This is a genomic window from Janthinobacterium kumbetense (assembly GCF_023703445.1).
Taxonomy (GTDB): domain Bacteria; phylum Pseudomonadota; class Gammaproteobacteria; order Burkholderiales; family Burkholderiaceae_D; genus Janthinobacterium; species Janthinobacterium kumbetense.
The window spans coordinates 684,828-740,973 of record NZ_JAMQGR010000002.1; the positions used below are offsets into that span (position 1 = coordinate 684,828).

51 protein-coding genes (2 of these 51 only partly in view) are annotated in these 56,146 nt (G+C 64.8%); 23 read left to right on the plus strand and 28 right to left on the minus strand.

The window, feature by feature from the left end; translation table 11 throughout:
• A protein-coding gene (locus NCG91_RS10490; RefSeq protein WP_251349613.1) for a DUF3772 domain-containing protein crosses the window boundary here: on the plus strand, nt 1-545 show its 3' portion. It extends 1,885 nt beyond the left edge of the window; 545 of the gene's 2,430 nt are visible here — the last part of the coding sequence; its start codon lies beyond the left edge, outside the window; it ends in the stop codon at nt 543-545.
• Here the strand turns inward: NCG91_RS10490 and NCG91_RS10495 are convergent.
• The gene (locus tag NCG91_RS10495; RefSeq protein ID WP_251349614.1) at nt 542-1,030 is read right to left on the minus strand and encodes a DUF2938 domain-containing protein; all 489 of its coding nucleotides are present in this window, start codon (nt 1,028-1,030) and stop codon (nt 542-544) included. The two genes, NCG91_RS10490 and NCG91_RS10495, sit on opposite strands and share 4 nt — an antisense overlap.
• Nucleotides 1,031-1,089: 59 nt before the next feature.
• On the opposite strand from NCG91_RS10495, the gene NCG91_RS10500 reads away from it, so the two are divergent.
• The 4 genes from NCG91_RS10500 (at nt 1,090) to NCG91_RS10515 (ending at nt 5,109) form a co-directional block, all read left to right on the plus strand.
• A complete protein-coding gene (locus tag NCG91_RS10500) occupies nt 1,090-1,734 on the plus strand; it encodes an ArsR/SmtB family transcription factor (RefSeq protein ID WP_251349615.1) in 645 nt (214 codons plus the stop codon).
• On the plus strand, nt 1,734-2,246 hold the full coding sequence (locus tag NCG91_RS10505; RefSeq protein WP_251349616.1) for a ClbS/DfsB family four-helix bundle protein: 513 nt from the start codon (nt 1,734-1,736) through the stop codon (nt 2,244-2,246). Before NCG91_RS10500 ends, NCG91_RS10505 begins: the two co-directional genes overlap by 1 nt.
• Before the next feature lie 95 nt (nt 2,247-2,341).
• The gene (locus tag NCG91_RS10510; RefSeq protein ID WP_251349617.1) at nt 2,342-4,057 is read left to right on the plus strand and encodes an NAD+ synthase; all 1,716 of its coding nucleotides are present in this window, start codon (nt 2,342-2,344) and stop codon (nt 4,055-4,057) included.
• A complete protein-coding gene (locus NCG91_RS10515) occupies nt 4,054-5,109 on the plus strand; it encodes a bifunctional nicotinamide-nucleotide adenylyltransferase/Nudix hydroxylase (RefSeq protein WP_251349618.1) in 1,056 nt (351 codons plus the stop codon). Before NCG91_RS10510 ends, NCG91_RS10515 begins: the two co-directional genes overlap by 4 nt.
• 23 nt (nt 5,110-5,132) lie before the next feature.
• Here the strand turns inward: NCG91_RS10515 and NCG91_RS10520 are convergent, their stop codons facing one another.
• A complete protein-coding gene (locus NCG91_RS10520) occupies nt 5,133-5,942 on the minus strand; it encodes a hypothetical protein (RefSeq protein WP_251349619.1) in 810 nt (269 codons plus the stop codon).
• 139 nt (nt 5,943-6,081) lie between these two features.
• Nucleotides 6,082-6,984: a LysR family transcriptional regulator gene (locus tag NCG91_RS10525; protein WP_251349621.1), complete on the minus strand. Its 903-nt coding sequence runs from the start codon at nt 6,982-6,984 to the stop codon at nt 6,082-6,084.
• A 127-nt stretch (nt 6,985-7,111) separates the two neighbouring features.
• Here NCG91_RS10525 and NCG91_RS10530 point away from each other — a divergent pair, with 127 nt between their 5' ends.
• The gene (locus NCG91_RS10530; protein WP_251349623.1) at nt 7,112-8,533 is read left to right on the plus strand and encodes an MFS transporter; all 1,422 of its coding nucleotides are present in this window, start codon (nt 7,112-7,114) and stop codon (nt 8,531-8,533) included.
• Complete coding sequence (locus NCG91_RS10535) at nt 8,530-8,928, plus strand: DUF4440 domain-containing protein (RefSeq protein WP_251349625.1); 399 nt, start codon at nt 8,530-8,532, stop codon at nt 8,926-8,928. Before NCG91_RS10530 ends, NCG91_RS10535 begins: the two co-directional genes overlap by 4 nt.
• Nucleotide 8,929: 1 nt before the next feature.
• Here the strand turns inward: NCG91_RS10535 and NCG91_RS10540 are convergent, their stop codons facing one another.
• Genes NCG91_RS10540 through NCG91_RS10560 form a run of 5 tightly spaced genes read right to left on the minus strand, consistent with a single transcriptional unit; the run spans nt 8,930 to nt 15,671 of the window.
• Nucleotides 8,930-9,505, minus strand: a complete 576-nt coding sequence (locus tag NCG91_RS10540; RefSeq protein ID WP_251349627.1) for a DUF1349 domain-containing protein — start codon at nt 9,503-9,505, stop codon at nt 8,930-8,932.
• A gap of 25 nt (nt 9,506-9,530) precedes the next feature.
• The gene (locus NCG91_RS10545; protein WP_285817094.1) at nt 9,531-10,919 is read right to left on the minus strand and encodes an efflux transporter outer membrane subunit; all 1,389 of its coding nucleotides are present in this window, start codon (nt 10,917-10,919) and stop codon (nt 9,531-9,533) included.
• Nucleotides 10,916-14,014, minus strand: a complete 3,099-nt coding sequence (locus NCG91_RS10550) for a MexW/MexI family multidrug efflux RND transporter permease subunit (RefSeq protein ID WP_251349628.1) — start codon at nt 14,012-14,014, stop codon at nt 10,916-10,918. Before NCG91_RS10550 ends, NCG91_RS10545 begins: the two co-directional genes overlap by 4 nt.
• Nucleotides 14,015-14,029: 15 nt before the next feature.
• Nucleotides 14,030-15,130, minus strand: coding sequence for an efflux RND transporter periplasmic adaptor subunit (locus tag NCG91_RS10555; RefSeq protein WP_251349630.1), 1,101 nt, complete (start codon nt 15,128-15,130; stop codon nt 14,030-14,032).
• 58 nt (nt 15,131-15,188) lie between these two features.
• Nucleotides 15,189-15,671 carry a DUF2165 family protein gene (locus tag NCG91_RS10560; RefSeq protein ID WP_251349633.1) on the minus strand — a complete coding sequence of 161 codons (483 nt, stop codon included), beginning with the start codon at nt 15,669-15,671 and terminating at the stop codon, nt 15,189-15,191.
• 125 nt (nt 15,672-15,796) lie between these two features.
• On the opposite strand from NCG91_RS10560, the gene NCG91_RS10565 reads away from it, so the two are divergent.
• Nucleotides 15,797-16,465, plus strand: a complete 669-nt coding sequence (locus NCG91_RS10565; protein WP_251349638.1) for a helix-turn-helix transcriptional regulator — start codon at nt 15,797-15,799, stop codon at nt 16,463-16,465.
• Here NCG91_RS10565 and NCG91_RS10570 read toward each other — a convergent pair.
• Nucleotides 16,462-17,739: an MFS transporter gene (locus NCG91_RS10570; RefSeq protein WP_251349639.1), complete on the minus strand. Its 1,278-nt coding sequence runs from the start codon at nt 17,737-17,739 to the stop codon at nt 16,462-16,464. The genes NCG91_RS10565 and NCG91_RS10570 overlap by 4 nt on opposite strands.
• 112 nt (nt 17,740-17,851) lie before the next feature.
• Here NCG91_RS10570 and NCG91_RS10575 point away from each other — a divergent pair, with 112 nt between their 5' ends.
• Nucleotides 17,852-18,751 (plus strand): LysR substrate-binding domain-containing protein, encoded by a 900-nt coding sequence (locus NCG91_RS10575; protein WP_251349640.1) that lies wholly within the window; start codon nt 17,852-17,854, stop codon nt 18,749-18,751.
• Between the two features lie 87 nt (nt 18,752-18,838).
• Here NCG91_RS10575 and NCG91_RS10580 read toward each other — a convergent pair whose 3' ends face one another.
• Together NCG91_RS10580 and NCG91_RS10585 are read right to left on the minus strand one after the other, a co-directional pair.
• Nucleotides 18,839-19,138 (minus strand): hypothetical protein, encoded by a 300-nt coding sequence (locus tag NCG91_RS10580; protein ID WP_099665989.1) that lies wholly within the window; start codon nt 19,136-19,138, stop codon nt 18,839-18,841.
• Between the two features lie 166 nt (nt 19,139-19,304).
• Entirely contained in the window at nt 19,305-20,345 is a 1,041-nt protein-coding gene (locus NCG91_RS10585; RefSeq protein ID WP_251349641.1) for a class I SAM-dependent methyltransferase, read from the minus strand.
• A gap of 130 nt (nt 20,346-20,475) precedes the next feature.
• Here NCG91_RS10585 and NCG91_RS10590 point away from each other — a divergent pair, with 130 nt between their 5' ends.
• Both NCG91_RS10590 and NCG91_RS10595 read left to right on the plus strand, forming a co-directional pair.
• Nucleotides 20,476-21,372: a helix-turn-helix transcriptional regulator gene (locus tag NCG91_RS10590; protein WP_251349642.1), complete on the plus strand. Its 897-nt coding sequence runs from the start codon at nt 20,476-20,478 to the stop codon at nt 21,370-21,372.
• A 55-nt stretch (nt 21,373-21,427) separates the two neighbouring features.
• On the plus strand, nt 21,428-21,838 hold the full coding sequence (locus NCG91_RS10595; protein ID WP_251349645.1) for a VOC family protein: 411 nt from the start codon (nt 21,428-21,430) through the stop codon (nt 21,836-21,838).
• Nucleotides 21,839-21,986: 148 nt separating this feature from the next.
• On the opposite strand, the gene NCG91_RS10600 is transcribed toward NCG91_RS10595, so the two are convergent.
• Nucleotides 21,987-24,857: an insulinase family protein gene (locus NCG91_RS10600; RefSeq protein WP_251349646.1), complete on the minus strand. Its 2,871-nt coding sequence runs from the start codon at nt 24,855-24,857 to the stop codon at nt 21,987-21,989.
• Nucleotides 24,858-25,140: 283 nt separating this feature from the next.
• On the opposite strand from NCG91_RS10600, the gene NCG91_RS10605 reads away from it, so the two are divergent.
• The 5 genes from NCG91_RS10605 to NCG91_RS10625 all read left to right on the plus strand — a co-directional run bounded on the left by NCG91_RS10605 (nt 25,141) and on the right by NCG91_RS10625 (nt 30,303).
• On the plus strand, nt 25,141-26,553 hold the full coding sequence (locus NCG91_RS10605) for a HAMP domain-containing sensor histidine kinase (RefSeq protein WP_251349647.1): 1,413 nt from the start codon (nt 25,141-25,143) through the stop codon (nt 26,551-26,553).
• Nucleotides 26,550-27,092 (plus strand): hypothetical protein, encoded by a 543-nt coding sequence (locus NCG91_RS10610; protein WP_251349649.1) that lies wholly within the window; start codon nt 26,550-26,552, stop codon nt 27,090-27,092. The genes NCG91_RS10605 and NCG91_RS10610 overlap by 4 nt, the downstream gene beginning before the upstream one ends.
• A complete protein-coding gene (locus NCG91_RS10615) occupies nt 27,089-28,456 on the plus strand; it encodes a sigma 54-interacting transcriptional regulator (protein ID WP_251349650.1) in 1,368 nt (455 codons plus the stop codon). The genes NCG91_RS10610 and NCG91_RS10615 overlap by 4 nt, the downstream gene beginning before the upstream one ends.
• A 267-nt stretch (nt 28,457-28,723) precedes the next feature.
• Nucleotides 28,724-29,086: a BON domain-containing protein gene (locus NCG91_RS10620; protein ID WP_034752546.1), complete on the plus strand. Its 363-nt coding sequence runs from the start codon at nt 28,724-28,726 to the stop codon at nt 29,084-29,086.
• A 212-nt stretch (nt 29,087-29,298) separates the two neighbouring features.
• Nucleotides 29,299-30,303, plus strand: a complete 1,005-nt coding sequence (locus NCG91_RS10625; protein WP_251349651.1) for a bile acid:sodium symporter family protein — start codon at nt 29,299-29,301, stop codon at nt 30,301-30,303.
• Here the strand turns inward: NCG91_RS10625 and NCG91_RS10630 are convergent.
• Nucleotides 30,300-31,082, minus strand: a complete 783-nt coding sequence (locus tag NCG91_RS10630) for a sterol desaturase family protein (RefSeq protein ID WP_251349652.1) — start codon at nt 31,080-31,082, stop codon at nt 30,300-30,302. The two genes, NCG91_RS10625 and NCG91_RS10630, sit on opposite strands and share 4 nt — an antisense overlap.
• Nucleotides 31,083-31,248: 166 nt before the next feature.
• On the opposite strand from NCG91_RS10630, the gene modA reads away from it, so the two are divergent.
• Genes modA through NCG91_RS10650 form a run of 4 tightly spaced genes read left to right on the plus strand, consistent with a single transcriptional unit; the run spans nt 31,249 to nt 34,215 of the window.
• On the plus strand, nt 31,249-32,007 hold the full coding sequence (gene modA, locus NCG91_RS10635) for a molybdate ABC transporter substrate-binding protein (RefSeq protein ID WP_251349653.1): 759 nt from the start codon (nt 31,249-31,251) through the stop codon (nt 32,005-32,007).
• A gap of 15 nt (nt 32,008-32,022) precedes the next feature.
• Nucleotides 32,023-32,694: a molybdate ABC transporter permease subunit gene (gene modB, locus NCG91_RS10640; RefSeq protein ID WP_099665998.1), complete on the plus strand. Its 672-nt coding sequence runs from the start codon at nt 32,023-32,025 to the stop codon at nt 32,692-32,694.
• A gap of 17 nt (nt 32,695-32,711) precedes the next feature.
• Nucleotides 32,712-33,407, plus strand: a complete 696-nt coding sequence (locus NCG91_RS10645; protein WP_251349720.1) for a sulfate/molybdate ABC transporter ATP-binding protein — start codon at nt 32,712-32,714, stop codon at nt 33,405-33,407.
• Between the two features lie 40 nt (nt 33,408-33,447).
• Nucleotides 33,448-34,215: a TOBE domain-containing protein gene (locus NCG91_RS10650; protein WP_251349721.1), complete on the plus strand. Its 768-nt coding sequence runs from the start codon at nt 33,448-33,450 to the stop codon at nt 34,213-34,215.
• 1 nt (nt 34,216) lies between these two features.
• On the opposite strand, the gene NCG91_RS10655 is transcribed toward NCG91_RS10650, so the two are convergent.
• On the minus strand, nt 34,217-37,291 hold the full coding sequence (locus tag NCG91_RS10655) for a response regulator (RefSeq protein WP_251349654.1): 3,075 nt from the start codon (nt 37,289-37,291) through the stop codon (nt 34,217-34,219).
• Between the two features lie 249 nt (nt 37,292-37,540).
• Between NCG91_RS10655 and fnr the strand changes: the two genes are divergently transcribed.
• Nucleotides 37,541-38,299, plus strand: a complete 759-nt coding sequence (gene fnr, locus NCG91_RS10660) for a fumarate/nitrate reduction transcriptional regulator Fnr (RefSeq protein WP_034782711.1) — start codon at nt 37,541-37,543, stop codon at nt 38,297-38,299.
• 3 nt (nt 38,300-38,302) lie between these two features.
• Here fnr and NCG91_RS10665 read toward each other — a convergent pair whose 3' ends face one another.
• From NCG91_RS10665 to NCG91_RS10730, 14 genes are all read right to left on the minus strand, one after another.
• Nucleotides 38,303-38,827, minus strand: coding sequence for a FixH family protein (locus tag NCG91_RS10665; protein ID WP_251349655.1), 525 nt, complete (start codon nt 38,825-38,827; stop codon nt 38,303-38,305).
• Between the two features lie 102 nt (nt 38,828-38,929).
• Nucleotides 38,930-40,312, minus strand: coding sequence for a cytochrome c oxidase accessory protein CcoG (ccoG, locus tag NCG91_RS10670; protein WP_099666002.1), 1,383 nt, complete (start codon nt 40,310-40,312; stop codon nt 38,930-38,932).
• 2 nt (nt 40,313-40,314) lie between these two features.
• A complete protein-coding gene (gene ccoP / locus NCG91_RS10675; RefSeq protein ID WP_251349656.1) occupies nt 40,315-41,235 on the minus strand; it encodes a cytochrome-c oxidase, cbb3-type subunit III in 921 nt (306 codons plus the stop codon).
• The gene (locus NCG91_RS10680; RefSeq protein ID WP_251349657.1) at nt 41,228-41,431 is read right to left on the minus strand and encodes a cbb3-type cytochrome oxidase subunit 3; all 204 of its coding nucleotides are present in this window, start codon (nt 41,429-41,431) and stop codon (nt 41,228-41,230) included. The genes ccoP and NCG91_RS10680 overlap by 8 nt, the downstream gene beginning before the upstream one ends.
• Before the next feature lies 1 nt (nt 41,432).
• Complete coding sequence (gene ccoO / locus NCG91_RS10685) at nt 41,433-42,047, minus strand: cytochrome-c oxidase, cbb3-type subunit II (RefSeq protein WP_251349658.1); 615 nt, start codon at nt 42,045-42,047, stop codon at nt 41,433-41,435.
• A 15-nt stretch (nt 42,048-42,062) separates the two neighbouring features.
• Nucleotides 42,063-43,490 (minus strand): cytochrome-c oxidase, cbb3-type subunit I, encoded by a 1,428-nt coding sequence (ccoN, locus tag NCG91_RS10690; RefSeq protein ID WP_034782722.1) that lies wholly within the window; start codon nt 43,488-43,490, stop codon nt 42,063-42,065.
• A gap of 237 nt (nt 43,491-43,727) precedes the next feature.
• Complete coding sequence (gene ccoS / locus NCG91_RS10695; RefSeq protein ID WP_251349659.1) at nt 43,728-43,904, minus strand: cbb3-type cytochrome oxidase assembly protein CcoS; 177 nt, start codon at nt 43,902-43,904, stop codon at nt 43,728-43,730.
• A complete protein-coding gene (locus tag NCG91_RS10700; protein ID WP_251349660.1) occupies nt 43,904-46,342 on the minus strand; it encodes a heavy metal translocating P-type ATPase in 2,439 nt (812 codons plus the stop codon). The genes ccoS and NCG91_RS10700 overlap by 1 nt, the downstream gene beginning before the upstream one ends.
• A gap of 22 nt (nt 46,343-46,364) precedes the next feature.
• Nucleotides 46,365-47,135: a sulfite exporter TauE/SafE family protein gene (locus NCG91_RS10705; protein WP_251349661.1), complete on the minus strand. Its 771-nt coding sequence runs from the start codon at nt 47,133-47,135 to the stop codon at nt 46,365-46,367.
• Nucleotides 47,136-47,144: 9 nt separating this feature from the next.
• Nucleotides 47,145-48,593 (minus strand): oxygen-independent coproporphyrinogen III oxidase, encoded by a 1,449-nt coding sequence (gene hemN, locus NCG91_RS10710; RefSeq protein ID WP_099666007.1) that lies wholly within the window; start codon nt 48,591-48,593, stop codon nt 47,145-47,147.
• Nucleotides 48,594-48,617: 24 nt separating this feature from the next.
• Complete coding sequence (locus tag NCG91_RS10715; protein WP_251349662.1) at nt 48,618-50,285, minus strand: methyl-accepting chemotaxis protein; 1,668 nt, start codon at nt 50,283-50,285, stop codon at nt 48,618-48,620.
• Nucleotides 50,286-50,480: 195 nt separating this feature from the next.
• Nucleotides 50,481-52,589 (minus strand): EAL domain-containing protein, encoded by a 2,109-nt coding sequence (locus NCG91_RS10720; protein ID WP_251349663.1) that lies wholly within the window; start codon nt 52,587-52,589, stop codon nt 50,481-50,483.
• Between the two features lie 45 nt (nt 52,590-52,634).
• A complete protein-coding gene (yiaA, locus tag NCG91_RS10725; protein WP_251349664.1) occupies nt 52,635-53,066 on the minus strand; it encodes an inner membrane protein YiaA in 432 nt (143 codons plus the stop codon).
• A gap of 84 nt (nt 53,067-53,150) precedes the next feature.
• On the minus strand, nt 53,151-54,098 hold the full coding sequence (locus NCG91_RS10730; RefSeq protein WP_251349665.1) for a DUF808 domain-containing protein: 948 nt from the start codon (nt 54,096-54,098) through the stop codon (nt 53,151-53,153).
• Between the two features lie 191 nt (nt 54,099-54,289).
• On the opposite strand from NCG91_RS10730, the gene NCG91_RS10735 reads away from it, so the two are divergent.
• Both NCG91_RS10735 and NCG91_RS10740 read left to right on the plus strand, forming a co-directional pair.
• Nucleotides 54,290-54,931: a LysE family transporter gene (locus tag NCG91_RS10735; RefSeq protein ID WP_251349666.1), complete on the plus strand. Its 642-nt coding sequence runs from the start codon at nt 54,290-54,292 to the stop codon at nt 54,929-54,931.
• A 112-nt stretch (nt 54,932-55,043) separates the two neighbouring features.
• On the plus strand, nt 55,044-56,146 hold the 5' portion of the coding sequence (locus NCG91_RS10740) for a FecR family protein (RefSeq protein ID WP_251349667.1). The gene runs 682 nt beyond the window's last position; the window shows 1,103 of its 1,785 coding nt (coding positions 1-1,103); the start codon lies at nt 55,044-55,046; its stop codon lies off the right edge, out of view.

Here is a 56,146-nt window from a genome sequence, read left to right on the forward strand (position 1 = left end):
AACGTCCGGTGAAAGTGGGCGACTGGGTGTCACTCGGCGGTGTGGAGGGCGACATTCGCCGCATCAACGTGCGCGCCACGGAAATTCAACTGAGCGACCGCTCGACGGTGATCGTGCCGAACTCGGAATTCATCACCAAGACGGTGCGCAACGTCACCCTGGCCAATCCGCTGGGCCTGGTGCAAGTCAAGCTGCCGTTGCCGCTGGGCACGGATGCGCAAGCGGCGCGCGCGCTGATCCTGTCCACCTTTGTCGACAATCCCGACGTGCTCGACACGCCGGCGCCCAGCGTACAGCTCGACGGCATCGACAATGGCTTGTTGCTGTTCAACGCCACCGGCTATGCCTCGTCGCCGCGTCTGACCTCGGGCATCCGCAGCGCGCTGCTGTTCGAACTGCTCAAGCGCCTGGACGCGGCGCATATCGCGATCGCCAAGCCCAGCACGATGGTGCTGAGCACGGTGCCGGCCCAGCCCGAGGCACCGGCCATGTCGGCGGTGGCAGCCGCGCCGGCGCCCGCGCCCGTGCCGCCGCTGACGTCCTAGCGGACCGTCGACCACAGCAGCGCTGCCAGGTACAGGCCGATGCCGAACGCCGTGTGCGCCATCAGGCTGCGCAGGCGGGCGGCCGTCGGATGCGGCGTCTTGCTGGCGGCCAGGCCGGCGCCCATGCCCGGCTGCAAGATGCAAAACGGCGCGGCCACGCTGACGAGGCCCGCCAGCAGGGCCGGCGCGAAGGTCGGCGCTTGCACCCACTTCTCCCCTACCAGCGCCAGCAGCACGGCTGCAAACAGCACGCCGATCGCATAGTGAGCCGTCCAGCCCAGGATGGCTTCATCGCGCACGGGCGCCGCCTGGGCGATGTTGGCGTGGGTGAAGGTGCCGCGCGGCAGATGGCCCAGCCAGCGCCCCACCATCGCAAAGTTCAGCGAGGGAATGCACCAGAAGCGTTTTAACGCCACCGCCCACACATCCATCACCGCCGTCGCGCCCGCGCCGATCGCCAGCGCATCGAGCCAGAGTATTTGCATTGCCGCTCCTAACATTCAATTGATTGCTTGAATGTTATAAGGGTGCTAGCATCGTGTCAATGAAAAATGCCGATATCGAACTTCTCACCGGTTCCGCCGGGTTTGCCCATATTTTAGGCAGCGCGCCGCGCCTGCGCCTGCTCGAGCAGATCGTGCACGGCGAGTATGCGGTGGAGCAATTGGTGGAGTTGACGGGCCTGTCCGTGGCGAATACCTCCCAGCATTTGCAGCAGTTGCGGCGCGCCGGTTTCGTGCTGGCGCGGCGCGACGGCAAGCGCGTGCTGTACCGGCTGGGCAGCGGCCCCATCGTGCAACTGCTGGCCGCGCTGGACGTGTATGCGCAGCACCAGCGCAGCGAATTGCAGGCGCTGGGCCGGGGTGACCACGTGGAAGCGATCACGGGCGACGAGTTGCTGGAACGCATGCGCGAAGCCAGCATCACCGTGCTCGACGTGCGGCCGGCGCAGGAATTCGCGGCCGGCCACTTGCCCGGCGCGGTCAATATTCCCTTTGATGACTTGCAGCGCCGCCTGGGCGAATTACCGGCGAACGCAGAGATCGCTGCGTATTGCCGCGGCCCGTATTGCGTGCTGTCCGTGCAGGCGGTGGCGGCCCTGCGCCAGCACGGCTTGCATGCGCGCCGTCTCGGCAGCGGCTACGACGATTGGCAGGCGGCCGGCTTGCCGGTCGTGAAGGCGGCCTGATGGCGATCCCGGACAGCAAGCAGGCACTGATAGCCGCCATCGACAGCACGTATGCGAAGTTGATGCAGGAACTGGCGCGCGTGCCGCCCACGCTGGCGCGGGAACCCGTGCTGGAAGGGCAAGTGGCGGGCACGCGCATGAGCGTGTGCGACTTGCTCGCCTACCTGGTCGGCTGGAACGAGCTGGTCTTGCACTGGCACGCGCAGCTGCGCGACGGCAAACGCATCGAGGACATCGCCTTTCCCGCCGAAGGTTTCACGTGGAACGCTCTGGGAAAACTGGCGCAGCGCTTCTATGCCGACTATGCTGACTTGAATATGGACGACTTGCTGCAGCGCCTGGCACAGGCGAAAGATCAGCTGCTGGCGCTGATTGAAAGCCATGACGATGCGCAATTGTATGGCCAGCCCTGGTACACGCATTACACGATGGGACGCATGATCCAGTTCAATACGGCGTCGCCCTATGCGAATGCGCGCACGCGCTTGCGGGCCTGGCTCAAGACCTTGTAGCACCCTGATCGGCAGGCTTGCACGATTGCATCAGTACGCTCAGAAAATTTTTCAGGCAGGATAGTGGTTTCAAGCGTAACCAATGAAGGATCGCCATGCTGACCATCGCCCTCGCCCAGATGAATCCCACCGTGGGCGATTTCGACGCCAATTGTGCCGCCATCATCGCGCGCATGGGCCGCGCCAGCAGCGATGGCGCCGACCTGCTCGTGTGCCCCGAGTTATCGCTGTGCGCGTACTATCCGGGCGACCTGTTCGAGGACGCCGCCTTCCTGCGCGACATGCAGCAGGCGCTCGACACGGTGCTGGAAGCGTCCACGCGCTGGCCGGCGCTGGTCACCGTCATCGGCACGGCGCGGCCGAATCCCGGCGTCGGCAAGCCCCTGTACAACGCCTTGCTGGCGATCCGCGACGGGCGCATCGTGGCCGAATACTACAAGCAGCTGTTGCCGACGTATGGCATCTTCGACGAGGGGCGCCATTTCGAGCCGGGGCCGCCCGGCGCCTGCACCCTCGATATCGCCGGCTGTAAAGTCGGTTTCATGATTTGCGAGGATGGCTGGAACGACGATGGCCGCGCCTACGCCGTCAACCCGTTCGACGCCCTGCACGCGGCGCGGCCCGACCTGGTCGTCAGCATCAACGCCAGCCCGTCCGACATCGGCAAGCGCGCGCAGCGCCATGCCGTGTTCGGCGCCGCCTGCGCGCGCGTGAACTTGCCTTTGCTCTTCGTCAACCAGGTGGGTGGCCAGGATCAACTCGTGTTCGACGGCGCCTCGTTCGCCATGTCCCCCACCCTCGGCGTGCAATTCGAGGCGGCCCGCTTCGTCGAGGATGATGCATTGCTGCGCTTTGCCGACGGCGGTTTTACGCGCACGGACGGCGCGGCGTTTCCCGTGCCCGACCCGGACGGCATCCCCGCCGTGGAATTTGCGCGCCGTCAAATCGTGCTCGGTTTGCGCGACTATGCGCGCCGCTGCCGCTTTACGAAAGTCGTCGTCGGCTGCTCGGGCGGCATCGATTCGGCGCTGACCCTGGCCCTGGCCGTCGAAGCCCTGGGCGCGAACAACGTGGTGGGCATCACCATGCCGTCCGTGTTTTCCAGCGCCGGCTCCGTCACCGATTCCGTCGCCCTGTGCGCCAACCTGGGCATCGTCCTGCACACGCATGCCATCCGCGACATCGTGGCGCAATACGAAGCCGGCTATGCCCAAGCCTTCGACGGCAAGCTGCAGGGGCTGCCGCTGGAAAACCTGCAGGCGCGGGTGCGCGGCACCATCCTGATGGAATACTCGAACGCCTTTGGCGCCCTGCTGCTCACCACCGGCAACAAGAGCGAAATCTCGGTGGGCTACTGCACCTTGTATGGCGACACGAACGGGGGACTGGGATTGATCGGCGACCTGTATAAAACGGAGGTGTTCGCCCTGTCGCGCCACCTCAACGCCAGTGCCGGGCGCGAACTGATCCCCGTCGCCGTGCTCGACAAACCCCCGTCGGCGGAACTGGCGCCGGGCCAGCGCGACACCGACAGTTTACCGCCCTATCCCGTGCTCGATGAAATCTTGAAATGGCATATCGAGGGACGCCGCCTGCCGGCGCAAGAAAGCGCGCAAGCCTTGACCCTGGTCGACCAGCTGCGCGAGACGGACGAGGGGCGCGCACTGGTGACGCGCATCCTCGGCATGGTTGCCCGCAATGAATACAAACGGCGCCAGGCGGCGCCCATCATCCGCGTGCGTTCGCGCGCCTTTGGCAGCGGGCGTCAATTGCCGATCGCCGCCCACTACCCCACCGGAGACGACGCATGAGCTCATCCTATCCTGCCGACGCGGCCATCCTGATCGGCCGCTTCCAGCCTTTTCACAATGGCCATGCGGGCTTGCTGCAAAAGGCGCTGGCCACCGCCGCCAGCGTCGTGGTGGTGCTCGGTTCCGCCTTCCATGCGCGCAGCCCGAAGAACCCGTTTACGTGGCAGGAGCGGGCCGCCATGATCGCCGCCACCCTGCCCGAGGCGCAGCGCGCGCGCGTGCATTACGTGGCCGTGCGCGATTACTACGACGATGGCCTGTGGGCCGATGCCGTGCGGCGCGCTGTGGCGGGCGCCGTGCCCGCGGTGCAGCGCGTCACCCTGGTGGCTTGTTTCAAGGACGCCACCAGTTATTACCTGCACCACTTCCCGCACTGGCAGTTGCTCAACCTGGAGATCGATCCCGGTGCGCCCATCGGCGCGACGGCGATCCGCAACGTGCTGTTCGAGGCGGAAGACGTGGACGTGTCGCTGAGCGCCGTGGCGCAGCTGCTGCCGGCGGCCATCGGCCAGTATCTGAAGGCGTGGACCTTGTTGCCGTGGTACGCGCCGCTGGTGCAGGAATACCGCGCCATCGAAGCGTACAAGGCGCGCTGGCGCACGGCGCCGTATGCGCCCATCTTTTGCACCGTGGATGCGCTGGTGCAGACGGGCGGCCACGTCTTGCTGGTGCGCCGCGGCGGCTATCCTGGCAAGGGCTTGTGGGCGCTGCCGGGCGGCTTCCTGGAGCCGCGCGAACGCTTGCTGCAGGGCGCCCTGCGCGAACTGGCGGAAGAAACCCAGCTGGGCGTGCTGGCGCCCACCCTGGTCGAGGCGCTGGTCGGCGTGGCCGTGTTCGACCATCCGGACCGCAGCCAGCGGGGGCGCACCATCACGCATGCGCATTACTTCGACTTGAAGACGCGCCAGCTGCCGGCCGTGACGGCGGCCGACGATGCGGCGCTGGCGCAGTGGGTGCCGGTGAGCGCCCTGCCGGCCATGGAAGAGCAATTCTTCGAAGACCACTTCCACATCCTGAACCACTTCCTCAAGCTCACGCACGAGGGGCGCTGACAGAGCCATCCCCTCGCCGCGCGTCAGGACGTGATGCGCTCCCAGCCATGTCTGATGGCCGCCTTGAAGTTGTCCCACGCCGATTGCGGATACGTGTGCTCCCACGTGGAACGCAGCTCCGCTTCCACCTCATCCCACGGGCGGCCCCGGTAGCTGTCGCTGTTCGCCATCGAATGGCCATAGCGGTAGGCGGGATCGTAGTCCTCGAAGCGCGCGCCGGTGGCGACATAGGTGGCGCTCCAGTGGTTGCGGTAGTACTGCTCGTCGTCGTAGCTGGTGCCCGGCAGGTTGTCGGCGCTGGGATAGCGGCGCGCGTTGGCGCCCGCGCCCGATGACGGCGGCGCCATGCCGCCCGCAAATTGCTGCGATGCTGCCGTCTCGTTCAGGTTGCCGGCCGACGCGCCCTGCTGCATGCTGGCGCCCTGGCGCCGCGCGCCGTCGTCTTGCGGCGCGCCCTGCCAGCCGCCGGTGCGCCAGTGCTCGGCGTGCGCATCGATGTCGAGCGGCGCGTAGCGCTCGACGAGGTCGGTGGCGCGCTGGATATCGGCGTCGCTCGCCCCTTCCAGTGTCAGCACGACATGTCCGCGCCGCACGGCTTCCGCATAGATGTGGCGGTCGGCGTGGCTGCCGAACAGGTCCGTGAAGAAATGTTTGACGCTGTCGAGCAGGCTGTCGCTGTCGTCGCGGCGGATGTTTTCCGTGGCGGAAAAGTCGTCACTGCCCGCATCGTGCAGGCGGATGTTGGCGCCGGGAAAGCCCGCCGTGATCAGGTCGTGCCGGGCGCGCTCGGCCATGTCGCGCACGGCGAAAACTGCTGCCAATGTATGTGCCATGATGGTCTCCAATCGGTGAACAACGTCCTTTCAGTGTAGGCCGTGAAAAGCGAAATGGGCGCTCGTTTGCCCTTTGGAAATCGTTGTATTCAACAAGTATTGACGACGTGACATGGGCGCCGTGGCGCCACGTGAAACCTCAGGCGGGCGTGCCCACGAACGCGCGCAAGAAGTCGATAAACGCGCGCACTTTTTCCGCAATATGCTGGGTGTTCGGATACACGGCATACACGCCCTGTTCCGGGAAGACGACGTCGGGCAGCAGACGGCGCAAACGTCCCGCGCGCACGTCCCCTTCCACCTGCCATTGCGGCAGCAGGGCCACGCCGCAGCCGCCCAGGGCAAAGCCCAGCAGGGCCGAGGCGGAGTCGGAATGGATGGCGGCGTCGTCCTGCGCGACGAAGACGGCGGCACCATCGGGCGTCTGCACGTCCCAGCGCAGGGGCGTAGCGAGGCGGCTGTGCGCCAGCCAGCGCGCGCGCTGCAAGTCGGGCAAGGTGGCGATGTCCCGGCCGGGCAGGCTGGCCAGGTAGGCGGGCGAGGCGACGGGCCAGATCGCATACGGCTCGATCAGCGCGGCGCGGTAGCTCGAATCGTTGAGTGAACCCATGCGGATGGCCAGGTCGTAGCCGCCCGAGATCAGGTCTTCATGCGAGGACGACGAGGAATGCTGGATCTGCAGCTGCGGATGGGCGGCGGCAAAGGCGATCAGCGCGGGGATCACCGTGCGGCTGCCGTATTCGACGGTGGTGGTCAGGCGCAGGGTGCCGCGCAAGCCCTGGTGCCCCTGGCGCGCCGTCTCGATGGCGCCCTGGGCTTCGCTGAGCACGCGCTGGCAATCCTCGTAAAAGCGCCGTCCCACGTCGGTCAGCGCCAGGCTGCGCGTGCTGCGCGTCAGCAGCGACACGCCCAGCTCCGCTTCCAGCTGTTTCAAATTGAAACTGACGACGGCCTTGCTCTGGCCCAGCACGGCGGCGGCCGCCGTGAGCGAGCCGGCGTCGACGATGGCGATGAAAATACCCAAACGGTCAAGACTGATCATAAATAACTATGAGGATACATGCGGGTTGCGGGAGTTTGTCAAAATTTCTTTGACAGTGTAATCGGGGCTGGCCCGTTACGCAAATGGCGCTGGACGCTTAAGCTGGCCGTTTGCCATTCGGAGCACCATGGACTATCGCAAAAAGGTCGCGGCCATCTATCTGCTGGGGTTTTTCGTCGACCTGATCAACATGTTCATCACCAGCGTCGCCTATCCCGACATCGGCCATGCCCTGCACGCTTCGGTAGCGCAGCTGGCCTGGATCAGCACGGCCTACATCCTTGGCCTGACCATCGTTATCCCCGCCAGCGCCTGGCTGGCTGCCTATTATGGCAGCAAAACCGTGTTCATGGCATCGTTGCTAACATTTTTATGCGCCAGCATCGGCGCCGGCCTGGCGCCCTCGATCGAGGCGCTGATCGCCTGGCGCTGCGTGCAGGGCCTGGGCGGCGGCTTGCTGATCCCGCTGGGGCAAAGCATGACTTACCAGCTGTATCAACCCGCCGAGCGTCCCGGCCTGTCCTCCGTCATCATGCTGGTGGGCTTGCTGGCGCCCGCCCTGTCGCCCGCCTTGGGCGGCGTGATCGTCGACAGCCTGTCGTGGCGGGCGATTTTTTACTTGAACGTGCCGTTTGCCGCGCTGGCGCTGCTGCTGGCCGCCTGCTGGCTGCGCCCCGACCCGCCGCGCGCGCAAGTGCCCCGGCTCGACACGGGCGGCCTTGTGGCGGGCAGCACAGCCATCCTTTTGCTGTTGCTGGGCTTGACCATGATGGGTACACCGGGCGAGCTGCTTGCCGGCGCCGGTGTGCTGGCGCTGGGCGCCGCCTGCGCGTGGGGCTATGTGCGCGGCGCGCTGCGCAAATCCACGCCCCTGCTCAACCTGCGCCTGGCCGCCGAACCGCTGCTGCGCATCGCCATGCTGATGTATCTGCTGGTGCCGGGCGTGTTCATGGGCGTGAGCCTGCTGGCCATGCTGTATTTGCAGGGCGTGCTGGGCATGTCGGCATCGACGGCGGGCGCGCTGATGCTGCCGTGGGCGCTGGCCTCGTTTGCGGCCATCTCGCTCACGGGGAAAAGCTATCGCCGCGTGGGACCGCAACCGCTGTTCATCGCTGGTGCGCTGCTGCAGGCGGCGGGCATGCTGATGCTGCTGCGGGTGGATGCGGCGGGCCAGTTGTTCTGGTTGGCCGGCGCGTATGCCGTGATGGGCTTTGGCGGCGGCTTGTGCAGCAGCACGGCGCAAAGCACGGCCTTCCTGCGCACGCCGGACGGGCAGCTGAGCCAGGCCAGCGCCGTGTGGAATATCAACCGTCAGCTGGGCTTTTGCCTGGGCGTGGCGCTGCTCAGCGTACTGCTGAATGGCTTGCTGGCGGCGCAGGGAATTACGTCGCTGGACGACCCCGCCCAGCACCTGCGCGCGGCGCAGGTTTTTCACTGGTGCTTTGCGCTGGCCGCCAGCGCGTGCGTGCTGCCTTTGGCGCTGTGCGCGCGCATCGATAACCGCGCCGTTCTCGACCTTTTACATCACCATGGAGCAGCAAAAAAATGAAGACAACGAACCCCTGTTTTGACGACGTGTTATCCACGCATGTGCTGATCCGCGAATGGCTCTCCGGCGTAGCCACGGCGCCCGAACATTGCGCCGATTTGCTCGCGCGTTTTTCGCCCGGTTTCACGATGGTGTCCCCCGGCGGCAAGCAGCTCGATCATGCCGGCTTGACGGCATTTTTCCAGGGCGCCGGCGGCAGCCGTCCGGGCCTCATCATGCGTATTTCCGACCTGGCATTGATCCAGGACAACGCCACCGGCGCCACCGTGTCCTACCGTGAGTTCCAGTCGCTGCCGGGCGCGGAAAACACGGAGCGCCTGTCGACCGTCGTGTATGAGAAGACACCGGCTGGAACGCTGCTGTGGCGCCATTTGCACGAGACGTGGAGCGCTTGATCTAACTCAAATCGTGCAAGTCTTTTTGTTGCGCCGGGCCGATGGAAAAGCGGGAAAACACCACCTCCAGGCCACCCCGTTCCGGCGTGCAGCACATGGGGCCGACGCGGTAGCTGCCGGCCTCGGGAAATGGCGCCAGGCGCAGCAGCGGCCAGCGCTGGCCATCGGTCGAATACTGCACGCGGATCGCGCCTTGCGCCACCGTCACGCGCAGCCAGAAACCGTCCGGCATGGCGGGAGCGCTGCTGACGGCCCAGTCGGATTTGTCCTGCGTCAATACCGTGCTCAATAAGAGCTGGCCGTCGGAAAATTCGACGCCGCACTTGATCCAGTTTTGCTCGTCGATGCGCACCATCATGCCGGCCTGGTCGTACAGCGCCGCGTACTGCGCCGCCACGTGCAGCTGCGCCGTGAAATCGCCGTCGATTTGTGTGCCGAAAAAATGGCCGCTGTCGCGGATAAAACCATAGTGAGTCTTGCGCCAGAAATCCGTATTTGCGTCCGTCGTCACGCGCAATTGCGCGCCGTCGGCGGACCAGTTTTCCGGTGGATTGAGCCAGCTGCCTTGCGTGAACATCGCGTGCCTTTCCGAGCTAAAAAGATCACATAGTGTGCCCCCATCCCAGCGCCTTGTACAGGGCGATCGCATCGACGTAGGACGCCGTTTCCGCCAGCAGCGCTTCGCGCCGAATATCGTACAAGGCGCGCTGGTTTTCCAGCACGGCCTGGTAGCTGCCGGCACCGCCCGCATAGCGCGTGCTGGCGATGCCGAGGGCCGCGTTGCCGTGGCGCGCCGATTCCAGCAGCGAGGCCAATCGCGTCTGGTTTTCCGCCAGCTGCGTAACGGCGTTTTCCACCTCTTCCTGCGCCAACAGCATCGTTTGCGCATAGCGCGCCAGCGCGCCCTGCGCTTCGGCCTGCGTACCGCGCAAGCGCGCCTTGACGCTGCCCAGGCGGAAGGCCGGATAGCTGACGGAGGGCGCCACTTCGAAGGCGCGCGCGCCGCCGTCAAACACGCCGCTGCCGCGCAGCGCAAAGAAGCCCAAAAAGCCGCCCAGGCTGAGGCGCGGATACAGGTCCGCCGTTGCCGCCCCCACGTCTTCGCTGGAAGCGGCCAGCAGGCGCTCGGCGCGCACCACGTCGGGACGCTGCCTGATCAGGCGGTTCACGTCGCCCAGCGGCAGCTGGCCGGCCAGCGGCGCCTGCTGCCGCGGTGCTGTCGCCAGCGCGACGGCGCCCGGTGCTTGGCCGCTCAGCACATCGAGCCGGTACTGCGCCTGGCGCAAGCCGGCCTGCAACGGCGGCAAGGCCGCCTCGCTGCGCGCCAGGTTGGCCAGCGCGTTGTGGCGCTCTTCTGGCAAGCCGCTGCCGGCGCGGATGCGCGCGTCGATCAGGGCGATGGTATCGCGCCAGCTTTGCACTTGCGCCTGCGTCAGCGCCAGGTTTTGCTGGTAGCCCAGCGCCTCGTAGTAATTGCGCGCCACTTCGGCGGCGATCGTCAGCTGCACTTGCCGCAAATCGGCCTGCGCCGCGTCGGCGCGCGCCTGCGCCGAGCGGGTGATATGCGCGAGGCGGCCGAACAGGTCGATCTCCCACTGCGCGTCGAAACCCACGCGCGTGCTCGTGCTGGCGGCACGGCTGTCTGGCGCATCTTGCTGCACGCTGCGCTGCCACCCCGCCTGGCCCGTGACGGCGGGCAGTTCGTCGAGGCGGCGCTCGTCGAAGGTGGCGCGCGCGGCCAGCAGATTCGCTTGCGCCTGCGCGATATCGAGGTTGTGCGTCAACGCGCTGGCGATCAGCTGCGACAGGCGCACATCGTCGAAAAACGTCCACCAGGAGGCTTCGCTGGCAGCCGTTTGACCTGGCGCAAACTGCGCCTGCTGCGGACTGGCCAGGGCGATGGCGGGCGTGCCCGGCGTGACGTAGGCGGGACTGACGGCGCAGCCGGCCAGCAGGGGGAAAAGGGAGACGAGATAGCGGTAATTTTTCATGGGGATTCCTTCAGCGCGTGCGACAGATCGCGCGCGCGCGGCGTGGCATGGTCGGCCGTGTGGCGGCGGGCCAGAAAGGTGTACACGGTGGGCAGCACGAACAGGGTAAAGAAGGTGCCGATCAACATGCCCGAAACGATCACCACGCCCAGGCCGAAACGGCTGTTGGCGCCGGCGCCGGACGCGAACAGCAGTGGCACCAGGCCCACCACCATGGCCGCCGTCGTCATCAGGATCGGGCGCAAGCGGATTTGCGCCGCCTTGCGGATGGCGCTGAGGCGGTCCAGCCGTTCATGCACCTGCAATTCATTGGCAAATTCCACCATCAAGATCCCGTGCTTGCTGATCAAGCCGATCAGGGTCACGAGGCCGATCTGCGTGTAGATGTTGACGGTGGCGTAGCCGAGCGCCAGCGGGATCAGCGCGCCGCAAATCGACAGCGGCACCGTGATCAGGATGATCAAAGGGTCCGTCAGGCTTTCATATTGCGCCGCCAGCACCAGGTAAATCACGACGACGGCCGCCAGGAAGGCCAGCAGCAGCGCATTGCCTTCCGTGGCGAATTGGCGCGCATCGGATTGCCAGTCGTAGCTGAAGCCCGGCGGCAGGGTTTTCGCCACGCCGTCGAGGAAGGCGACGGCGTCGCCCAGGGTCACGCCCGGCGCCGGCACGCCCTGGAAGGTGGCCGCATTTTGCTGGTTGAACTGGGTCAGCATGTTCGGCTCGATCTGTTCCGTCACCGAGACGACGGCGGACAGGGGCAGCAGGCTGCCATCGTCGGCGCGCACGTACTGCTGCGTCAGGGCCTGCGCCGTCAATCGCTGCTCGCGCGGGCTTTGCGCGATGACGTCGTAGGCGCGGCCATCCATGCCGAAGCGGTTCAGGTAATTCTCGCCCACCAGCACGGCCAGCGATTCGCCGATGTCCTGCATGCGGATGCCCAGGCTGTTCGCCTTGGAGCGGTCCACGCGCACCTTGACGACGGGGTTGTTGTAATCGAGGTCGCTGTCGACGACGGCAAACAGGCCGCTGTCGCGCGCGCGCTGCTTGACGTCTTCCATCGTGCGGAACAGGGTGGCGTAATCCTGCGCGCTGCGCAGCACCATTTGCACGGGCAAGCCGCCGCTCGATCCGGGCAAGGGCGCCAGCTGGAAGGCGAAGATGCTGGTGCCTTCCACGTCGCCCGCGGCGTGCTGCAATTCGGCCTGGATGACGGCCGCATTGCGCGAGCGTTCGGCCCATGGCGTCAGGTTGATGCCGCCGATGCTCGATGCCGGGCCTTCGCCGCCATTGATGATCCAGCGCGAGTCCGTTTCGGGGATATTTTTGTAGATCTCATCGAGCTTGTACGAAAAGCGTTCCACGTAATCGAGGTTGGCATGCTGCGGCGCCTTGATCGCCGTCAAGACGCTGGCCTGGTCTTCCGCCGGCGCCAGTTCGCGCTGCGGCAGCAGGTACAAAAACGGCAAACTGACCATCACCAGCGCGGCGAAACCGGCGCTCAGCCAGCGGTGGTGCAGCGAACGGTCCAGCAGGCGCGCGTAGCGGCTGGTGAGGCCTTCGAAGAAATGCTCGGCGGCGCGCGCCATGCGTCCTTCCGATTGTTTCGGCTGCAGCAGCAGGGAGCTCATCACGGGAGATAAGGTCAGCGCCACCACGCCCGACACCACCACGGCGCCGGCCAAAGTCAGCGCGAATTCCTTGAACAGCGCGCCCGTCAATCCCCCCATCATGCCGATCGGTGCATACACGGCCGCCAGGGTGATCGTCATGGCGATGACGGGGCCGGCCACTTCGCGCGCGCCCACCAGGGCGGCCGCCACGGGCGTCTTGCCTTCCTCGATATGCCGGTGCACGTTTTCCACCACCACGATGGCGTCGTCGACCACCAGGCCCACGGCCAGCACCATCGCCAGCAGGGTCAGTAAATTGATGCTGAAGCCGAAGGCCAGCATCAGCGCCGCCGCGCCCAGTATCGACAGCGGGATCGTCACGACGGGAATCAGCACGGAGCGCAGGGAACCCATGCACAGGTAGATGACGATGACGACGATGAGCAGCGCTTCAAGCAGGGTGTGCGCCACCTCGTCGATCGATGACTGGATGAAGCGCGCCGTCTCGAACGCCAGCTCGACTTTCACGCCCGGCGGCAGGGTTTTCTGGATTTCCGGCAGCAGCTTCTTGATGCCGTCGACGATCACCAGCGGGTTGCCGCCGGGCGTGGGCGACAGGCCCAGATACACGGCCGGCACGCCGTCCATGATGCCGCTCGTCTCCGTGGCGGCCGCGCCCAGCTCCACCGTGCCCACGTCCTTCAGGCGCACCAGGGCGGCGCTGTCCTTTTCATCGCCGCCCTTGCGGATGACCATGTCGCGAAATTGCTCCACGCTGGTCAGGTCCGTGTTGACGCTGATGTTCGCGACGACGAATTGTCCCTTCACCTTGCCGGGCGCCGCCTGGTAGTTATTGCGCCGCACGGCGTCGGCCACGTCGGCTGCCGTCAAGCCGCGCGCGGCCAGTTTCGCCGGGTCGATCCACAAACGCATGGCCAGCTGCTGGCCGCCATACACGTCGACTTTCGCCACGCCGTCGATGGTGGCGAACATCGGCTGCACCACGCGCGCCAGGTAATCCGTCAGCGCGGGCGCGGACACGCTCTCGCTGGCAAAGCCGACATAGGCGACGGCCGAGGAATCGCCGGCCGCGCGCTCGATGACGGGGTCGAAAGCGCCTTCCGGTAATTTATAGCGGACCTGGTTGACCTTGGCCATGACTTCCGTCAACGCTTGCGTGGAATCGCGGTTCAATTCCATGCGCACGGTGACGGTGCTGCTGCCCTGCACCGACGACGACGTCAGGTAATCGATGCCTTCCACCGACGATACGGCTTGCGCGATGGGCTGCGTCACGAAACCCTGCATCAGTTCCGCCGAGGCGCCCGGATAGTTGGTCGTGACGGTGATGGTGGACGATTCGAGCATCGGGTATTGGCGGATCGGCAGCTGCAGGATGGCGATCACGCCCAGCATCAGAATCAAGGTGCTGATCACCAGCGCCAGCACGGGGCGGCGCACGAATAAATCGGTAAATTTCATGGTGCTGGCCTTTCCTCAAGAACCGGCCTTGGGCGCGGCGCGTTTCGCCTCGTCCAGGGTATTGGCCACGGCCTGCACGGCCATGCCGTCGGCCAGTTTCAGCTGGCCCGAGGCGACCACGCGCTGCCCTTCGCGCAAGCCGTCGAGGATGGCCACGCGGCCCCCGGCCCGCTCGCCCAGTTTGACGCCCACGCGCTTGACGGTGAGCGGCTGTTTTCCTTCCTGCTGCGCCACAAACACCGTATCGCCATACGCGCTGTAGGTCACGGCCGTTTCCGGCACCGTCAGTTGTTGGCCAGCCTCGCGGGCCACGCGCACGTTCGCATACATGCCCGCTTTCAGCGCACCGCGGGGATTGCTCAATGCCGCCTGTACCTGCACCATGCGGGAGCGGGCGATCAGCGGGTCGATGGCGTTGATCTTCGCCGTGAAGATTTCATGCGGATAGGCGTCCACCAGCACTTGCACGGCCTGTCCCGGCGCCAGATTCGCGCTGCTCTGTTCATCGAGGGCGAAGTTCACCAGCAAGGCCTTCGTGTCGATCAGGCTGGCCACCGTGTCGGCCGCGTTCAGGTACTGGCCCGCGTGCACCTTGCGGATGCCCAGTTGCCCCGCGAACGGTGCGCGGATGGTCTTTTGCGCGATCAGCGCTTCCGTCTGGCGCACGTCGCCCAGGGCCGCATCGCGCGCGGCCAGCGCCGCATCGAGCTGCTCCTGCGTGGCGGCTTTTTCCCTGACCATCTGCGCCGCGCGGGCATGGCTGCTCTCCGCATTTTTCAGCTGTGCGCGCTGGCGCAGCAGCATTGCCTGTTCCTGGGCGTCATTGAGCTGCACGAGGATGGCGCCGGCCGCCACGCTCTGGCCAGATTCGAAACGGATCTGCGTGACGCGCCCGCCCGTTTCGGCCGCCACCTGCACCTGGCGCGCCGCTTCCAGTTCGCCCACGCCGGCAAAAAAGCGCTCCTGCGTGCCCAGCACGACGGGAACCAGCGCCACCTTCGTGGCGGGGTAGGCGGCGGCATCGGCCGCGTGCGAGTTGGCGCGCGGATACAGCGCGGCGCCCGCGACGGCCAGGGCGATGGCCAGCGCGGAAGCGCCGACGAGTTTCGTATTCATGATGAAGTCCTTTACTGCATTGAAAGGGAGAAAGAAGAAGAGGCGCAGCGGAGGCTGGTCAGGTCCGCTGCGCGTTGAAGAGGAAGAACAAACCCAGGGTCCACAGCAGCAGCACCAGGTGCGTCGTCTGCAAGCTTTCCTGGGCGATCCAGTAGCCGAACCACAGGCCGCCCAGGTGCATCAGCAGCAGGAAGGCGGCCATGGCGCACAGGGCCAGGTTCAGCCAGGGTAACGCTTGCGTCAGGGATGCGCCGAGCAACAGCGCCACGCCCGTCCAGGCGGCGATGGCGGCCAGCAGTTGCAGCGTCAGCACCGTCAACAGGCTCAGGCGGTGCAGGGTCAGCGAGGTGAGCGCGCGGCGCAGCAGCGGCGTCTGGATGGTCGGGTCCTGGCGCAGCGGGTCCATGCGCATGGTGTTGCCGATGGCCCAGACGGCGCCGTGAAAGGCGTGCAGGTTGTTGAGGGCGGCCAGGGTGAGCCAGAGGGCCAGGCCGATGGCGAGGATGGCGTGAAACAGCCAGATCGAGTGAGACAGTTGCATGGGAAAATCCTGTCAAAAGAGTACCTTGCCGGCATGCGGACGTGGAAACTCCTCGACAGCGTGGAGCTACCGGCCTATTATGCAAGCAATTAGTTGGTTAACTGGCCCCATGATAGTTGAGCGAAATGAATTACACAAGTAAACGTTTGGATAATCAAGAGGCGCCGCAAACGACGGAGCGCATCCTGTATTTCATCAAGACCAAGGGACCCGTCTCCACGGCAACCCTGGCCAAGACCCTGGACATGACGGGCGAGGCGGCGCGCCAGCAAGTGCAAAAGCTGGTGGCGGCGGGCCTCATCGAGGGGCGCCAGGAAGCGCAGGCGGGCGCCGGGCGCCCGCGCCAGAACTGGGTCTTGACGGAGGCGGGCAATGCGCGCTTTCCCGACACGCATGCGCAGCTGACGATCAAGCTGATCGGTTCCGTGCGCCAGCTGTTCGGCGAGGCGGGGCTGGATAAACTGATCACGCAGCGCGAAGAGGAAAGCCGCAGCGCGTATGCGCTGGCGTGCTCGGCGCCGGACTTGCCCACGCGGCTGCAGCAACTGGCGGCCGTGCGCGATGAAGAGGGTTATATGGCGCGCGTGGAAGCGGATGGCGACGACTGGCTGCTGATCGAAGACCACTGCCCCATCTGCGCCGCCGCGCGCACCTGCCAGGGTTTTTGCCGCTCCGAATTGCAGCTGTTCCAGGAAGTGGTGGGACCGAACGCCAGCATCGTGCGCGAGCAGCATGTGCTGACGAATGCGATGCGCTGCATCTACCGCATTTCGCCGCTGCCCGAGTTAAATTAAGCTTTCGGAAACAGGGGCCGCGTGGCCAGCGCCACCAGCCCCGCCAGCCACCACACGACGGGCCAGCTGCTGGCCGCCAGCAAGTGCGGGATGGCGATCGGCGTGAGGAACAGGCCCGCGTAGACGGCCGTGTTCGCCATGCCCAGGGCCGTGCCCGCGTTGGCGCCGCCCGCTTCCGTGGCCAGCTCCGTGTAGGCCACGCCATGCCAGGCGGACACGGCGATGCCGGCGGCCACCACGGCGGCCATCAGCAGCCAGCCCGGCGCCTGCAGCCAGGCGATGCATCCCAGCACAATGAACGACGCCAGCGCCACCAGGGCCGAGCCGCGCAGATAGGCGGGCCGGTTCGCGTGGCGGTCCGTGTGGCGTCCGCTCCAGATGCGCATCACCATGGCGCCCGCCTGCAGGGCCACCATCACGGCCGTGATGGCGGCCAGGCCCAGGCGGCCATGGTCGTGCAGGAAGACGGTGGCATAGCTGAGCACGGCAAACTGGGGCACGCACAGCAAGCCGATGGCGGCCACCATGCGCCACACTTTGCGGTTTTTGAGTGGACCTTGCAGCGGCGGAGGCGGCTTGATCCCAAACAGGCCCGTGGACGCGTTTTGCGGCTCCGTGGCGGCCTCGGCAGAGAAATCGGGCTCATGCATCCATCGCCACGTAAAAAACGCCGACAGGCCGCATACGAGGGCCAGGGCGCCAAACACGGGCATGAAGCCGTAACGTGACGCCAGGCTGGGCAGGACGAGGGCGCCGAGGCCGCCGCCGAGCGGCACGGCCGTCTGGCGGATGCTCATGGCGAAACCCCGTTCGCCCGCGCCGAACCAGCGCATCACGGCGCGCCCGCTGGCGCCATTCACGCTGCCGCCCAGCACGCCGACCAGCGCCAGCCCGGCCGCCAGCGCCCATAACGGCGGCACGGCGCCGTCAGCGGGTGTGATCCACAGCAGCAAGGTCAATAGGGCCAGCATGGTGCCCAGCAAGCCTGTCAGCAGCACGGGGCGGTCGCCCCAGCGGTCGGTGGCCATGCCCCATGGCAATTCTGTCAGGGCCACGCCCAGGCCCATGGCGCCCAGCGCCACCCCCAGTTGCGTATTGCTCAGGTGATAGCCGCTGCGCAGCCAGATGGCCGTCGTGGGCATGCCGTTGGCGGCGGCGGAAAAGCTGGCATTGGCCGCCACGCCGACGGCCAGCACCTTCCAGCGGTGGGCATCGCCCAGCGCGGGCGCGGTGGCGGGGACAGGAACAGGAACGGCTGGGCAGCTGGTGGTCATGGCAGGGAGGGGAAAGTGGTTGACCCTGACAGTGTTGCGCAGTACGATCGTTCTGAATATCAGATAATTTACCAGTTACCATCCCATAAAACAGGACGATTGTATTTGCGCCATGAGCTTGCTGAATTTTGACATCGCCTTCTTGCGCAGCTATGTGGCTGGCATCGAACTGGGCAGCTTTGCCCGCGCGGCCGACAAGGTGGGCCGCTCCACCTCCGCCGTCAGTGCGCAGCTGAAAAAACTCGAGGAGCAGGCGGGCATGCCCCTGTTCCGCAAGGATGGCCGGGGACTGGCGCTGACGCCGGCCGGCGAAGTGCTGCTCGGCTATGCACGCCGCCTGCTGGAAATGAACGACGAGGCGGCCGTCGCCTTGCGCGGCGCGGAACTGGAAGGCTGGATACGGCTCGGTTTGCAGGAGGATTTCGGCGAAGCCTTGCTGCCCGACGTGCTGGGGCGCTTTGCCCGCGCGCATCCGAAAGTGCGCATCGAGGCGCACGTGGCGCGCAACACGGCCTTGATGCAAGGGCTGGCCATGGGCCAGCTGGACCTGGCCCTGCTGTGGGGCGGCGCCTGCATCGCCGACGTGGCCGAATATCCGCTGCCGCAGCGCCAGCATATTGCCGAGCCGGCCATGCGCTGGATCGCCTCATCCAGCCTGGCCTGGCAGCCCGAATCGGGCGAGCCCTTGCCGCTCATTACCTTCGACCGCGACTGCCTGTTCCAGCGCTGCGCCACGCAGGCGCTGGACCATGCGGGCATCGCCTGGCGCACGGCGTTTACCAGTCCCAGCCTGGCGGGACTGTGGGCGGCGGCCGCGGCCGGGCTGGGCGTGACGGTGCGCACCAGCCTGGGCTTGCCGTCTTCCGTCTGCGCGCTCGACCACGTGGCGGCGGGCTTGCCCGCCCTGCCCCCGCTGTCGCTGGAACTGCTGCGCGCCTCCAGCGTGTCCAGGCCGCCCGTCGAGCGGCTGGCTGGCCTGATCATCGACGCGTTGCGGGACAGTCCCGCTTGATACTGGCGAGCGGGAACGGGCGCCGTGGGCTATCGGCATGCATCGGTCCCGGCGCGGGCCGCCGGCGCAGGTTTACCGTGGCCGCTCTCAGCTTGCTCGCCAATGGAAACAGATTCCATCTTGCATGATCTGCAAATCAGCTATGTTTCGCTGCACGCCGCTGTACGTGTCGAGTACGCAAAAATCGCATGACTGAATTTCCTGTTCCAATCGGTCTGCCTCGACGAAAAGCTGATCGTTGGCGGCTTGTTCCAGATTCTTGAACAAGGTCGCGTATGCGGCAAAGGCAGCCGTGGGAAGAAAAGTCCCGAGAACAAGCGCATTCTCGGACAAGACGACAATTTCTCCGAGGATCGTTCCAGAACGATCAGATAGTGTCAGGCTCATAGGGCGATGGACATTTTGGTGCTATCTCAGGTGCGTGATGCGGGGTTTGTCATGGTTCAGCGTTCAGCGCCATCGCTGCGCAGCCAGTATTCAACCACATGGGCGCAGCGCTTGCCATGCGATGCATCAAATGGCGCTTGCGGCAGCGCGCTGCGCGCGGGCGGATTCACGCTCCATCCTTGCGCGCAATCAACACCTGCACGGGCGCCATGGGGAAATCGCTGGCGCTGTATTGCTCCACTTGCCGCCAGCCCGTGTCGCGCAGCAATTGCGCCAATTCTCCCTGCTGGGTTACCGTGCGGCCCAGCATGCGCATCGGCAAGTAATACGGCAGCACGCGCGCCGCGTCGCCGGCTGCCGGGGCGATTTCCGCCTGCACGCAAACGAAGATGCCACCGGGTGTCAACGCCGCATGGATCTTGCGCAAGGCCGCCGCCATGTCGGGCACGAAGTGCAGCACGGACGAGCACCAGATGAGGTCGTAGCCGCTGCCGATATCGTCGCTGGCCAGGTCGCCGCCCACAGTCTCCAGGCGGTCAGACAGTTGCGCATGGGCGATGTTCGCGGCTGCCACGGCCACCGTTTCCGGCCAGTCGAAGACGCCGCCGTGCAAGCCCGCATGGGCTTGCGCCAGCGCAATGGCAACCCAGCCCGGTCCGCCGCCCAGGTCGAGCAGGCGCAGCGGCGTGTGGCCGTCTGCAAACGGGGCGATGCGCTGCATCACGGACAGGGCTGCGCGCATGGTGACGGCGCGTTGTTCCTGGCCAATCTGCTGCTGCGCGGCAATGGCCCAGTTGATGCCACTTGCCGTGCTGTAGGGCGCGGCCTTGCCGCCCTCGCGCACCAGCGTACTCAGCTGGGTGGCGAAATGGCGCAGCGCATGCAGCCGGTACAGCCAGGCGTCGCCGCAAAAGGCCTCGGAGTCGCGGCAGAAATACTGCAAGGTGGCGGCCGTGCAGCGGTAGCGCTGCGCATCAGCATCGGCCGCATCGCGTTCCAGCACTTGCATGCTCCAGAGTAATTCCAGCAGCAGCGCCGTGTGCGGCGCGTGCAGCGACAGGGCGTCGGCCAATTGCGCCGGCGTGTGCGGCGTGGCCAGCAGTTCGAAAATGCCCAGTTCCAGGGCGGCGGCCAGTCCGTCCGCCTGGACGGGCGCGACGGCCAGGTCCCAATACGGTTGCAAGGCGTGTTGTGTGGTGAATGGCATGGTGCTTCCTTTCGGTGAGGTGGGCAAGAGCACCTATTTTATGCAACAATGAGAATAGTTATCATTTGCATTTGTATGCGACACGGCGCATTTCGTATGCGCGACGGCGCGCGGAAAAACAGGGGGAGCGATGAGGGAACAGGACAGGGAAGCGGCAGGCTGGACGCGGCGCCAGCTGGACCCCGGGACGGGCGAGTGCCGCGCGGACCAGCGCCAGGTCGACCAGGGCTTGCTGCTCGTGCATTCCGATTACCGTCCGCGCCTTGCGCTCGTCGAGCAATCGAAGCATGACGATGCGGGCGGCATGGTGATCACCATCGGCCTGGAAGGCGTGTCCGGCTACACCACGCGCGATGGCGAACAATTGCGTTTCCGGGCTGGCCATACGACGGTGACGGCCTTTCGGCACGTCAGCGGCGAGCGCCGTTTCGAAGCGAATCAGCGGGCGGCGCAATTGCGCGTGCTGGTCGATGAAGACGCGCTGGCGCGCTACTGGCCGCAAGGCCTGGCGTCATTGTTACCCCACGGTGGCGCGCGCCAGCTGGCACATGCGGCCACCACGGCGGCGTCCGCCCAGCAGGCGCGGGCGCTGCTGCGCGCGACGGACCCGCTGGCCGTGCACATCGGCGTGCTCAGTGTCCTGGCGGAACAGTTGCGGGTGCTGCGGCCGGCGCCCGCGCCCGCTTCCATCCCGCGCTGGTCCGAGGCCGAGATGATCAAGCTGGAGCGCGTCCATGCGCTGATGCAGGAGCAGATGGCGCAAGACCTGACGCTCGATTACCTGTGCGCGCAAGCGGGCCTGAGCTTGTTCAAACTCAAGCAGGGATGGCGCTACCGCTACAACGACAGTCCGCAGCGTACCCTGCTGGCGTTGCGCATGCAGCGGGCAAAGTTACTGCTGGAAAATGGTTGCCAGGTGGCGCAGGCGGGCTGGCAAACCGGTTATCGCCATCCGTCCAATTTCAGCGCTGCGTTCAGCCGCTATTTCGGCTACGTGCCGAAGACCGTGGGACGCGCTGGCCCGTAAAAAGCCGGTGTAGAATCGGCGGGCAGCATTTTTCATCTCACTTGAAGGAGACATGATGGCCCGCAAAATATTTGTCAATCTGCCCGTCCAGTCGCTGGAACGCTCCGTGGCGTTTTTCACGGCGCTGGGCTTCAGTTTCAATGCCCATTTCACGGATGAAACGGCAACGTGCATGATCGTCGCCGACGACATTTTCGTGATGCTGTTGACGCACGACAAATTCAAGCAATTTACGCCCAAGCAGCTGTGCGATACCAAGGTGGCGACGGAAGTGCTCGTGTGCCTGTCGGCCGAGAGCCGCGGCGAAGTCGATGCGCTGGTGGCGAAGGCCGTCCAAGCGGGCGGCAGCATCTACAAGGAGCCGATGGATTACGGCTTCATGTATGGCCACAGTTTCCAGGACCTGGATGGACATCAATGGGAGTTGATGTTCATGGAGCCGAACGCCGTACCTGGAAACGCCTGACCAAACCTACTGCGCGTCGCGCTTTGCGGCCGGCGATGCTCACCGTACCAGATTACGGTTGCGCTTCTCGGCCACAAATCACTGCCGCTCGCTACGGTTTTGTCAGGCGTTGCAACAGCCAAGTCAAAACACTTGTTAAGCCCACGCCTTAGCTGGCCAGCGCCAGCAGATCGACCACGTCCAGGCCCGCCAGGTCTTGCGTCGTGTTGCCCGCAAACGCGGCGCGGCTCTGCTGGCCGTTTTTCAGCCAGGTGCGCGTGACTTCCTTGATCTGGCTCAGGGTGCAGGTCAATACGCCCGTGCGGAATTGCTGGCGCACGGCTTCCGTCGTGCCGCGCTGCTGCATGTTCCACGCCGTCAGCGCTTCCGCGTACGGCGAATGGGGCTTGTCGAGGCCCTTGATGACGCAGATGATGGCCTCTTCCACTTGTTCCTGCGAGAAATCGCCATCGAGGATTTGATCCAGGGTCGTGCCGAAGTCGGCGTACGTGCCGGCCAGGCGCGGATCGCGGTAGGAACTCAAGGTAAACGTGCCGGCGCCGGCCGCATAGCTGGCGCTGCCGCCATACGCGCCGCCTTTTTCGCGCAGGGCCGTATGCAGCACCTGGTTGGTCATCAGTTCGGCGGCGACGGCCAAGGCGGACGCGTCCGGATTGTGCACGCCAGGCACGGCCCAGGAAACGAAGCAATGGTTGATCTGGCTCGTCGCATGCAGGGCCGTGTTGGCCAGCGGCAAGGCTGCCGGCGCTGGCGTTTCAGTCGCTGCGGCGGCATCCGTGCTGGCTGCCGGCAATTCCAGCAAGCGGGCCAGGGTGATGCCATCCTGCTCCAGGCCGGCGCACAGCACGGTTGGCTGCTGGGCGATGATGTGCGCGTGCAGGGTGTCGAGCTCGCGCGCGATTTCCTGCAAGCCCTCGGAAGTCTTGCTCAGCTGCTGCAAACGGCGGTAGAACGGCAAGGCCGCCGGGCCGCCGACGATGTCGTCGAAGCGGCGCGTGGGCGACAGCGGTGCCGCCGCGGCCAGCATGGCGTAGCGGTTGCCCGATTCGGACAGGCTGCTCAATTTGTCTTGCACCAGGCTTTCGATCAGGAAAGCCAGGCGCTCTTCTTCATCGAAGCGGGGCTTGGCGATCCAGGCCGACAGCACGGCGGCGATGGCCGCGTGTTCTTCGCGCAAGCCGCTGGCCGAGAACGACAATTCCACGCGCATCGCCTGTTGCGGGCGGGGAATGGCTTCCAGGCCGATGTGGAACGATGGCACCATGCTCTGGCGCCAGGCGCTGGCGTCGTCGAACGACATGTCGCCCACGCCCAGTTCCGGCGCCAGGTCCGTGTACAGGCGCAGCCATGGCCACGACGCTTCCGGCAAGCCGGACACGTCGTACAGCACATTGGCATAGCTGATGCCGTTCGAGGCAATGCTGAAGGCCACGGCGCCGTCGACGGCCGGGGGAATCGGCAGTGCCGGGCGCGGCAGCGCGCTGACGTCGCCGGGGCGGATGCGCGGCAAGACTTCGGAATTCGACGGCAGCTGCTGATGCGCTTCCAGCGCGGCGGACTCGGCGATGATGTGCTCGCGCTCGGCGTCCGTCAGCTTCGCCTGCAGGGCCGCCAGCGTGGCGTTTTCCTGCGCGGCGCGGTCCGTGAAGTAGGCGCTGTCGGGCACCACGTGGGTGGTCAGACGGGTTGGATTGGCGATCAGCTCGCGCACCAGCTGCTTGAAGAATTCCGGGTCTTCGATCTGCTGTTCCAGGGTTTCCAGGATGTCCGCATTGTCGAAGGCATCCATGACGTTGCCGTCGTACATGGCCAGCGGCAAGGCGTGCAGCAGGCGGCCCAGGCCGTAAGGCATGCGGCCGCTGCTGATTTCGCGCTGGCTGTATTTGATATCGCGCAAGGCCGCGTGCAGCACGGCGGCGGGGATGCCCTCTTGCGCCGTCTCTTCCAGGGCCGTCCAGATGCGCTGGTGCGCGTCGGCGATCTGTTCCTGCGTCAAGCCTTCCATGCCGATGTGGAATACCATCTGGCGGATGCCCGCATCGCGGCCATTCATGTCCGACGGGCGGCCATAGCCGGCCGATTCCATGGCGCGCATGACGGGCGCCGACGATTCGCCCAGCAAGCCGTGCGACAGCAAATGCGCGTGGTAGTAGGCGATGGGATCGCTCGACTCGCCCATCAGCCAGGCGAATTGCAGGCCGAATTCATCGTCGCGCGCTTCCTGCGATGGAATTTTCACGACGTTTTCCTGCGGCGCCGTCCACGCGGGCGCCAGTTGCGGCAGGCGGCGCGGGCTGAAGCCGCTGAGCTTGGACAGCACGCGTTCGGCCACCTGCTCTTGTACGGCCGACGCTTCGATATTGCCGGCGGTCATGATCACGGCTTGCGAAGGGTGATAGTGGCTGGCGTGGAATTCTTTCAGCATTTCATGCGTCAGTTCGGGGATCACCAGCGGATCGCCGCCCGATTCCACTTCATACGTCGTGCCCTTGAGCAAGGCGCTGGCGATGCCGCTGTCGAGCGCGCGCATGGGGCTGTTGAAGGCGCCCTTCATTTCATTGAAGACGATGCCCTGGTACACCAGCTTGTCGCCTTCGAACGCGTGGCGCCAACCTTCCTGGCGGAAATTCAGATAATCGAGATTCGGGAAGAAGGCCGCGTCCAGATATACGTCGAGCAAGTTGAAGAAATCCTTGCGGTCGGTGCTGGCGAACGGGTACACGGTGCGGTCCGGGTAGGTCATCGCATTCATGAAGGTGGCCGTCGAGCGGCGCAGCATCGAAAAGAAGGGGTCGCGCACCGGGTAGCGGGCCGAGCCGCACAAGGCCAGGTGCTCGAGGATGTGGGCGCGCCCGTCGCTTACTTCCGGCACAGTGGGAAAGGCCACCAGGAACACCATCTCAGCCTGCTCGGTATGCATGTGGATATGGCGCATGCCCGTTGCTGGCTCGACATATTGCTCGATGGTTGCCTGCAAGACTGGAATGAAGTTGCTGCTGACTTTTTCAAATGTGCTCATGCGGTATGGGATCTCTGCGGTAGGTGATTCGGAGTGTCGGTGGGGCTGCATCACATGTGGGGGCAAAGTGGCGTAATGCCAGGGCCGGGGCCACTTTGATGCCTGTATGAAGCTTTTCCCTATTGTACTAGGAGTATCTGCGCGCCGCCGCCGTGGCTTGCTTGCCGATCGCAAAAGCAACAACATTGTCATATAGACTATTTTTTGACAGGTGGCGCCCCGCGATGAACGCTTAGCGTACCATGCGCCTTTTGCACTCCAGACTGAACCGAAGGCGCCCACCTTGTCCCGACTTTCCTTTCGCCAACTGCTATTTGCCGCCTTCATTTTGACGACGGGCATTTTGACGGCCACCTCCGTGCAAGCCCTGCTGACCCTGGAACACCTGGCGCGGCTGGGGCGCGAGACGGCGGCGCAGGCGATTGCCCTGACGGAACAGTCGCAGCGCCTGTCCGAGCGCACGCTGGCCATGGAGCGCAGCGCGCGCCAATTCCTCGTGCTCGACGATCCCGTCTTCCGCGAGCGCTACGCGGCGGCCCGCGACGAAGCGACGGCGGCGCTGCAAGTGCTGAACCGGGCCACGCCCGAGTTCGCCCCGCAGCTGGCCGATGAATGGACGGTGCAGGCGCAAGCGGCGTGGGAAGTCTTGCAAGCGGGTAAGCGCCGCAAGCGCGATGGCCACGCCGTCGTGTACCGCGCGTTTGCCCGCATGACGCAGATCAATGACAGCCTGGCGCGCGAAAGCAAGACGGAAATCGGCAGCCGCAACGACGCCCTGCTGGCCGAGCTGGAACGCCAGCGCCGCCTGCTGGGCGTGCTGGTGGGCGGCGCCGTGCTGCTGGCGGCCGTGCTGGCCACCTGCTTCGGCTTTCTGTTGTCGCGCCCGTTGCGCCGCATCGAGACGGCCATCGAGCGCCTGGGCGACAAGCGCTACGACCAGCCCATCGTCGTCGGCGGCCCGGCCGACACGCGCCGCCTGGGCCAGCAGCTCGACTGGCTGCGCCAGCGCCTGGCCGATCTCGATGCCGACAAGGAACGTTTTCTGCGCCACATCTCGCATGAGCTGAAAACCCCGCTGGCGGCCCTGCGCGAAGGCGTGGCCTTGCTGGAAGACGAGGTGGCGGGCAAGCTCAGCGACGGCCAGCGGGAAATCGCCGGCATCCTGCAGCAAAACACGGCGTCCCTGCAAACCCAGATCGAAGACTTGCTGCGCTACAATACCGCCGCTTTTGATGCCCAGCATTTGGCGCGCAGCAAGGTGGACTTGCTGGTCTTGCTGCAAGATGTGGTGGCCGGGCAGCGCTTGCAATGGCTGGCGCGCCGTTTGACGGTCGAGGTGCAGGGCGCGTCGCTGATCGTGCAGGCCGACCGCGACAAGCTGGCCACGGCCCTGGCGAACCTGCTGTCGAATGCCGTGCGCTTCAGCCCGGAAGGCGGCACTGTGCGTTTCACCCTGTCTGGCGAAGGCGGCCGCGTGCGCATCGATTGCACCGACGAGGGCGCCGGCGTGGCGCCCGAGGACGCCGCGCGCATCTTCGAGCCGTTTTACCAGGGCGTGCGCCAGGCGGCCGGCGCGCGCAACGGCAATGGCATCGGCCTGTCCATCGTGCGCGAATATATCGCCGCCCACGATGGCAGCGTCACTCTTTTACCGCGCCCCGCCGGTGCGCATTTTCGGATAGAACTGCCCTTATGATGACGAGAATTCCCCTGGCCGGCATGGCCGCCTGCGCGCTGCTGCTGGGCGCTTGCGCCGCCAAGCCCCCCACCCAGACGCCCGTGCTGGTGCAGACGCCGCCGCGCGTGGTGGTGGTGGCCGATCCCCAACTGGCGGAACTGCTGGCGTATCAGGGCGCCTTGCGCCTGATGACGCCGTCGGAACTGGTGAAGGCGCAGCTGGACCTGGCGAAGGCCGATCACGCGCCGCACAACACGCTGCGCCGCGCCATGCTGCAGGCGGCCTTGCGCGGTCCCGGCGACCTGGCCCGCGCGCAAGCCTTGCTGGAACCGCTGGCCACGGCCACGGGCAAGGACGCGCAACTGCTGGCGCCGCTGGCGCAATTGCTGGGCAGCCAGTATGCGGAACTGCGCCGCCAGGACGAGGGCATCGACAAGCTCAACACGCAGCTGCGCGACGCCCAGCGCCGCATTGACCAGCTCAATGAAAAGCTCGAAGCGCTGAAAAACATCGAGCGCAGCCTGTCCGTGCGCCCCGCCGCGGGAGCGCCGAAATGAGCGAGCACGCCCACATCTTGCTGGTCGACGACGATCCCGACCTGTTGCGCCTGCTGACCATCCGCTTGAAGGCGGGCAACTATCGCGTGACGGCCGTGGGCAGCGCGGAAGCGGCACTGGCGCGCCTGGCAGTGGAATTGCCCGCCCTGGTTATTACCGACGTGCAATTGCCGGGCCGCGACGGCCTGGCCCTGTTCGATGAAATCCGCCGCCAGCATGCGGCCCTGCCCGTCATTTTGCTGACGGCCCACGGCACCATTCCCGACGCCGTCGACGCGACGGCGCGCGGCGCGTTTGCCTACCTGACGAAACCGTTCGACGGCAAGCTGCTGATGGAAAAAGTGGCGTATGCCATCAACTTGTCCACCGTCATGCCGACGCCCGCGTCCGGCGACGAGAGCTGGCGTGCCGAGCTGATCAGCCGCAGCGCGCAGATGGCCGAGCTGCTGGCCGAAGCCAAGCTGGTGGCCGGGTCCGACGCCAGCATCCTGATCCGCGGCCCCAGCGGCACGGGCAAGGAATTGCTGGCGCGCGCGCTGCACAACGCCAGCCGCCGCGCCAAGGCGCCGTTCATCGCCGTCAACTGCGGCGCCATTCCCGAGCAGCTGCTGGAATCGGAACTGTTCGGTCACGTCAAAGGCTCGTTTACGGGCGCCGTCGGCAACCGCGAAGGCTTGTTCCAGGCGGCCGATGGCGGCACCCTGTTCCTGGATGAGATCGGCGACATGCCCTTGCCGCTGCAGGTGAAACTGTTGCGCGTGCTGCAGGAGCGGGCCGTGCGCCCCGTGGGCGCCGACCAGACGCGTCCGGTGGACGTGCGATTGTTGTCCGCCACGCACCGCAACCTGGACGTGGCGATGGCCGAGGGGCAATTCCGCGAAGACCTGTATTACCGGCTTAATGTCGTGACCTTGACCCTGCCGCCGCTGGCCGAGCGCCGCGAAGACATTTCTCTGCTGGCGAACCATTTCCTGCAGAAGCTGGCGGCCAAGTATGAGAAACCCCTGAACGGCTTTGCGCCCGACGCCTTGACGGCCCTGGTGGCGGCGCCATGGCCCGGCAATGTGCGCCAGCTGGTCAATGTCGTCGAGCAAGTGTGCGCGCTGGCCACGGCGCCGCTGGTGCCCTTGAGCCTGGTGCAGCGGGCCTTGCGCGTGCCCTCGCTGGAAGCGCTCAGCTACAACGAAGCGAAGCAGCGCTTCGAGCGCGACTACCTGATACAACTGTTGCGCCTGACGGATGGCAACGTGGCCGACGCGGCCCGCCTGGCCGACCGCAACCGCACGGAGTTCTACCGTTTATTGCAGAAATACGAGCTGACGCCGGCCCTGTTCCGCGGCGAAGGCGACCCTGTCGCTGAATAGCGACAAAAATAAAGTATTAATAATCAATGACTTATTGTAAAACATTGATATTGTTGCCACAGGCTGTCGCTGGCAGACGACAAAAAGCCCGGATTTTCGGCCCGGAACGCCGCGAAACGGGCAGGAAAAATCGAGTCTAAAGCTAAGTCGTTGATTTTGAAAGGAAATTAAAAGCTGGCACGGTGCTTGCTGTATGGGTAGATGTGACGCTTCAAAGTGTTGCTTTATCCAAGTAAGAAGCTTTTAACTTCATTGAGAGGAACTACCATGCAAACATCGAAACTGTTCAATACCCTGGTTGCCGCTATCGTACTGTCGGGCGCCTCGATCACCGCTTCGCATGCCGCTGACTCCGCACCAAAAGCACAAGCTCCTGCTGACACCGTCGTGGCCGCCAATGCCGCCGCAGCCGTCCCTGATGAAACCATCACTTCCTCGGCCAAGGCCGCCCTGAGCGCTGATGCGCAAGCCGCTGCCCTGCCCGTCAAGGTGGCAACCCAGCAAGGTGTGGTCGTCCTGTCGGGCGACGTGCCGAGCGCCGAAGCGGGCGACCGCGTCGTGCAGATCGTCGCTTCCGTGAGCGGCGTGAAAGAAATCAAGAACGAGCTGAAAGTCAAAGCCGCCGGCTAAGCCCTCGCGCTGTACTTTACTCCGGGTTGCCCTGTCTGCGGACAGGGCATTTTTTTGTCCGCACGGTTTGACCCGGCCAGCCATGCCGATGCCGCCAGGCAAGGAGCAGGGAAATACAAGTAGAATAGCCAGCACTGGCGCCGCTCCCGGCGCTGTTTGTCATCCCCGGCACAGCATTCTGTTGCAAGGCTGCGCCGTTACCAGGCTACCGCATGTCTTCTTTTTCTCCCGCTGCCCTGTTGCGCAATCTGAAACCCGATAACTTCACCATCGCCCTGCTCGTCACCGTGGCGCTGGCCACTTTCCTGCCCTGCACGGGCCAGACGGCCGTGGTCTTCGGCAATATCACCACCGTCGCCATCGGCGCCCTGTTCTTCCTGCACGGCGCCAAGCTGTCGCGCGAAGCCGTGGTGGCCGGCGCCATGCACTGGCGCCTGCACTTGCTGGTGCTGGCCAGCACCTTTGTCCTGTTTCCTCTGCTGGGCCTGGCACTGCGCCCGCTGGCGCTGACCTTCCTCACGCCCGACCTGTACATGGGCATCTTGTTCCTGTGCGCCTTGCCGTCCACCGTGCAGTCCTCCATTGCCATGACCGCCATGGCGCGCGGCAACGTGCCGGCCGCCATCTGCAGCGCTTCGGCCTCGAACTTCATCGGCATTTTCCTCGCCCCCATCCTGGTGGGCTTGCTGGTGGCCAAGGGCGCGGAAAGCAAGTCCTCGGTGGACGCCGTGCTGTCCATCGTCATGCAACTGCTGCTGCCCTTCCTGGCCGGCCAGTTCCTGCGCCGCTGGATCGGCCGCTGGGTCGACCGCCACAAGGCCACCCTGAAATACGTCGACCAGGGTTCGATCTTGCTGGTGGTCTACACGGCCTTCAGCGAAGCCGTCAGCGAAGGCCTGTGGCATACGATTTCGGTGGAAACGCTGGTGGCCCTGGGCTTGATCAGCCTGCTGCTGCTGGCGCTGGTGCTGGGTATTTCGACCTTTGTCAGCCGCCGCCTGGGTTTCAACAAGGAAGATGAAATCGCCATCGTCTTTTGCGCCTCGAAGAAGAGCCTGGCCAGCGGCGTGCCCATGGCCAAGGTGCTGTTTTCCACGCGTTCGCTGGGCATGGTGATCTTGCCGCTGATGCTGTTCCACCAGATTCAGCTGATGATTTGCGCCGTGATCGCGCAAAAGTATGCGCGGCGCGACGAGGCGGCGGCGGTGCGCGTCTAGGGGATGGACGGGGCCTTGCTGCGCACCGGCCACGTCAGCGCGTCAAGCAAGGTGCCCGGCGCCTTGCCCGTGTCCAGCCCCGTCGGGGGATATTCTCCCGCGCGGGGAATATGGTGGGTGCCGAACAGCCAGTCGAAGACGGGGAACAGCCCCGCGAAATTGCAGTTGAAATGCTCGGCTTGCACCGAGTGATGAACGCGATGGTACTGCGGTGAATTGCACAGCATCCAGTAACGGCCAAAGCCGACCCGGACATTCATGTGCGGGAAAACATGATACAAGCTCAGTATCCCGTACATTCCCAGAATCACCATATTGGTCTTGAATAAGATCCCCGCCAGCAGATAGATACTGAGTGCCTTGATGCCCGCTTCGGCCCAATAGTGCCGCGTCGTTGTGCTGGCATTCATGGCCGTATCGCTGTGATGGAAGGAATGCATGGCCCACATGGCGGGTACGCGGTGTTGCGCGCGATGAAAGACGTATTCCAGAAAATCCATGGTCAGGGCATACGCGATGAAGGCCGGCGCCAGCATCCAGCCTGAAGAGGCTAGATTGATGAGCCCGCCGCCGGCCGCATTGACAAGCTGTACCGTGACGATGGCCGTGAGCGGGGCCAGCATGGCGCCGCTGGCGGTATAGATGAGCATATACGCAAGATTGAAGCGCGACGCCCCGGAAGGCTGTTGCTGCAGGGGATGCCGTCTCTCGATGAGCAATGCCAGAAGAATGACCGCCAGGAGCATCAGGGGGCCAAGCAGTAGCGCTGCGTATCCCATCGTTTACCCCTGGAAAGTAGTGGATAGTTGTCTCTTGTTAAAAATAGTCCGCCCATTCCCGTCTGTCAATGCCATTGGCATTGCCTTGACCCATGCAATGGCAGAACGCTATATATAAGTGTATATTACGCTCCTTGTTCACCGTTCACTTTACAAGGATACGATCATGCGCCTCACCTTCCTCGCCCGCCTGCTTGGCACCGCCCTGCTGGCCACCGCCGCCACCTCCGCCCTTGCCGGTGAAGTGGTGGTGTCGGCCGCGGCCAGCCTGACGAATGCGTTCAAGGATGCGGCGCAGAGCTACGAGGCGCAGTATCCGGGCAGCAAGGTGTCCCTGAACTTCGCCGCCTCGGGCGTGCTGCTGCAACAGATCGTCAAGGGCGCGCCCGTGGACGTGTTTGCCTCGGCCGACCAGGAAACCATGGATGCGGCGCAAAAGCAGGGCTTCGTCCTGCCGGCCGACCGCATGGATTTCGTCGGCAACAGCCTGGTGCTGATCGTGCCGCACGATAGCAAGCTGGGCATCAAGAACTTGAGCGACCTGACGCACAAGAGCGTGACCCGCGTGGCCATCGCCAATCCGGCCAGCGTGCCCGTCGGCCGTTACTCCGAAGGCGCGCTGAAGAAGGCGAAGCTGTGGGATGCCGTGCAGCCCAAGGCCATCGGCACGCAGAACGTGCGCCAGTCGCTCGACTACGTGGCGCGCGGCGAAGTCGATGCGGGCTTTGTCTATGCCACCGACGCGGCCATCATGAAAGACAAGGTGAACGTGGTGCTGGACGTGCCATTGGACGCGCCCGTGCTGTACCCGATCGCCGCCATCAAGGACAGCGCTAACCAGGCTGAAGCGAAGCGCTTCGTCAGCTACCTGCAGACGGCGCCGGCGCAAGCCATCCTCGCCAAGTACGGTTTCAAGAAGCCATAAGGTAAACGAACGCGCATGGATATCGCCTGGACCGCGCTGGCCCTGTCGCTCAAGGTAGCGGCGTGGGCCACGGCGCTCAATTTGCTGCTCGGCATCGGTACGGGCTATGTGCTGGCGCGCACGCGTTTTCCCGGGCGCGAGCTGCTCGACGCCCTCATGACCCTGCCGATGGTGATGCCGCCCACCGTGCTCGGCTATTACCTGCTGGTGCTGCTGGGCCGGCGCGGCACGATGGGTATCTGGCTGCAGGATAACTTCGGCATTAACCTCATCTTTACGTGGCAGGGCGCCGTGATCGCCTCCACGGTGGTCGCCTTTCCCCTCGTCTTCAAGCCCGCGCGCGCCGCCTTCGAAGCGGTCGACGGCCAGCTGGAGCAGGCGGCCCGCGTGCTGGGCATCTCGGAAATGGCGATCTTTTTCCGCGTGACCTTGCCGCTGGCCTGGCGCGGCATCCTCGCCGGCGTGCTGCTGGGCTTTGTGCGCGCGCTGGGCGAGTTCGGCGCCACCCTGATGGTGGCCGGCAGCATCCCCGGCAAGACGCAGACCCTGTCGGTGGCCGTGTTTGAAGCCGTGCAGGCGGGCCAGGATGAGGTGGCCAATACGCTGGTGCTGATTATCTCCCTGGTCTGCATCGTGGTGCTGCTGTCGGCGGGCCGTCTGGCGCCCGGACGCATCGCGCACAAATGACGCAGATGATGACGCCTATGCAACTCGACCTCGACCTCCGCGCCACCTTGCGCTCCGGCAAACGCCGCTTCGACCTGCAGGTGCAATGCACCTCCAGCAGCCAGCGCATCGCCATGTATGGCCCGTCCGGTGCCGGCAAGAGCATGACCCTGAAAGCCATTGCCGGCCTCTTCACGCCGGAGGCGGGCCATATCCGCCTGAACGGGCGCACCCTGTTCGATTCCGCCGCCGGCATCAATTTGCCGCCGCAGCAGCGCAATGTCGCCTATCTGTTCCAGGATTACGCGCTGTTCCCGCACCTGACGGTGCGCCAGAACGTGGGCTTTGGCCTGCGCCGCGGCTGGTTCAATCCGCGCGCGCGCGAAAAATTGCAGAAGGTCGAGCATTGGCTCGACGCCTTCCACCTGCAGGAACTGGCGCACCAGTTTCCCGACGAGTTGTCCGGTGGCCAGCGCCAAAGGGTGGCGCTGGCGAGGGCACTCGTGGCCGAGCCGGCCGCGCTGCTGCTCGACGAGCCGTTTGCCGCCCTCGATCCGGCCCTGCGTGTCAAAATGCGCCTGGAGTTGAGCCAGTGGCAGCAGCGCCTGGACGTGCCCATGATCCTGATCACACATGATCCGGAAGATGCGCGCATTCTGGGTGAACATGTGCTTTACTTGCGTGACGGAAAAATTGACAGCATGGAAGAGACATTGGGTGAACGCATTGGATAAATCAGCGGCAGCGGAAATCGGCCTGCAAGGCTCGGTATGGATGACGGTGGGCGGAGAAAACCTGGGCGGCGCCGGCCGGGTAGAATTGCTGGGCGCCATCGCCGAATGCGGCTCCATCACGCAGGCGGCCAAGCTTGTGAAGATGAGCTACAAGGCGGCCTGGGATGCCATCGACGCGATGAACAACCTGGCTGGCGAACCGCTGGTCGAGCGCTTGACAGGCGGCAAGGGCGGCGGCGGCACGCGGCTGACGCCACGGGGGCGCCAGCTGGTCGACAATTTCCGTATCATCGAGCGCGAGCATGCCCGCTACCTGCGCCAGCTGGGCAGCCAGGCGGAAGGCATCGCCGACGATCTTTTACTCATACGGAGAATGGCCATGAAAACCACGGCACGCAATCAATTCCTGGGCAAGGTGACCGAACTGAAACAGGGCGCCGTCAACGATGAAGTCACCCTGGAATTGCCCGGTGGCCAGCACATCGTGGCCATCGTCACGCAGGGCAGCAGCGCGAGCCTGGGCCTGGTGCCGGGCGTGGAAGCGTTTGCGCTGATCAAGGCGTCATCCATCATCCTCGTGACGGACAGCCAGGGCGCGCGTTTTTCCGCGCGCAACCAGCTGGCCGGAGTCGTGACGCGCGTGCAGACGGGCGCCGTCAACACGGAAGTGGTGCTGGACTTGCCGCGCGGCGGCACGATTGCCGCCATCATCACCAACCAGAGCAGCACCGACCTGGGCATCGAACTCGGCAGCAACGTGACGGCCATCTTCAAGGCGTCCAGCGTGATTCTGGGCGTGCCCGCCTGATTTAATCCTGCAGGCGCGACAACCAATCCGCCGCCGCCGCCAGCGCCTGTTCCAGTTCCTGCGCCGTGCGCGCCAGCAGCGCCGGCACCTCGTCCAGGCGGCCCGCATCGATGGCTTCCTCGGTGGCGAACGCGGCGCGGATCAGGCGTTTCGTGCCCAGGGTGCCGACGGAGCCGCGCACGCTGTGCAGGATGCGTGCCACGTCGCTGTGGCGGCCCGCCTGCAACGCCGTTTCGGCCTCGCGCACGGGCGTCATGCCCTTGTTCAGCGCGTCTTCCACCATGCGCCGCAGCACGCCGCGCCCCTTCGCATCGCGTCCCATCACGCGCATCAGCGGCGCCATGGAAAACACTTCCTCATCGGCGACGCGTGCCGGCTCGGCCGTCTGCACTTGCGGGCGCTTGGGCAGGTGGCGCAGGATGACTTCCATCATTTCTTCCACCACCACGGGCTTGGCGATGAAATCGCTGATGCCGGCCGTCATGCAGCGCTCGCGCTCGGACGCCAGCACGCCGGCCGTCATGGCGATCACGGGCAGGTGCAAGCGCAGTTCCGTGCGGATGATGTGGGTGGCGCTGAAGCCGTCCATGACGGGCATCTGCATGTCCATCAGCACGATGTCGTAGCGCAGCGCTTCCGTGCGCAGCCGTTCCACGGCTTGCAAGCCGTCGCCCACCACGTCCAGGGTGGCGCCCATGTGTTCGAGGATGCCGCGCGCCACGGCCTGGTTCAAATGATTGTCTTCCACCAGCAGGAAATGCACGCCGGCCAGTTCCGTGCCCAGCGGCTGGTGCAGCATGCGTTGCTCGCCGCCGTCGTCCTTGGCGATCAGCGCCTGGTGCAGGGCGTCGAACAGGCTCGATCCCGTGATCGGCTTCATCAGCACGACGTCGGCCTCGGCCGCGCTGGAGATTTCTTCCAGGTGGTTGCGGGCGAAGGCGTTGACCATCACCACGATGGGCTGGCGCTGGCCGCTGGCCGCCTGGCGGATGGCCTTGGCCGTGGCCAGGCCATCCATGACGGGCATGTGCCAGTCGGCCAGCACCACGTCGTACGGTTGCTGCTGCGCCAGGCGTTCGCGGTACAGTTCGATGGCGGCAAAACCGGAGTCCACTTCGTCGGCCAGCCAGCCCCACGCCTCGATCAGCTTGACGATCAGTTCGCGCGTGGTGCGGTTGTCGTCGGCCACCAGCAGGCGCAGCTGGCCCAGCGCCGGCGTGCGCCGCGTTTCTGCCGGCTGCGCCAGCATCTCGAAGGGCACGCTGAACCAGAAGCGGCTGCCCTTGCCTTCGCTGCTGGCGACGGCGATGTCGCCGCCCATCATGTGGATCAGCTGCTTGCTGATGGCCAAGCCCAGGCCCGTGCCGCCGAAGCGCCGCGTGATGCTCTGGTCGCCCTGGGAAAACGCGGCAAACAGCTGCTGTTGCTGCAGTTCCGTCATGCCGATGCCCGTGTCGCGCACTTCGAAGCGCAGCCAGGCGCGGCCGCTCTCGCTCTCGGCCAGGCTGACGGCCACCACCACTTCGCCGCTCTCCGTGAACTTGATGGCGTTGCCGGCCAGGTTGACGAGGATTTGCTGCAGGCGCTGGGCGTCGCCCACGAGGCGCCGCGGCACGTCGGGCTCGACGGCGATGGCCAGTTCCAGCTCCTTTTCGCCCGCATTCATCGTCATCGTCGTGGCCAGGGTATTCATGACTTCATCGAGGTCGAATTCGACGGGCGACAATTCCATGCGCCGCGCCTCGATCTTCGAATAGTCGAGCACGTCGTTGAGGATGCCCAGCAGCGACTGGCCCGCTACTCTGACCATGGTCAGATACTTGCGTTGTTCCGTGTCGAGCCTGGTATTGCCCAGCAAATACACCATGCCCAGCACGGCATTGAGGGGCGTGCGGATTTCATGGCTCATGTTGGCCACGAAATCGCTCTTCGCGCGGTTGGCCGCCTCGGCCCGGTCGCGTTCCTGTTCCAGCTCCGCCGCGCGCGATTCGAGCTCCTGCTGCAGGCGGTCGCGTTCGCTCATCAGGCCGTTGAACGCTTCCGTCAGTTCGCCGATCTCGTCGCGCTGCTGCACCGGCACGGGCGTGAAGCGGCTGCCGCTGGTGCGCAGGGCTTGCAGGGTGTCGCGCAGGCGCACCAGCGGCGACAGCAGGCGCACGGTGACCCAGCCCAGCACAAAGGCGGCCAGCAGCGAGGCGAGGATGCTCCACAGCACCAATCGGTACAGCACGCCATCGAACGGTTCGAAGGCATCCTCGACGGGGAGCGAGGCGGCCAGCAGCCAGTTCACGGATTTCAGGCGCTTGAAGCTGTTGACGGCCGTGATGCCGCGGCTGTTGGTGCTGACCATGCTGCCTTCGCCATCTTCCTTCAGCAGCTGGGTCGTCGTCAGGTTGGCGTTCGGCTTGCGCGGTTGCAGCAAGCGGCTGGTATCGGGGTGCAGCACGTAGCGCGGCACGGCGCCGCGCGTGAGGATGAAGTAATAGCCGTTCTTGCCGATCTTTTCCGAGCGCAGGCGGCCCAGCAGGTTGTCCTTGTACAGGCGCAGCACGCCGATCACCACGCCGGCCACCTGGCCATCGGCGGCCAGCACGGGCGCCACCATCTGCACGATGGGCATGCCGCTCGACTTGCCCAGCATCGGTTCGGTGATCATGGGCTGGCGCGTGCGCAGGACGGTCTGGAAATACTCGCGCTCGGCGACGTTGATGCCGGCGCGCCCCGCCACTTCCGGCATGTCGGCCACGACGGCGCCATGCGCGTCGAGCACCAGCACGTCATCGAACAGCACCAGCATCGAGCGGCGCGAATAGTATTCGCGCAATTGGGCGGGCCGGGCGATCAATTCCGGCGGCTGCTGTCGGGCCGTCAGGGTGACGATCTGCAGCAGCATGCCCAGCTTGTCGTCGAGTTCGGCGGCGGTGCGGGTGATCAGGGACGATTGCTGGCTCAGCAGTACTCGGGTGAAGTCGTCGCGCATGTGCTGCACCTGGATCATGGTGACCAGCGCGATCATGGCGATCGAGGTCAGGCTGGTGGCCAGCGCGACTTTTGCTTTAATGCCGAGAGGCTTCATGATTTCCTTTTCAGTACCGGGCGGCACAGGCGGCAGATAATGCTGTCAGGAATTTTCCTATCAATGCCCCAGCTTGGCAAGCGCCGCCGCGCAAATTGCCCGCCCCGTACGGGCTTTTGACGATGTTGCCATATAATTAAAGGCTGGACGTCGTTTATTCGCCGAATTTACGGTGAAATTGGCATACGGCAACCCTGTATGCGGCTGTATGCAGTAAACTTGTTGTTGCATTTTCTAAAAGGTACCGACATGACTGAAGCGCTACTCACTCCAACCTTGCCCACCGTGAACGTGGAGGCGTTGCGTGCGCGATGCTCGACCTGCAGCATGCATCAATTGTGCCTGCCGATGGGCCTCGATGTGGGCGACATGGACAGGCTGGATCAGATCATCGGCCGCCGCCGCAAGATTGTGCGCGGCGCCTCGCTGTTCCGCATCGGCGACTCGTTCCAGAACCTGTATGCGATCCGCCTGGGGCATTTCAAGACGTACCAGATCAATCCGGGCGGCGAAGAGCAGGTGACGGGCTTCCAGATGGCGGGCGAACTGCTGGGCATGGACGCCATCAGCGCCGACCGCCACCACTGTAATGCGGTGGCGCTGGAAGACAGCGAAGTGTGTGAAATCCCGTTTTCCAGCCTGGAACAATTGCTGGGCAATATGCCGACCCTGCTGCGCCATTTCCACCGCATGATGAGCCAGGAAATCACGCGCGAGCAAAGCGTCATGCTGTTGCTGGGCAATATGCAGGCGACGCAGCGCTTTGCCGCCTTCATCGTCAACCTGGCGTCGCGCTATGAAGCGCGCGGCTATTCGGGCAGCAATTTCCAGCTGCGCATGTCGCGCGAGGAAATCGGCAACTACCTGGGCCTGACCATCGAGAGCGTCAGCCGCCTGCTGTCGAAGTTCAAGAAGGAAGGCTGGCTGCGCGTCTCGAACCGGGAAATTGAAATCCTGCAGCCGGCCAAGTTAAAAGCCATTACGGCCGGCACGGACGTCTGCAAGTAAGACTTACAGTTCCTCGTCCGCATGCAGCGCGATGCTGCGCTGCAGGGGCCAGGTCCAGATGCCGGACAGGCGCCACTCGCGTTTGTCGTTTTCCACCAGCACTTGCCAGCGGCTGCGCTCGAGCATCGGCAGCGCCACGGAAAAATTGCCGGCTGCGTCGGGCTGCACCAGCACCTTGATATCCTTTTCCGGCAGGGTCGCATGCGCCAGGTGCAGCTGCAAAGGCGCCTGATAGGCCTTGCCGAAGCTGTGCACGGAACCGGTCAGGCGTGCTTGCGCCACGTCATACGACAGGCGCGTATCCATCGCCAGGTCGCTGGCGATCGTGTCGCGCTTCAAATCCTGGTTGATCGCCTTGCCCTGCTTGTAATAATCGCCCACCACCAGCGCATCGGGCTGCGTAAACGCGATATAGCCCATGAAGCTGCCGACGACCACGGACAGGCCGGGGCCGATCATCAGCAGCCATGGCCAGCGATGCTTGTACCACGGTGCAACGGGTGCTTGCAGTTTCAGACTGTCGGACATGGTATTTCTCCTGTGTAAACGGCCAATCCCCGTGCGGGGACCGGCCTTCCTGCAACTTCGTGGCGGCGGCGAGGGCACCCGGTCCCCGTCCGCCTTTCCTTGTTAACGTGGCACGATGAATACCGCGCTTTCACGCACATGCAGCGATGGGTCGTCCAGCGATTGCAATTCGATCGCAATCTTGTTCGAGCCCTTCTCTCCCACGCCGTGCGGCACGCGCAGGCGGATCGGCCAACCCAGCGTTTCCGTCGGCTGCAAGGTCACTTCTTCGCGCGTCAGCAAGGTCAGGCCCGGCAAGCCGGAAGCGCTGATTTTGAAATGCTGGCTTTGCTCCGACGTGTTCATGATCTGCAGGCGGTAGACGTTTTCGATCATGCCGTCTTCCACTTCGCGTCCCATGGAACCGCGGTCGCGGATCACGTCCATTTTTAGGGGCGTGCGCAGGGCCAGCGAAGTACACACGGCGATGATGATCAGGGCCAGGATGGAAGTGTAGATCAAGACGCGCGGGCGCATGGCGCGCTGGCGTATCTGCTTCGAATTGAAGTTGTTTTCCATCGCATGGTCGGTACTGTAGCGTACCAGTCCCCGTGGCCGGTCGACCTTGTCCATCACGCTGTTGCAGGCATCGACGCAAGCGGCGCAACCGATGCATTCATACTGCAGGCCGTTACGGATATCGATGCCGGTCGGACACACCTGCACGCACAGGGTACAGTCGATGCAATCGCCCAGCTTGTCGTTGTTGCCGGCCTTCTTGCTCATGGCGCCACGTGGTTCACCGCGCTTGGCATCGTAGGTGATGATCAGGGTGTCCTGGTCGAACATGGCGCTCTGGAAGCGCGCGTAGGGGCACATGTATTTGCACACCTGCTCGCGCAGCCAGCCCGCGTTGCCGTAGGTTGCCAGACTGTAGAACAAGACCCAGAACCATTCCCAGGGACCGAAGTTCAGCGTGGTCACCGACTGCGCCAGTTCCTTGATCGGCGTGAAGTAGCCGACAAAGGTAAAGCCCGTCCACAGGGCGATGGCGCCCCATACCAGGTGCTTAGCCGTCTTCTTGAACGCCTTGCGCACGGAGGGGCCCTGCTTGTCGAGGGCCATGCGCGCGCTGCGCGTACCCTCGATGCGGCGTTCGACCCACAGGAAAATTTCCGTGTATACCGTTTGCGGGCAAGAGAACCCGCACCACACCCGCCCGGCAATGGCCGTGACGAGGAACAACAAATACGCACAGATGATCAGCAGGGCCGCCAGATAGATGAAATCCTGGGGCCACAGCACGACGCCGAAAATGTAGAACTTGCGCGTGGTCAAATCGAACAGCAGGGCTTGCCTGCCATTCCAGGTCAACCACGGCAAGCCGTAGAACGCGAGCTGGGTAAGCCATACGCATACCCATCGCCAGGTAGCGTAGCGTCCTTTGGCCTCGCGAGGGTAGATTTGCTCGCGGGCCGCATACATCTTGATGACTTGAGGTTCCATTTTTACTTTGCGGGTGCCTGCGGATTCGACAGGCTCCAGACATACGCCGACAGCACGTGTACCTTGGATTCGCCGAGGAAATCGCTGAAGGCCGGCATGGTGTTGCTGCGTCCCTTGCGTACGGTTTCCATGATGGTGTCGGCGCTGCCGCCGTACAGCCAGGTCTTGTCCGTCAGGTTTGGCGCGCCCAGCATCTGGTTACCCTTGGCATCGGCGCCATGACAGGCCATGCAGGCGCCGAACTTGGCCTTGCCCAGCACCGACTTGACGGGATCCGAGGTCGAGCCGGACAGGCTCAGCACATAATGGGCCACGTTCTCGACATCCTTTTCGGACCCTAGGGCGGCGCCCATCGGTGGCATTTGCCCATTGCGGCCGTGCATGATGGTGGTCTTGATGATGTCGGGTTCGCCGCCATACAGCCAGTCCTTGTCGGTCAGGTTGGGGAAGCCCTTGTTGCCGCGCGCATCCGAACCGTGGCATTGCGCGCAGTAGGTCAGGAACAGGCGCTGGCCGATGGCTTGCGCCTGCGGATCGGCGGCCACCGTCTTCAAGTCCTGGCTCAGGTACTTGTTGAACAAGGGACCGTAGTCGGCTTCCGCCTTCTTCAGCTCTTCCTCGTACTGGCCCGTCGATTTCCAGCCCAGGCTGCCGGCATAGTTGCCCAGGCCCGGATACAGGAACAGGTACGCCAGCGAGAAGACGATGGTGATGTAGAACAACCACATCCACCAGCGCGGCATCGGCGTATTGAGTTCCTTCAAGTCCTCGTCCCAGACGTGGCCCGTGGTGCCGTCGGCGGGGGCGCCGGCCGGCACTTTCACTTTCGACTGCGAGTACAGCAGCACGCCGCAGCCGATGATGCCCAGCAGGGACAGCACGATCACATAGATATTCCAGAAGCCGTTGGTAAAGTCAGCCATGGTTATGCTCCTTCGCCAGGGTCGTCTCGGCCTCGGCCGGATAGTCGAGCGCGTCGTCGGCGAACGGCAGACGTGCCGCCGCGTCGAAGTCGCTGTTGCTGCGGCTGAACGTCCACCACAGGATGCCCACGAACGTCGTAAAGGAAACCACCGTCATGACGCTGCTGGCGCTGTCAAACAGGTTTTCGATTGCCATGCTAATTCCTTGTTTTGATTAATGTACCGAGGCCTTGCAGATAGGCGACCAGGGCGTCTTCTTCCGTCTTGTCCTGCAGCTGCGCGGGGCCGGCGGCGATCTCTGCATCGCTGTACGGCTGGCCCAGGCGTTTCAGGGCGCGCATCTTCGGCATGATGTCGTCAGGCACCAGCTTGGTCTTCGCCAGCCAGGGGTAGGACGGCATGTTCGACTCGGGCACCACGTCGCGCGGGTTGTTCAAGTGCGTGCGGTGCCATTCGTCGCTGTAGCGCGCGCCCACGCGGGCCAGGTCGGGCCCCGTGCGTTTGGAACCCCACTGGAACGGACGGTCGTAGACGAATTCGCCGGCGACCGAATAGTGGCCATAGCGTTCCGTTTCCGCGCGCAGCGGACGCACCATCTGCGAGTGGCAGTTGTAGCAGCCTTCGCGCACGTAAATGTCGCGGCCTGCCAGGCGCAGCGGCGAGTACGGTTTCAGGCCGGCGACGGGTTCCGTCGTGCTCTTCTGGAAGAACAGGGGAACGATCTCGACGGCGCCGCCGATGCTGATCACCACCGTGACCAGGGCGATCAGCAGCCAGGGGTTTCTTTCAATCCATGCATGTGAAAATTTCATTTGCTTTCGCTCCTATCAGGCGTGCGCCGCGTTCAGTTCCGGAATGCGGGCGACGGGGAGTTTGCTGCCGCGCAGAGTCATCCAGGTGTTGTAGCCCATGATGCACATACCCGACAGGTACAGCAGGCCACCGGCCACGCGCACCACGTAGTACGGATACGTCGCTTTCACGCTCTCGACAAAGGTGTAGGTCAGGGTGCCGTCCGGATTGACCGCGCGCCACATCAGGCCCTGCATCACGCCGGCGATCCACATTGCGGCGATGTACAGCACGATGCCGATGGTGGCCACCCAGAAGTGCACGTCGACCAGGCGCGTGCTGTGCATCTGCGTGCGGCCCGCCAGGCGCGGCAGCAGGTAGTAGATCGAACCCATGGTGATGAAGCCCACCCAGCCCAGGGCGCCCGCATGCACGTGGGCAACGGTCCAGTCGGTGTAGTGCGACAGCGAGTTGATGGTCTTGATCGACATCATCGGACCTTCGAAGGTGGCGATGCCGTAGAACGACAGCGAAACGATCATGAATTTCAGGATCGGATCGGTACGCAGCTTGTGCCAGGCGCCCGACAGGGTCATGATGCCGTTGATCATGCCGCCCCAGCTTGGTGCCAGGAGGACCAGCGAGAAGACCATGCCGATCGATTGCGTCCAGTCAGGCAATGCCGTGTAGTGCAGGTGATGCGGGCCCGCCCACATGTAGGTGAAGATCAGCGCCCAGAAGTGGACGATCGACAGACGGTACGAGTACACGGGGCGCTCGGCTTGTTTCGGGATGAAGTAGTACACCATGCCCAGGTAGCCGGCGGTCAGGATGAAACCCACCGCGTTATGGCCATACCACCACTGGATCATCGCGTCCTGCACGCCCGCATAGGCGGAATACGACTTGGTGAACGAGGCTGGCATGACGGCGCCATTGACCACGTGCAAGATCGTCACGGCCAGGATGTAGGCGCCGAAGAACCAGTTGGCCACGTAGATGTGCTTGACCTTGCGCTTGATCAAGGTGCCGAAGAAAACGATGGCGTAAGCGATCCAGACGACGGCGATGAGGATGGCGATAGGCCATTCCAGTTCCGCGTATTCCTTGCCGCGTGTCATGCCCAAGGGCAGGGTGACGACGGCGCACAGGATCACCGCTTGCCAGCCCCAGAACGTGAAGGCGGCCAGTTTGTCGGAAAACAGGCGCACCTGGCAGGTGCGTTGTACAACGTAGTACGAAGTAGCGAACAGGCCGCAGATGCCGAAGGCGAAAATCACCGCATTCGTGTGCAGCGGACGCAAGCGTCCGTATGTCAGCCATGGTATGTCGAGGTTCAGGGCAGGCCAGGCCAGCTGAGCGGCGATGATAACGCCAACCAGCATGCCGATGATGCCCCATACCACAGTAGCGACCGCGAATTGCTTCACGATCTTGTAGTTATAGTTCAGCGATTGATCCACAAAGACTCTCCCTGGAATTACTATTTATGATGGTGGCCAGAGAGTAAGTGTTTGACCGGGAAAAAACTTTGATGTGGATCAAAATTCCCCGGATGAAATAAGCGTAGCGAAGTGGCATCGAAATAAAGTGATATTTCGATCAAAAAAGCCATGCAAGATCCCTGCAAGCGCTGCTTGACCTGTGTCAAAAGACGCTTGCCGGCGCTGGCGGGCGCCAGCGTATTGCGTGGGAAAAAGTCAGGCCGGCGGTTCGCCGGGCGCCGGCTTGGCCGGCGTGTCGTCGTCCTGCAGCACGCGCAGGCCAGGTCCGACGAGGTCGTCGAACTGGCCGCTGTCCGAGGCCGTGAAATACACCCACAGGGCGATGAAGACGACCACGACGCTTAAGGGGATGAGGAGGTAGAGAGCTTCCATTAGACTTTCCGCAGGCGCAGGGCGTTGGCGATGACGACGGCCGAGCTGGCAGCCATGCCGACGCCGGACAGCCAGGGGTTGAGGAAACCCAGCGCGGCGGCCGGGATGGCCGTCAGATTGTACAGGGTTGCCCAGCCGAGGTTTTCGCGGATGATGCGCATGCTGCGCGCCGCCGTTTTCGCCGTGTCGAGCACGGAAACCAGTTGGCTCGACAGCAGCACCGTGTCCGCATGCGCCTGCGCCAGCGCGGCGCCGGAACCCATGGCGAAGGACACGTCGGCACCGCTCAGTACGGCGGCGTCGTTGATGCCGTCGCCGACCATCGCCACCACGGCGCCCGTGGCCTGCAATTGCTGGACGAAATCGAGCTTTTCATCGGGCAGGCATTCGCCGCACGCCGTGTTGATGCCCAGTTCCGTCGCCACGCTTTGCGTCAGCGCTTCCTGGTCGCCGCTGAGCAGCACGACTTGCTTGCCGCGCCGGTGGAAATACGCGACGACGTCAGCCGCTTCCGGGCGCAACGCGTCGCTGAGTAAAAAGCGCGTCAGCCAGCGCCCCTGCGTGCCCAGGTACAGCGGCGTCATGCCCTGCATGCCGACGGCCGTGTCGCCCAGCGGCGGCCCGGCGAGGGCGGCGACAAAGGCCGCATTGCCCAGGCGGTAGCGCACGCCGTCGACGATGCCCTCCAGGCCCTGGCCTTGCACTTCTTGCAATTGTTCCGCATGCGCGCGCGGCGGTTGTCCTGGCAAGCCTTCTGCCGCTGCCAGGATGGCCTGCGCCAGCGGATGGGCGCTGCCCGCTTCCAGCGCGGCGGCCACCTGCAGGCAAGCGTCCTCGCCCATGCTGCCGAGCCCCTCGGTTTGCCGCAGCACGGGCCGGCCCAGGGTCAGGGTGCCCGTCTTGTCGAAGACGATGTGGGTGGCGCGGTGCAAGGTTTCCAGCACATGCGGCTGGACGATCAGCACGCCGCGCCGCAGCAGGCTGTCGGTGGCGGCCGCCAGCGCCGTCGGCGTGGCGAGAGACAGCGCGCAGGGGCAGGACACGACCAGCACGGCGATGGCCACGGGCCACGCTTGCGACGGGTCATGCCAGCTCCAGAAGGCGAACACGGCGATGGCAAACAGCAGCAGGCCCAGCACGAACCAGGCGGCGACCTTGTCGGCCCATTGGGCGATCTGCGGCTTGCCGCTGCCGGCCCGCTCGATCAGTTTCAACAGGTCGGACAGGGTGCTTTCGCGCGCCGGTTTGAGCACGCGCAAGATGAGCGCCGCGCTGGCGTTGATCGCCCCGCCCGGCACCCGCTCTCCCGTTTTTCTCCGTTGCGCCGCGCTCTCGCCCGTCAGCAGGGATAAATCGAGCGCGCTCGTGCCTTCGATGATGACGCTGTCGGCGGCGATCGCCTCGCCCGGTTTGACCAGAATCACGTCACCGACGGCCAGGCTGCCGGCCGGCACCAGGGTGGTGGCGCGGTCGTCCGGGAAGCCCGCCATCAGCGACGCGGACGCGGGCAAGGCGTGCTGCAAGCGTTCGAGGGCCGAGGCGGCCTTGCGGCGCGCCTGCAGCTCGAAATAGCGGCTGCACAGCAGCAGGAAGATGAACATCGTGGCCGAGTCGTAATACACCTCGCCGCGGCCCGTGAAGGTCGCCACCACGCTGCCGAAGAAGGCCGCCAGGATGCCCAGCGCCACGGGCACGTCCATGCCCAGGGTGCGCGCGCGCAGGCTGGCCCAGGCGCCCTGGAAGAAGGGCATGGCCGAATAGCAGATGGCCGGCAAGGTCAGCAGCAAACTGGCCCAGCGCATCAGGCTGGCCATATTGTCATCCAGCGTGCCATCCTCGGCCAGGTAGGCGGGCGCCACGTACATCATCACCTGCATCATCGACAGGCCGGCGACGAACAGCTGGCGGCCCAGGGTCTTGCTGGCCTTTTGCAGGCGCTCGCCATGGCGCACGGCATCATACGGATAGGCCGTGTAGCCGACCTGGCGCACGGCTTGCAGGATGTCGCCCGGTTCGCATTCGGCGCGGCTCCAGCGCACGTACAGGCGCTCCGTGGCGACGTTCAGGCTGGCCGCCTGCACGCCGGGCAAACGCGTCAGCTGGCGCTCGATCAGCCAGACGCAGGCGGCGCAGCGGATGCCTTCGACGGACAGGGTCGCCTCGCAACTGCTGGCGTCGCGCGCGAATTGCGCGTCGTCATTGCTGTACAGGCGCAGCTCGGGCGGCACCAGGGTGGCGTCGGCCGCGTTGACGGCATATTCGTCGCGGTCGCGGTAATACGCGCTCTGGCCGATGTCGACGATGGTTTGCGCCACCGCTTCGCAGCCGGGGCAGCACATGGCGCGCGGCACGTCGTCGATGGTGACGAGCCAGCTGGAGCCGACGGGGACGGGCAAGCCGCAATGGAAGCAGGCGGACGGTTGTAACACAGCATTCATAGGTTTGATTTCATGCGTCTTTTCATGGATGGCCCGTGACGCACAGGGCGTCGAGCCAGCCCAGCGACACGCCATTGGCGGCGCGCAGCAGGCCCAGCACGCCAAAGCCCAGCACCAGCAAGCCGCTGGCGATGCGCACGGGACGGCGCTGCATCTGCGCGCGCAGGCGCGTGCCCAGCAAGCCCATGCCCAGCAGGGTGGGCAGGGTGCCCAGGCCGAAGGCGGCCATGGCGGCCGCGCCGTTCAGGGCCGAACCTTGCATCATGGCCGTCAGCAGGGCGCTGTAGACCATGCCGCACGGCACCCAGCCCCACAGACCGCCCACGGCCAGCGCCTTGAATGGCGTATCCATCGGCATCAGCGGCTTCAACAGGGGGCGCACGCGGCGCCAGATCACGTTGCCGGCCGCTTCCAGGTGCGCCAGGCCGCGCCAGGCATCCATCAGGTACAGGCCCAGGGCGACGAGCATCAGGTTGGCCAGCCAGTAGCCGGCCACTTGCAGGGACGCCAGGTGCAGCATGCCGGCGCCCGCCAGGCTGCCGGCCAGGGCGCCGGCCAGCATGTAGCTGCCTATGCGCCCGCCGTTGTAGGCCAGCACGCGCAGCACGTTCGTTTGCACGCTGGTCTGCAGCGCCGGGCGCGCCACGGCGATGGCAATGACGGGGCGCACGGGCGCCGCCGGCGCGCCCCCGCCCAGCGACAGGGCGCCGACGATGCCGCCGCACATGCCGATGCAGTGCACGCTGCCGGCCAGGCCGACCAGGAACATGGGCACGAGGCTGAGGGCGTTCATCGGGCGCGATTACACCGTTTTCGAGTAGCGCAGCGGCTGCACCGCGTCCGGCGCCGTGTTGGCGCGCGCCAGGGTCAGGTAGCGGTCGAAGACCATGCAGATATTGCGGATCAGCAAGCGCCCTTTCGGCGTCACCGTCAGCCAGTCTTCCTCGATGACGAGCAAGCCGTCGCGCGCCAGTTCGCGCAGCTTGTCCAGCTCGGCGGCGAAGTAGCTGCGGAATTTGACGGGGTGCGCTTGCTCGATGGTGGCGATCGACAGTTCGAAATTGCACATCAGCATCTGGATGATGATACGGCGCAACAAATCGTCCGTATCGAGCTTGATGCCGCGCGCGATCGGCAGCACGCCTTCGTCGAGCTTTTCGTAGTACGCGTCGAGCGTCTTTTCATTCTGGCTGTACACGGCGCCGACGGAGCTGATGGCCGACACGCCGCAGGCGATCAGGTCCGCCTCCGCGCGGGTCGAATAGCCCTGGAAGTTGCGGTGCAAACGGCCCTGGCGCTGCGCCACGGCCAGGTCGTCCGTTGGCTTGGCGAAATGGTCCATGCCGATGTACACATAGCCGGCGGCCGTCAGGCGCGCGATGCACAGGCCCAGCATGGCCAGCTTGGTGGCGCTGTCGGGCATGTCCGCGTCGAGGATGCGGCGCTGCGGCTTGAACAGGTGCGGCATGTGCGCGTAGTGGTACAGGGCGATGCGGTCGGGGCTGGCGTTGATCACCTTGCGCAGGGTTTCCGTCATGGTGTCCAGGTTCTGTTTCGGCAAGCCGTAGATCAGGTCGATGCTGATCGAGCGGAAACCGGCGTCGCGCGCCGCCTGCATGATGGCCACCGTTTCCGCTTCCGGCTGGATGCGGTTGACGGCTTTTTGCACGTCGGCGTCGAAATCCTGCACGCCCAGGCTGATGCGGTTGAAACCTTGCGCGCGCAGCGAAAACACGCGTTCGCGCGACACCGTGCGCGGGTCGATTTCGATCGAATATTCGCCGTCTTCATCGGACGCGAACTCGAAATGCTGGCGCAAATGCGCCATCAGTTCATCCATCTGCTTTTCGCTCAGGTAAGTGGGCGTGCCGCCGCCGAAATGCAGCTGTTCGATCTGGTTCATGCCGGCAAACAGCTTGCCCTGCATGGCGATTTCCTGCTTTAAATAGCTGAGGTAGGTGGCCGCCTTGCTGCGGTCTTTCGTGATGATCTTGTTGCAGGCGCAGTAGTAGCACAGGGTGTCGCAGAACGGCACGTGCACGTACAGCGACAGGGGACGGCGGCCGCCGCGCATGCGCAGGGCGGCCAGCGCTTCGAGGAAGTTGCCGTAGCCAAATTCCGCATTGAAACGGTCGGCGGTCGGGTAAGACGTGTAGCGCGGGCCGGACTGGCTCATCTTGCCGATGATGACCGGGTCGAATTCGACGACGGCGTCCAGGTCGGCGGAAGCACTGCTGAGTAGTGTAGGCATGGTGTGTATGAAGTCTTGAAAGGTTTAGGCTGCCAGGCGTTTCATGGCGGGTTTGCCGGCGTTCGCGGCGCCCGCAGCACCCGATTTTCCGCCAGGCATGGCGACGCGGCGCGGTGGCGGCATCTTGCCGAAATTGAACAGGCTCACGGCTTGCGACAGGCTGGCCGCTTCTTCCGCCAGGCGCGTGGCGGCCGCGGCGGCTTCTTCCACCAGGGCCGCGTTCTGCTGCGTCACCTGGTCCATATGGGCGATGGCCTGGTTGACCTGGTCGACGCCGATGCTCTGTTCGCGCGAGGCGATGGAAATTTCCTGCATGATGGCCGTCACCTGCTTGACGGAGCTGACCACCTGTTCCATGGTGGCGCCGGCGCGGTTCACCTGCAGCATGCCGGCGCCCACCTTGCCGACGGAAATTTCAATGAGTTGCTTGATATCCTTGGCTGCCACGGACGAGCGCTGCGCCAGGTTGCGCACTTCGCCCGCCACCACGGCGAAGCCCCTGCCCTGCTCGCCGGCGCGGGCCGCTTCCACGGCCGCGTTCAAGGCCAGGATGTTGGTCTGGAAGGCGATGCCTTCGATCAAGCCGATGATGTCGACGATTTTCTTCGACGAGGTGTTGATCTCGTCCATGGTGGTGATCACTTCGGAAACGATCTCGCCGCCCTGCACGGCCACTTTCGAGGCGGCCACGGCCAGCTCGTTCGCCTGCACCGAGTTGTCCGCGTTCTGTTTCACCGTCGACGAGAATTCCTCGATGCTCGAGGCCGTTTCTTCCAGGCTGGCCGCCTGCGATTCCGTGCGGCCCGAGAGGTCCATATTGCCGACGGCGATTTGCTTGGTGGCCACGGCCATGGTTTCCACGTTGATGCGCACGTCGCGGATGGTGGCGATCAGGTTGCTGTTCATCTGTTGCAGCGCGCGCAGCAGTTGACCCACTTCATCCGTGCTCTCCGTTTCAAAACTGCCCGACAGGTCGCCGGCGGCAATGGCCCGCGCGCCGTTCAGGGCCTTGCCCAGCGGTTTGAGCACGGACATGCGCAAGGTGTACCAGAGGAAAACGTTGATCAGGAAACCGAACAGGGTGGCGCCGAAGATGGCGTAATTGGTGATCTGGCCGCCGCTGGCGAACAGGCTGATGACGCACACCAGCAGTTGCAGGCAGTTGACGATGGAGGTGGCGGCCCAGATGCGCAGGTTGAGCGACATGTGCGTCAGGCTGTGCAGCAGGTGCGCCAGGCCCGGGCGCACGATCTGCCCGTTCTTGATGACGATGTTGCCGCCTTCCTTGTTGCGGATGGCCGCGTAGGCTTCTTCGGCGGCCTTGACCTGGTCCTTGTCCGCCTTGACGCGCACGGACATGTAGCCGATGGTCTTGCCCGCTTCGCGGATGGGGGTGACGTTGGCGCGCACCCAGTAGAAATCGCCGTTCTTGCAGCGGTTCTTGACCAGGCCCGTCCACGGCGTGCCGGCCTGGATCGAGGTCCACAGGTCGGCGAACGCTTCGGCCGGCATGTCCGGGTGGCGCACGATGTTCTGGGGCGAACCGAGCAGCTCGGCCTCGCTGAAGCCGCTGACCTGACTGAAGTAGGGGTTCACATACACGATATTGCCGTTCATATCCGTTTTCGACACGATGGCCTGATCGTCCAAGACGAGGACTTCACGGTTAGTCACTGGCAAATTTTGTCGCATGGTCGCGGCTTCCTGATCAGTTAAATAGGCAATTGGTGAGTAAGACTTGCACGATTGCAAGAATGGAGATCAGTGTAAGGAGTCGCCTGCGCAAATTTATTGATGTAGATCAAAATCCTCAAGATTGGTCGTGCTTGCACGCATTTAGCGATAGCAATGCGGCATTGTTTTAAAGGCACTGGTTGTCGGCAGCGGCTAATCGATACCCGCCGTCAGGGGGCGCAGGCTGCCCACGGCGTAGCCTTGCGCATAGTCGATGCCCAGTTCGCGGATGACGGCCAGGGTGGCTGCGTCTTCCACGTATTCGGCCACCGTTTCCAGGCCCATCACATGGCCCACTTCATTGATGGCCTTGACCATGGCGCGGTTGATGGCATTGGTGGCGATGTCGCGCACGAAGACGCCGTCGATCTTCAAATAGTCGACGGGCAGGGCTTTCAGGTAGCCGAACGAGGAAAAGCCGCTGCCGAAGTCATCGAGCGAGAAGCGGCAGCCCAGGGCCTTGAGCTGGCGCATGAACACTTGCGCCTTGGGCAGGTTGGCGATGACGGCCGTTTCCGTGATTTCAAAGCAGATTTGCTCGGGCGCAATCGCGAATGCCACGAATTGCTCGGTGATGTAGTCGTGCAAGCCGGCATCGGCCAGCGACATGCCCGACAGGTTGACGGAATACAAGGCCGGTGCGCGGCGCCGGCTTTCCGCCAGCGCGGCCAACGGCGGCAGGCTGTCGCGCACGCTCTGGATATGCGCGCAGACGGCGCGGATGACCCAGCGGTCGATGGACAGCATCATGTCGTAGCGTTCGGCGGCCGGGATGAAGGCGCTTGGCAAGATCAGGTCGCCCTTGCTGTTGCGGATGCGGATCAGCACTTCGTCGTGGTGTTCCGGGCTGTCGTGCAGGTGCACGATGGGCATGGCGTACAGGCGGAAATAGTCGTGGGCGAACGCTTCGTTCAGGCGCGAGATCCACAGCATTTCGCCATGCCGCTGCGCCAGCATGACGTCGGACTCCTGATAGATATGGATGCGGTTGCGGCCCTGCTCCTTGGCCAGGTAGCAAGCCTGGTCGGCCGCGCTCAGCAGCTCGCTCATGGACTTGCTGTCCTGGCTGATTTCCACGATGCCGATGCTCACGCCCAGCTCGAAGCTGCGTTCGTCCCAGGCGAAACGGAAATCGCGCACGGACTGGCGCAGCTGTTCGCCGATCAGGCGCGCATGTTCGAGCGGACAGTGCGGCAGCAGCACGCCCAGTTCGTCGCCGCCCAGGCGCGCCAGGATGTCGCTGTCGCGCATCCGCCCCTGCAGCATCTTGGCCAGCAGCTGCAGCAGCACGTCGCCGGCGCCGTGGCCGCAGGTGTCGTTGATGACCTTGAACTGGTCCAGGTCCAGGTACAGCAGCGCATGTGCGTGGCCATCCTGCTTGGCCGTGTGCAGGGCACCGGCCACCAGGTGTTCGAATTCGCGCCGGTTGATCAGGCCCGTCAGGGTGTCGTGCGTGGCTTGCCACGACAGTTCCTGGCTCAGCTTACGCTCGTGGCTGACGTCGCGGAACACGACGACGGCGCCGAGGATGTGGCCGTCGCGCGACCAGATGGGCGCGGCCGATTCCTCGACGGCGATGCGCCGCCCGTCGCGCGTGACCAGTTGCGAGCGGGGCGAAATGCCGATGGCCTGGCGCTGTTGCAGGCAGCGCATGGCCACGTGCTCGCGCGCTTCGCCCGTGCGTTCATCGGCCAGCGGCATGGTCAGGCCGATGTCCAGGCCCTGCGCCAGCTCGTTGCTCCAGCCCGTCAATTGCTCGGCCACCCGGTTCAGGTAACGCGTCTTGCCCTGCGGATCGGTGGTGATGACGCCGTCGCCGATGGAGCTGAGCGTCACTTCGGCCAGTTCCTTGCGCTCGGCGATCATGAGTTCGCGCGCCATGTGCTCGGTGATATCCCAGATGATGCCCAGGGTGCGGTCGGCCTTGCCGCCGGCATTGACGAAGACTTGTGCCTTGGCCGCCAGCCAGTGCTCGCTGCCGTCGGGCCAGACGACGCGGTATTGCAGGGCGTAGCCGCCGCGCCGGCGCACGCCGTCCTGCAGCACGTTGACCACCTTGTCGCGGTCGCCGGCGTGCACGCAGTCGAGAAAGCTGCGGAATGGCTGCGTCAGCGCCCGTTCTCCCAGGCCCAGCAAGGTGGCGCCCTTGGCCGACCAGCTGACCGTGCCGTCGATGACCTGGCCAGCGACGATGCGCGAATCCCAGATCGCCATGTGCGCCGCCTCCAGCGCCATCTGCAAACGTTTCTGCTGGTCGCCCATCATCCTCTCCCGACATGGATACAGGAATAGACGCGCCGCTGGTGTTTAAGTTCCCGGCAGCTCGGCGGGTGTGCTGGCCGAGGCGCGCGCCACGTCGCGCACGTTCTTTTGCACGGCCACGGCAGCGAATAGGCTGAGCAGGAACGCCATGGCATAAAACCCTTTCTCGCTGTTTTGCAGGGTGGCGTTCCACAGGCCCACGGTCAATAACAGCAAGGCCAGCAGCACGGAAATCCAGCACAGGCCGAAATAGATGCCCGTCACGGCGATGCCTTCGCTGCGGTCGCGCACGGATTTTTGCAGCGAGATGGCGGCGAACAGGCCATACATGAGGATGGTGAAGTAATAGCCCTTCTCGTTGAGGGCCATCGTGGCGTTCCACAGGCCGGACAGATAGGTGACGATGCCGATCAGCAATGCCGCCCAGGAGGCGCCGATGAAGGCGCTGCTGGGGCGTGGGGCGGGGGAAGTCTGCATAGGGTCTCCATGGGCAGCGGGCGCCGCCGGCATGGCCGGGGCGGCAGGCACGGATGCGCCTGCCGCTCCATCAGACCAGAAAGCTTATTTGCTTGGCTTGATCATGCGCAACAAAGCCGACACGGCCGTGACGCCGGCCAGCACCAGGCCGCCGGCGATGAGGCCGGCCACCGCGTTGATCAGGCTGGGCGTGACGGCCGCCAGCACGGGGCCGATGCCGGCCACGCCGCCGACGGCTTCCTCGACGTGGTGCAGCATGCCGCTGGCCCACGGCCAGCCGTGCGTCAAAATGCCGCCGCCCACCATGAACATGGCCAGGGTGCCCACCACGGAGAGAAACTTCATCAGTTTCGGCGCCGCCGACACGAGCATGCGGCCAAAGCCGCGCACGCCGTCCATCAGCGCGCCTGCGCCCTTGCGCGCCGCCAGGTAAAAGCCCGCGTCGTCGAGCTTGACGATGCCGGCCACCAGGCCGTACACGCCCACCGTCATGATGAGGGCGATGCCGACGACGACGGCCACCTGTTCGGCGAAGGTGGCTGCGGCCACCGTGCCCAGGGCGATGACGATGATTTCCGCCGACAAAATGAAATCGGTGCGGATGGCGCCCTTGATCTTGTCCTTTTCCAGCGCCACCAGGTCGACCTGCGGGTCGCGCAGCGCCTGCGCCAGTTCGGCCTTGTGGCTGTCGTCCGGGTGCAGATACTTGTGCGCGATCTTTTCGAAGCCCTCGAAGCACAGGTAGGCGCCGCCCACCATCAGCAGCGGCGTGATGGCCCATGGCGCGAACGCGCTGATGGCCAGCGCGGCGGGCACGAGGATGGCCTTGTTCTTCAGCGAACCGACGGCGACGGCCCACACGACGGGCAGTTCGCGCTCGGCGCGCACGCCGGCCACTTGCTGCGCGTTCAGGGCCAGGTCGTCACCGAGCACGCCGGCCGTCTTCTTGGCGGCCACCTTGGTCATCAGGGAAACGTCGTCGAGGATGCTGGCGATGTCGTCGAGCAGGGCCAGCAGGCTGGAGCCGGCCATCTCAGCGCGCTCCCACGGTGGTGGCAGGAAATTGTGGAGCGAGGAAAGTGTTGTTTTTCATGATGTTATTCTTGGTTGTACGGCAAGGAACGATGTGGCGAAGGCGTGACCGCGATCTTACCTCAGGCGGGGCCGGCAAGGCCGCACGGGCCGGGTTAAAATTGCCTCTCATCACCATTTTTGGAAACCGCATGCCCTTTGCCACCTGGATCACCTTTGTCATCGCCGCTTCCATCATCGCCGTCTCGCCCGGCTCGGGCGCCGTGCTGTCGATGTCGCACGGCCTGTCCTACGGGGTGAAAAAGGCCAGCGCCACGATTCTCGGCTTGCAGCTGGGCCTGCTGGTGGTGCTGGGCATCGCGGGCGCCGGCGTCGGTTCCCTGCTGCTGGCGTCGGAAGTGGCGTTCAATATCGTCAAGACGGTGGGCGCGCTGTACCTGATCTACCTGGGCCTGTCGCAATGGCGCGCCAAGGTGGCCGTGACGGGCGACCTGCATGCGGACGCCGTGGCGCCGTCCATGCGCCGGCGTGTGCTGACGGGTTTCCTGACCAACGTGACGAATCCGAAGGGCATCATCTTCATGGTGGCGGTGTTGCCGCAATTCATCAGCCCCACGTCTCCGCTGCTGCCGCAATTGCTGATCCTGGCCGTCACCATGTGCACGATCGACCAGATCGTCATGCACAGCTACGCCTTTTTAGCGTCCTCGATGCAGCGCTTCTTCCGCGACGCGCGCGCCGTGAAAAAGCAGAACCGCTTCTTTGGCGGCTTGCTGATGGCCGTCGGCGCCGCCCTGTTCTTCGTCAAGCGGGGCGGCCAGACGGCGTCCTGAGCCAGATCAAGATGCAAACATTTGTAAGCCCGCTTGCGATGCCCGCCCGATAGGACTGTAATCGGGGTGTTGTCTACCTTTCATCTCTGTCCGTCCTGCCTGGAGCGCTGCCATGCGTCCGACCCTGTCCTCCCCCTTCTTGAACACCGTGTGCGCCGTGCTGCTGTCGTCGGCGTGCTCCCTGGCCCTGGCGCAGGACCCGCCCGCCCGCGTGGGGCGCATTTCCACCGTCGAAGGGCAGGTGCTGGTGCGCGCCGGCGAGGGCGAGGCGCAACATGCCCTGCTGAACTGGCCTGTCACGACGGATAACCGCTTGACCACGATGCGCGGCGCGCTGGCGGAATTGCGCGTGGGTGCGGCCGCCGTGCGCCTCGATGGCGATTCCGAGCTGGAAGTGAGCGAGCTCGATGACGACAGTTTCAAATTGCACCTCGGATATGGCACGGTCAGCGTGCGCGTGCGCAATCCCGACGCGCTGCGCGGCTTCGAGCTGACCACGGCCCAGGCCCGCGTGATCCTGACCCAGCCGGGCTGGGTGCGCATCGAGGCGGGGCGCCAGCCCGGCACCAGCATCGTCAGCGTGCTCGAAGGGGCGGCCGACGTGGATGGCGCGACGGGCAGCGTCACCTTGCGTGCAGGCAAGCGCGCCGAATTGACGGACGAAGAATTGCGCACGGGCGCCTTGCAGAGAATCGCCTTCGACAACTGGCCCGAAGCCTTGCCCGCCGCCGCGCCGGCCTTGCGCTATGTCACGGACGATACGACCGGTTATGAAGAGCTGGACCGCTATGGCGCCTGGCAGGACAACGCGGAATACGGCCCCCTGTGGCTGCCCAGCACGGTACCGGCCGGCTGGGCGCCGTACAGCGACGGGCGCTGGACGTGGATCGCGCCGTGGGGCTGGACCTGGGTCGACAATGCGCCGTGGGGCTACGCGCCCTCGCATTACGGCCGCTGGGTGCTGCTGGGCCAGCGCTGGGGCTGGGCCCCGGGCCGCGAGCGCGGCCGCGTGCCCTGGGCGCCGGCCCTGGTGGGCTGGGTCGGCGGCAATCACGGGACCGGCCACGGCCAGCAGCCGGGCGTGGGCTGGTTTCCCCTGTCGCCGCACGAGCGCTACGTGCCTGGCTACCGCAGCAGTGCCGAGTATGAACGCCGCCTCAACCGCGTCGCCGACGGGCGCCGTTCCGTGATGGGCGAGCGCGAACGCCGTGAAGG

Bases quoted from the DNA above. Each gene is read 5' to 3' on its own strand.
- ccoS (WP_251349659.1), bottom strand. From the start codon at position 43,904: ATGGAAGCTCTCTACCTCCTCATCCCCTTAAGCGTCGTGGTCGTCTTC.
- NCG91_RS10555 (WP_251349630.1), bottom strand. From the start codon at position 15,130: ATGAATACGAAACTCGTCGGCGCTTCCGCGCTGGCCATCGCCCTGGCC.
- NCG91_RS10580 (WP_099665989.1), bottom strand. From the start codon at position 19,138: ATGAGCCTGACACTATCTGATCGTTCTGGAACGATCCTCGGAGAAATT.
- NCG91_RS10610 (WP_251349649.1), top strand. From the start codon at position 26,550: ATGATGACGAGAATTCCCCTGGCCGGCATGGCCGCCTGCGCGCTGCTG.
- NCG91_RS10495 (WP_251349614.1), bottom strand. From the start codon at position 1,030: ATGCAAATACTCTGGCTCGATGCGCTGGCGATCGGCGCGGGCGCGACG.
- NCG91_RS10545 (WP_285817094.1), bottom strand. From the start codon at position 10,919: ATGAAAAATTACCGCTATCTCGTCTCCCTTTTCCCCCTGCTGGCCGGC.
- NCG91_RS10705 (WP_251349661.1), bottom strand. From the start codon at position 47,135: ATGAACGCCCTCAGCCTCGTGCCCATGTTCCTGGTCGGCCTGGCCGGC.
- NCG91_RS10575 (WP_251349640.1), top strand. From the start codon at position 17,852: ATGAGCTTGCTGAATTTTGACATCGCCTTCTTGCGCAGCTATGTGGCT.
- modA (WP_251349653.1), top strand. From the start codon at position 31,249: ATGCGCCTCACCTTCCTCGCCCGCCTGCTTGGCACCGCCCTGCTGGCC.
- NCG91_RS10700 (WP_251349660.1), bottom strand. From the start codon at position 46,342: ATGAATGCTGTGTTACAACCGTCCGCCTGCTTCCATTGCGGCTTGCCC.
- NCG91_RS10715 (WP_251349662.1), bottom strand. From the start codon at position 50,285: ATGCGACAAAATTTGCCAGTGACTAACCGTGAAGTCCTCGTCTTGGAC.
- NCG91_RS10585 (WP_251349641.1), bottom strand. From the start codon at position 20,345: ATGCCATTCACCACACAACACGCCTTGCAACCGTATTGGGACCTGGCC.
- NCG91_RS10625 (WP_251349651.1), top strand. From the start codon at position 29,299: ATGTCTTCTTTTTCTCCCGCTGCCCTGTTGCGCAATCTGAAACCCGAT.
- NCG91_RS10525 (WP_251349621.1), bottom strand. From the start codon at position 6,984: ATGATCAGTCTTGACCGTTTGGGTATTTTCATCGCCATCGTCGACGCC.
- NCG91_RS10520 (WP_251349619.1), bottom strand. From the start codon at position 5,942: ATGGCACATACATTGGCAGCAGTTTTCGCCGTGCGCGACATGGCCGAG.
- NCG91_RS10595 (WP_251349645.1), top strand. From the start codon at position 21,428: ATGGCCCGCAAAATATTTGTCAATCTGCCCGTCCAGTCGCTGGAACGC.
- NCG91_RS10500 (WP_251349615.1), top strand. From the start codon at position 1,090: ATGAAAAATGCCGATATCGAACTTCTCACCGGTTCCGCCGGGTTTGCC.
- NCG91_RS10735 (WP_251349666.1), top strand. From the start codon at position 54,290: ATGCCCTTTGCCACCTGGATCACCTTTGTCATCGCCGCTTCCATCATC.
- NCG91_RS10730 (WP_251349665.1), bottom strand. From the start codon at position 54,098: ATGGCCGGCTCCAGCCTGCTGGCCCTGCTCGACGACATCGCCAGCATC.
- NCG91_RS10565 (WP_251349638.1), top strand. From the start codon at position 15,797: ATGAATTACACAAGTAAACGTTTGGATAATCAAGAGGCGCCGCAAACG.
- NCG91_RS10665 (WP_251349655.1), bottom strand. From the start codon at position 38,827: ATGTCCGACAGTCTGAAACTGCAAGCACCCGTTGCACCGTGGTACAAG.
- NCG91_RS10720 (WP_251349663.1), bottom strand. From the start codon at position 52,589: ATGGGCGACCAGCAGAAACGTTTGCAGATGGCGCTGGAGGCGGCGCAC.
- yiaA (WP_251349664.1), bottom strand. From the start codon at position 53,066: ATGCAGACTTCCCCCGCCCCACGCCCCAGCAGCGCCTTCATCGGCGCC.
- NCG91_RS10530 (WP_251349623.1), top strand. From the start codon at position 7,112: ATGGACTATCGCAAAAAGGTCGCGGCCATCTATCTGCTGGGGTTTTTC.
- NCG91_RS10650 (WP_251349721.1), top strand. From the start codon at position 33,448: ATGACGGTGGGCGGAGAAAACCTGGGCGGCGCCGGCCGGGTAGAATTG.
- NCG91_RS10630 (WP_251349652.1), bottom strand. From the start codon at position 31,082: ATGGGATACGCAGCGCTACTGCTTGGCCCCCTGATGCTCCTGGCGGTC.
- modB (WP_099665998.1), top strand. From the start codon at position 32,023: ATGGATATCGCCTGGACCGCGCTGGCCCTGTCGCTCAAGGTAGCGGCG.
- NCG91_RS10645 (WP_251349720.1), top strand. From the start codon at position 32,712: ATGCAACTCGACCTCGACCTCCGCGCCACCTTGCGCTCCGGCAAACGC.
- NCG91_RS10615 (WP_251349650.1), top strand. From the start codon at position 27,089: ATGAGCGAGCACGCCCACATCTTGCTGGTCGACGACGATCCCGACCTG.
- NCG91_RS10560 (WP_251349633.1), bottom strand. From the start codon at position 15,671: ATGCAACTGTCTCACTCGATCTGGCTGTTTCACGCCATCCTCGCCATC.
- fnr (WP_034782711.1), top strand. From the start codon at position 37,541: ATGACTGAAGCGCTACTCACTCCAACCTTGCCCACCGTGAACGTGGAG.
- hemN (WP_099666007.1), bottom strand. From the start codon at position 48,593: ATGCCTACACTACTCAGCAGTGCTTCCGCCGACCTGGACGCCGTCGTC.
- NCG91_RS10515 (WP_251349618.1), top strand. From the start codon at position 4,054: ATGAGCTCATCCTATCCTGCCGACGCGGCCATCCTGATCGGCCGCTTC.
- NCG91_RS10540 (WP_251349627.1), bottom strand. From the start codon at position 9,505: ATGTTCACGCAAGGCAGCTGGCTCAATCCACCGGAAAACTGGTCCGCC.
- NCG91_RS10570 (WP_251349639.1), bottom strand. From the start codon at position 17,739: ATGACCACCAGCTGCCCAGCCGTTCCTGTTCCTGTCCCCGCCACCGCG.
- NCG91_RS10600 (WP_251349646.1), bottom strand. From the start codon at position 24,857: ATGAGCACATTTGAAAAAGTCAGCAGCAACTTCATTCCAGTCTTGCAG.
- NCG91_RS10550 (WP_251349628.1), bottom strand. From the start codon at position 14,014: ATGAAATTTACCGATTTATTCGTGCGCCGCCCCGTGCTGGCGCTGGTG.
- ccoG (WP_099666002.1), bottom strand. From the start codon at position 40,312: ATGGAACCTCAAGTCATCAAGATGTATGCGGCCCGCGAGCAAATCTAC.
- NCG91_RS10655 (WP_251349654.1), bottom strand. From the start codon at position 37,291: ATGAAGCCTCTCGGCATTAAAGCAAAAGTCGCGCTGGCCACCAGCCTG.
- NCG91_RS10505 (WP_251349616.1), top strand. From the start codon at position 1,734: ATGGCGATCCCGGACAGCAAGCAGGCACTGATAGCCGCCATCGACAGC.
- ccoP (WP_251349656.1), bottom strand. From the start codon at position 41,235: ATGGCTGACTTTACCAACGGCTTCTGGAATATCTATGTGATCGTGCTG.
- NCG91_RS10535 (WP_251349625.1), top strand. From the start codon at position 8,530: ATGAAGACAACGAACCCCTGTTTTGACGACGTGTTATCCACGCATGTG.
- NCG91_RS10510 (WP_251349617.1), top strand. From the start codon at position 2,342: ATGCTGACCATCGCCCTCGCCCAGATGAATCCCACCGTGGGCGATTTC.
- ccoO (WP_251349658.1), bottom strand. From the start codon at position 42,047: ATGAAATTTTCACATGCATGGATTGAAAGAAACCCCTGGCTGCTGATC.
- NCG91_RS10620 (WP_034752546.1), top strand. From the start codon at position 28,724: ATGCAAACATCGAAACTGTTCAATACCCTGGTTGCCGCTATCGTACTG.
- NCG91_RS10590 (WP_251349642.1), top strand. From the start codon at position 20,476: ATGAGGGAACAGGACAGGGAAGCGGCAGGCTGGACGCGGCGCCAGCTG.
- NCG91_RS10680 (WP_251349657.1), bottom strand. From the start codon at position 41,431: ATGGCAATCGAAAACCTGTTTGACAGCGCCAGCAGCGTCATGACGGTG.